General features: G+C 35.5%; 55 protein-coding genes (2 of these 55 only partly in view). 34 read left to right on the top strand and 21 right to left on the bottom strand.

Going from position 1 to position 57671, the window contains the following annotated elements; all coding sequences use genetic code 11:
• Window positions 1-1005, bottom strand: partial view of a glycosyltransferase family 4 protein gene (locus tag ABDJ41_RS11835; protein WP_349786220.1) — the 5' end (the start) only. 1275 nt of this gene lie to the left of the window's left edge; only the first 1005 of its 2280 coding nucleotides appear in the window; the start codon lies at window positions 1003-1005; its stop codon lies off the left edge, out of view.
• Between the two features lie 239 nt (window positions 1006-1244).
• Window positions 1245-3839 carry an ATP-dependent chaperone ClpB gene (clpB, locus tag ABDJ41_RS11840; RefSeq protein ID WP_349786221.1) on the bottom strand — a complete coding sequence of 865 codons (2595 nt, stop codon included), beginning with the start codon at window positions 3837-3839 and terminating at the stop codon, window positions 1245-1247.
• A 554-nt stretch (window positions 3840-4393) separates the two neighbouring features.
• Between clpB and ABDJ41_RS11845 the strand changes: the two genes are divergently transcribed.
• Both ABDJ41_RS11845 and ABDJ41_RS11850 read left to right on the top strand, forming a co-directional pair.
• Window positions 4394-5614, top strand: a complete 1221-nt coding sequence (locus ABDJ41_RS11845) for an MFS transporter (protein ID WP_349786222.1) — start codon at window positions 4394-4396, stop codon at window positions 5612-5614.
• A gap of 72 nt (window positions 5615-5686) precedes the next feature.
• The gene (locus ABDJ41_RS11850) at window positions 5687-6292 is read left to right on the top strand and encodes a hypothetical protein (RefSeq protein WP_349786223.1); all 606 of its coding nucleotides are present in this window, start codon (window positions 5687-5689) and stop codon (window positions 6290-6292) included.
• Between the two features lie 61 nt (window positions 6293-6353).
• Here ABDJ41_RS11850 and ABDJ41_RS11855 read toward each other — a convergent pair whose 3' ends face one another.
• Together ABDJ41_RS11855 and pyrE are read right to left on the bottom strand one after the other, a co-directional pair.
• Window positions 6354-6752 (bottom strand): SRPBCC family protein, encoded by a 399-nt coding sequence (locus tag ABDJ41_RS11855; RefSeq protein ID WP_349786224.1) that lies wholly within the window; start codon window positions 6750-6752, stop codon window positions 6354-6356.
• Between the two features lie 5 nt (window positions 6753-6757).
• Window positions 6758-7417: an orotate phosphoribosyltransferase gene (gene pyrE / locus ABDJ41_RS11860; protein ID WP_349786225.1), complete on the bottom strand. Its 660-nt coding sequence runs from the start codon at window positions 7415-7417 to the stop codon at window positions 6758-6760.
• Between the two features lie 387 nt (window positions 7418-7804).
• Between pyrE and ABDJ41_RS11865 the strand changes: the two genes are divergently transcribed.
• Together ABDJ41_RS11865 and ABDJ41_RS11870 are read left to right on the top strand one after the other, a co-directional pair.
• Window positions 7805-8665 carry a sigma-70 family RNA polymerase sigma factor gene (locus ABDJ41_RS11865; RefSeq protein ID WP_349786226.1) on the top strand — a complete coding sequence of 287 codons (861 nt, stop codon included), beginning with the start codon at window positions 7805-7807 and terminating at the stop codon, window positions 8663-8665.
• 91 nt (window positions 8666-8756) lie between these two features.
• The gene (locus tag ABDJ41_RS11870; RefSeq protein WP_349786227.1) at window positions 8757-9380 is read left to right on the top strand and encodes an NUDIX hydrolase; all 624 of its coding nucleotides are present in this window, start codon (window positions 8757-8759) and stop codon (window positions 9378-9380) included.
• Here the strand turns inward: ABDJ41_RS11870 and coaD are convergent.
• Genes coaD through ABDJ41_RS11885 form a run of 3 tightly spaced genes read right to left on the bottom strand, consistent with a single transcriptional unit; the run spans window position 9375 to window position 11199 of the window.
• Window positions 9375-9836 (bottom strand): pantetheine-phosphate adenylyltransferase, encoded by a 462-nt coding sequence (gene coaD, locus ABDJ41_RS11875; protein WP_349786228.1) that lies wholly within the window; start codon window positions 9834-9836, stop codon window positions 9375-9377. The two genes, ABDJ41_RS11870 and coaD, sit on opposite strands and share 6 nt — an antisense overlap.
• Window positions 9833-10378, bottom strand: a complete 546-nt coding sequence (locus tag ABDJ41_RS11880) for an RsmD family RNA methyltransferase (protein WP_349786229.1) — start codon at window positions 10376-10378, stop codon at window positions 9833-9835. Before ABDJ41_RS11880 ends, coaD begins: the two co-directional genes overlap by 4 nt.
• The gene (locus ABDJ41_RS11885) at window positions 10369-11199 is read right to left on the bottom strand and encodes a DUF3822 family protein (protein WP_349786230.1); all 831 of its coding nucleotides are present in this window, start codon (window positions 11197-11199) and stop codon (window positions 10369-10371) included. The genes ABDJ41_RS11880 and ABDJ41_RS11885 overlap by 10 nt, the downstream gene beginning before the upstream one ends.
• Window positions 11200-11251: 52 nt before the next feature.
• On the opposite strand from ABDJ41_RS11885, the gene ABDJ41_RS11890 reads away from it, so the two are divergent.
• Entirely contained in the window at window positions 11252-12694 is a 1443-nt protein-coding gene (locus ABDJ41_RS11890) for an ATP-dependent DNA helicase (RefSeq protein WP_349786231.1), read from the top strand.
• Between the two features lie 16 nt (window positions 12695-12710).
• A complete protein-coding gene (locus ABDJ41_RS11895) occupies window positions 12711-13397 on the top strand; it encodes an MCP four helix bundle domain-containing protein (protein ID WP_349786232.1) in 687 nt (228 codons plus the stop codon).
• Here ABDJ41_RS11895 and ABDJ41_RS11900 read toward each other — a convergent pair.
• Window positions 13394-14710 (bottom strand): ATP-binding protein, encoded by a 1317-nt coding sequence (locus ABDJ41_RS11900; RefSeq protein WP_349786233.1) that lies wholly within the window; start codon window positions 14708-14710, stop codon window positions 13394-13396. The genes ABDJ41_RS11895 and ABDJ41_RS11900 overlap by 4 nt on opposite strands.
• Window positions 14711-14754: 44 nt before the next feature.
• Between ABDJ41_RS11900 and ABDJ41_RS11905 the strand changes: the two genes are divergently transcribed.
• The 5 genes from ABDJ41_RS11905 (at window position 14755) to ABDJ41_RS11925 (ending at window position 23081) form a co-directional block, all read left to right on the top strand.
• Window positions 14755-15201 (top strand): GtrA family protein, encoded by a 447-nt coding sequence (locus ABDJ41_RS11905; protein ID WP_349786234.1) that lies wholly within the window; start codon window positions 14755-14757, stop codon window positions 15199-15201.
• Window positions 15202-15213: 12 nt separating this feature from the next.
• Window positions 15214-16920: an ArnT family glycosyltransferase gene (locus ABDJ41_RS11910; RefSeq protein WP_349786235.1), complete on the top strand. Its 1707-nt coding sequence runs from the start codon at window positions 15214-15216 to the stop codon at window positions 16918-16920.
• 291 nt (window positions 16921-17211) lie between these two features.
• Complete coding sequence (locus ABDJ41_RS11915) at window positions 17212-18561, top strand: TolC family protein (protein ID WP_349786236.1); 1350 nt, start codon at window positions 17212-17214, stop codon at window positions 18559-18561.
• A 21-nt stretch (window positions 18562-18582) separates the two neighbouring features.
• A complete protein-coding gene (locus tag ABDJ41_RS11920) occupies window positions 18583-19680 on the top strand; it encodes an efflux RND transporter periplasmic adaptor subunit (RefSeq protein WP_349786237.1) in 1098 nt (365 codons plus the stop codon).
• Between the two features lie 20 nt (window positions 19681-19700).
• The gene (locus tag ABDJ41_RS11925) at window positions 19701-23081 is read left to right on the top strand and encodes an efflux RND transporter permease subunit (protein WP_349786238.1); all 3381 of its coding nucleotides are present in this window, start codon (window positions 19701-19703) and stop codon (window positions 23079-23081) included.
• A 152-nt stretch (window positions 23082-23233) separates the two neighbouring features.
• On the opposite strand, the gene ABDJ41_RS11930 is transcribed toward ABDJ41_RS11925, so the two are convergent.
• A complete protein-coding gene (locus ABDJ41_RS11930) occupies window positions 23234-24367 on the bottom strand; it encodes a histidine decarboxylase (RefSeq protein ID WP_349786239.1) in 1134 nt (377 codons plus the stop codon).
• Window positions 24368-24595: 228 nt separating this feature from the next.
• On the opposite strand from ABDJ41_RS11930, the gene ABDJ41_RS11935 reads away from it, so the two are divergent.
• The 9 genes from ABDJ41_RS11935 to ABDJ41_RS11975 all read left to right on the top strand — a co-directional run bounded on the left by ABDJ41_RS11935 (window position 24596) and on the right by ABDJ41_RS11975 (window position 34004).
• Window positions 24596-25378, top strand: coding sequence for a DUF3050 domain-containing protein (locus ABDJ41_RS11935; RefSeq protein ID WP_349786241.1), 783 nt, complete (start codon window positions 24596-24598; stop codon window positions 25376-25378).
• 369 nt (window positions 25379-25747) lie between these two features.
• Window positions 25748-26776: an AAA family ATPase gene (locus tag ABDJ41_RS11940; RefSeq protein ID WP_502930334.1), complete on the top strand. Its 1029-nt coding sequence runs from the start codon at window positions 25748-25750 to the stop codon at window positions 26774-26776.
• A gap of 2 nt (window positions 26777-26778) precedes the next feature.
• Window positions 26779-27654 carry a DUF58 domain-containing protein gene (locus ABDJ41_RS11945; protein WP_349786242.1) on the top strand — a complete coding sequence of 292 codons (876 nt, stop codon included), beginning with the start codon at window positions 26779-26781 and terminating at the stop codon, window positions 27652-27654.
• 4 nt (window positions 27655-27658) lie between these two features.
• Window positions 27659-28639, top strand: coding sequence for a hypothetical protein (locus ABDJ41_RS11950; protein ID WP_349786243.1), 981 nt, complete (start codon window positions 27659-27661; stop codon window positions 28637-28639).
• Window positions 28626-29630 carry a vWA domain-containing protein gene (locus ABDJ41_RS11955; RefSeq protein ID WP_349786244.1) on the top strand — a complete coding sequence of 335 codons (1005 nt, stop codon included), beginning with the start codon at window positions 28626-28628 and terminating at the stop codon, window positions 29628-29630. Before ABDJ41_RS11950 ends, ABDJ41_RS11955 begins: the two co-directional genes overlap by 14 nt.
• Before the next feature lie 4 nt (window positions 29631-29634).
• Window positions 29635-30672: a vWA domain-containing protein gene (locus ABDJ41_RS11960; RefSeq protein ID WP_349786245.1), complete on the top strand. Its 1038-nt coding sequence runs from the start codon at window positions 29635-29637 to the stop codon at window positions 30670-30672.
• Window positions 30669-31397: a tetratricopeptide repeat protein gene (locus ABDJ41_RS11965; RefSeq protein WP_349786246.1), complete on the top strand. Its 729-nt coding sequence runs from the start codon at window positions 30669-30671 to the stop codon at window positions 31395-31397. Before ABDJ41_RS11960 ends, ABDJ41_RS11965 begins: the two co-directional genes overlap by 4 nt.
• A gap of 20 nt (window positions 31398-31417) precedes the next feature.
• Complete coding sequence (locus tag ABDJ41_RS11970; RefSeq protein ID WP_349786247.1) at window positions 31418-33235, top strand: BatD family protein; 1818 nt, start codon at window positions 31418-31420, stop codon at window positions 33233-33235.
• The gene (locus ABDJ41_RS11975; RefSeq protein ID WP_349786248.1) at window positions 33228-34004 is read left to right on the top strand and encodes an SH3 domain-containing protein; all 777 of its coding nucleotides are present in this window, start codon (window positions 33228-33230) and stop codon (window positions 34002-34004) included. The genes ABDJ41_RS11970 and ABDJ41_RS11975 overlap by 8 nt, the downstream gene beginning before the upstream one ends.
• On the opposite strand, the gene ABDJ41_RS11980 is transcribed toward ABDJ41_RS11975, so the two are convergent.
• The 3 genes from ABDJ41_RS11980 to ABDJ41_RS11990 are packed head-to-tail and all read right to left on the bottom strand — an operon-like array spanning window position 33991 to window position 36218.
• Window positions 33991-34542, bottom strand: a complete 552-nt coding sequence (locus ABDJ41_RS11980; protein ID WP_349786249.1) for a hypothetical protein — start codon at window positions 34540-34542, stop codon at window positions 33991-33993. The two genes, ABDJ41_RS11975 and ABDJ41_RS11980, sit on opposite strands and share 14 nt — an antisense overlap.
• A 43-nt stretch (window positions 34543-34585) precedes the next feature.
• The gene (locus ABDJ41_RS11985; RefSeq protein ID WP_349786250.1) at window positions 34586-35608 is read right to left on the bottom strand and encodes a TonB family protein; all 1023 of its coding nucleotides are present in this window, start codon (window positions 35606-35608) and stop codon (window positions 34586-34588) included.
• Window positions 35609-35636: 28 nt separating this feature from the next.
• Window positions 35637-36218 (bottom strand): DUF4230 domain-containing protein, encoded by a 582-nt coding sequence (locus tag ABDJ41_RS11990; protein WP_349786251.1) that lies wholly within the window; start codon window positions 36216-36218, stop codon window positions 35637-35639.
• Window positions 36219-36332: 114 nt separating this feature from the next.
• Between ABDJ41_RS11990 and ABDJ41_RS11995 the strand changes: the two genes are divergently transcribed.
• Window positions 36333-36494, top strand: coding sequence for a hypothetical protein (locus ABDJ41_RS11995; RefSeq protein WP_349786252.1), 162 nt, complete (start codon window positions 36333-36335; stop codon window positions 36492-36494).
• 17 nt (window positions 36495-36511) lie between these two features.
• Entirely contained in the window at window positions 36512-36976 is a 465-nt protein-coding gene (locus tag ABDJ41_RS12000) for an Lrp/AsnC family transcriptional regulator (RefSeq protein WP_349786253.1), read from the top strand.
• A 15-nt stretch (window positions 36977-36991) separates the two neighbouring features.
• Here ABDJ41_RS12000 and ABDJ41_RS12005 read toward each other — a convergent pair whose 3' ends face one another.
• Window positions 36992-37561: a dihydrofolate reductase family protein gene (locus tag ABDJ41_RS12005; RefSeq protein ID WP_349786254.1), complete on the bottom strand. Its 570-nt coding sequence runs from the start codon at window positions 37559-37561 to the stop codon at window positions 36992-36994.
• A 227-nt stretch (window positions 37562-37788) separates the two neighbouring features.
• Here ABDJ41_RS12005 and ABDJ41_RS12010 point away from each other — a divergent pair, with 227 nt between their 5' ends.
• A complete protein-coding gene (locus ABDJ41_RS12010; protein WP_349786255.1) occupies window positions 37789-38766 on the top strand; it encodes a GlxA family transcriptional regulator in 978 nt (325 codons plus the stop codon).
• Between the two features lie 3 nt (window positions 38767-38769).
• Here the strand turns inward: ABDJ41_RS12010 and ABDJ41_RS12015 are convergent, their stop codons facing one another.
• Together ABDJ41_RS12015 and ABDJ41_RS12020 are read right to left on the bottom strand one after the other, a co-directional pair.
• Window positions 38770-39699 carry a phosphate/phosphite/phosphonate ABC transporter substrate-binding protein gene (locus ABDJ41_RS12015; RefSeq protein ID WP_349786256.1) on the bottom strand — a complete coding sequence of 310 codons (930 nt, stop codon included), beginning with the start codon at window positions 39697-39699 and terminating at the stop codon, window positions 38770-38772.
• 19 nt (window positions 39700-39718) lie between these two features.
• Window positions 39719-43447, bottom strand: coding sequence for a DUF3858 domain-containing protein (locus ABDJ41_RS12020; RefSeq protein ID WP_349786257.1), 3729 nt, complete (start codon window positions 43445-43447; stop codon window positions 39719-39721).
• Window positions 43448-43651: 204 nt separating this feature from the next.
• On the opposite strand from ABDJ41_RS12020, the gene ABDJ41_RS12025 reads away from it, so the two are divergent.
• Window positions 43652-45259 (top strand): sulfatase, encoded by a 1608-nt coding sequence (locus ABDJ41_RS12025; RefSeq protein WP_349786258.1) that lies wholly within the window; start codon window positions 43652-43654, stop codon window positions 45257-45259.
• A 162-nt stretch (window positions 45260-45421) separates the two neighbouring features.
• Here ABDJ41_RS12025 and ABDJ41_RS12030 read toward each other — a convergent pair whose 3' ends face one another.
• The 5 genes from ABDJ41_RS12030 to ABDJ41_RS22990 form a co-directional block, all read right to left on the bottom strand.
• Window positions 45422-45841 (bottom strand): helix-turn-helix domain-containing protein, encoded by a 420-nt coding sequence (locus ABDJ41_RS12030; RefSeq protein WP_349786259.1) that lies wholly within the window; start codon window positions 45839-45841, stop codon window positions 45422-45424.
• Window positions 45842-45868: 27 nt separating this feature from the next.
• Window positions 45869-46258, bottom strand: a complete 390-nt coding sequence (locus ABDJ41_RS12035) for a hypothetical protein (protein ID WP_349786260.1) — start codon at window positions 46256-46258, stop codon at window positions 45869-45871.
• Between the two features lie 53 nt (window positions 46259-46311).
• The gene (locus ABDJ41_RS12040; RefSeq protein ID WP_349786261.1) at window positions 46312-46710 is read right to left on the bottom strand and encodes a hypothetical protein; all 399 of its coding nucleotides are present in this window, start codon (window positions 46708-46710) and stop codon (window positions 46312-46314) included.
• A gap of 79 nt (window positions 46711-46789) precedes the next feature.
• On the bottom strand, window positions 46790-47200 hold the full coding sequence (locus ABDJ41_RS12045) for a hypothetical protein (RefSeq protein WP_349786262.1): 411 nt from the start codon (window positions 47198-47200) through the stop codon (window positions 46790-46792).
• A 216-nt stretch (window positions 47201-47416) separates the two neighbouring features.
• Window positions 47417-47743 carry an Arm DNA-binding domain-containing protein gene (locus ABDJ41_RS22990; RefSeq protein ID WP_502930335.1) on the bottom strand — a complete coding sequence of 109 codons (327 nt, stop codon included), beginning with the start codon at window positions 47741-47743 and terminating at the stop codon, window positions 47417-47419.
• 447 nt (window positions 47744-48190) lie between these two features.
• On the opposite strand from ABDJ41_RS22990, the gene ABDJ41_RS12050 reads away from it, so the two are divergent.
• The 5 genes from ABDJ41_RS12050 to ABDJ41_RS12070 all read left to right on the top strand — a co-directional run bounded on the left by ABDJ41_RS12050 (window position 48191) and on the right by ABDJ41_RS12070 (window position 53999).
• The gene (locus tag ABDJ41_RS12050) at window positions 48191-49426 is read left to right on the top strand and encodes a tyrosine-type recombinase/integrase (RefSeq protein ID WP_349786263.1); all 1236 of its coding nucleotides are present in this window, start codon (window positions 48191-48193) and stop codon (window positions 49424-49426) included.
• 305 nt (window positions 49427-49731) lie between these two features.
• Window positions 49732-50052: an excisionase family DNA-binding protein gene (locus tag ABDJ41_RS12055; RefSeq protein WP_349786264.1), complete on the top strand. Its 321-nt coding sequence runs from the start codon at window positions 49732-49734 to the stop codon at window positions 50050-50052.
• Entirely contained in the window at window positions 50052-52052 is a 2001-nt protein-coding gene (locus ABDJ41_RS12060; protein ID WP_349786265.1) for an AAA family ATPase, read from the top strand. The genes ABDJ41_RS12055 and ABDJ41_RS12060 overlap by 1 nt, the downstream gene beginning before the upstream one ends.
• A gap of 275 nt (window positions 52053-52327) precedes the next feature.
• Window positions 52328-52969 carry a hypothetical protein gene (locus ABDJ41_RS12065; protein WP_349786266.1) on the top strand — a complete coding sequence of 214 codons (642 nt, stop codon included), beginning with the start codon at window positions 52328-52330 and terminating at the stop codon, window positions 52967-52969.
• Entirely contained in the window at window positions 52962-53999 is a 1038-nt protein-coding gene (locus ABDJ41_RS12070) for an ATP-binding protein (protein WP_349786268.1), read from the top strand. The genes ABDJ41_RS12065 and ABDJ41_RS12070 overlap by 8 nt, the downstream gene beginning before the upstream one ends.
• On the opposite strand, the gene ABDJ41_RS12075 is transcribed toward ABDJ41_RS12070, so the two are convergent.
• Window positions 53996-54220 carry a helix-turn-helix domain-containing protein gene (locus ABDJ41_RS12075; protein WP_349786270.1) on the bottom strand — a complete coding sequence of 75 codons (225 nt, stop codon included), beginning with the start codon at window positions 54218-54220 and terminating at the stop codon, window positions 53996-53998. The genes ABDJ41_RS12070 and ABDJ41_RS12075 overlap by 4 nt on opposite strands.
• Before the next feature lie 79 nt (window positions 54221-54299).
• On the opposite strand from ABDJ41_RS12075, the gene ABDJ41_RS12080 reads away from it, so the two are divergent.
• From ABDJ41_RS12080 to ABDJ41_RS12100, 5 genes are all read left to right on the top strand, one after another.
• A complete protein-coding gene (locus ABDJ41_RS12080; RefSeq protein WP_349786271.1) occupies window positions 54300-54986 on the top strand; it encodes an SH3 domain-containing protein in 687 nt (228 codons plus the stop codon).
• A 74-nt stretch (window positions 54987-55060) separates the two neighbouring features.
• Entirely contained in the window at window positions 55061-55555 is a 495-nt protein-coding gene (locus ABDJ41_RS12085) for a hypothetical protein (RefSeq protein ID WP_349786272.1), read from the top strand.
• 226 nt (window positions 55556-55781) lie between these two features.
• Window positions 55782-56384 carry a hypothetical protein gene (locus tag ABDJ41_RS12090; protein ID WP_349786273.1) on the top strand — a complete coding sequence of 201 codons (603 nt, stop codon included), beginning with the start codon at window positions 55782-55784 and terminating at the stop codon, window positions 56382-56384.
• Window positions 56385-56386: 2 nt separating this feature from the next.
• Entirely contained in the window at window positions 56387-57193 is an 807-nt protein-coding gene (locus tag ABDJ41_RS12095; RefSeq protein WP_349786274.1) for a hypothetical protein, read from the top strand.
• Between the two features lie 117 nt (window positions 57194-57310).
• Window positions 57311-57671 carry the 5' end (the start) of an agmatine deiminase family protein gene (locus ABDJ41_RS12100; RefSeq protein ID WP_349786276.1) on the top strand. 632 nt of this gene lie beyond the right edge of the window, so the window shows 361 of its 993 coding nt (coding positions 1-361); its start codon is at window positions 57311-57313; its stop codon lies beyond the right edge, outside the window.

A 57671-nucleotide genomic window follows, 5' to 3' on the forward strand; every position in this document is an offset into this window, starting at 1 on the left:
CAAACCATCAGCGTCTTTAAAGTCAAAAAGGCAGCCTCGGTTGTCTTCCAGTAATTCTTGTGCATGCCAATAGGGTGTAGAGATTACTGCAGCGCCAGCCCCGATAGCATAAGATAAGGTTCCACTTGTAATCTGCGCCTCATTTAAATAAGGCGTAATGTACATGTCACAGGCAGTTAAATAGTCAAATAACTGTTTTTCAGATACAAATTTATTTATAAAAGTAAGGTTGTCTTCCACATTGAGCTTTCGGGCCAGACGCTTTAGGCTGTCGCGATATTCCTCTCCTGAATTTCGGATAACACCAGGATGTGTGGTACCAAGGACTACATACATTACATCAGGGTTCTTAGCTACTATTTTTGGTAAGGCTTCAATTACTGTTTCCAACCCTTTGTTTCTACTGATGAGCCCAAATGTAAACAGCACTTTTTTATCTTTAAATGGCAAAGAGGTCTTCACAGGATTATCTACTAAAGCTTCAAGATCTGGAACGCCATGTTCAATTAGTTGAATTTTACTAAAAGGAATCCCATAAATGCTGGTTAAAAAGCTAACAGCTCTATGACTCATTACTACAATCCTTGCCGAGTGTTTAGCTATTTCTCTGATAATGGTCAGTTGCATATAGTTCGGATCTTTTAATATGGTATGCAAAATAGTGACCAACGGTTTTTGTAGCCTTGCAATAAGGGGGAGGATGTAAACACCATTTTCACCACCATATATGCCAAATTCATGTTCCATAATGCATACATCTACCAAACTGGTATTGATGTAATCAGCAGCACGGATATAATCTTTCTGGTTCTCTTGTCTGATTTGATATTTAACTTCTTCTGGATATTCGTAGCTGTCAATATGTTCAGTATCATTCAGTGCAACTACATAACTATCCTCAGAAACGGTTGTTTTATCGTAGCCTATTGCTCTAACAAGGTTGTGATTAAATGTGGCAATTCCACATTCGCGTGGGGGGTAAGTTGAGATATAAGCGATTTTCATAATTTCAGGGATTCTTATTATGATATTAACAATCTGAAAGGCAGATTGTTCTGTTTAAGTAGTTTTTCTTTATAAGAAACTGTTAAATGTGTGCGTAGTTTTATTTTTCGCAGATTTATTTCATGAATTATTGTATTTCATTTGTATAAATGTGGATGGTTTGAATAAAAAAGCCCTGAATGGACTAATTTTTTTTGATTTAGCTCATTCAGGGCAAATTGTGTGAAAATGAAATAATCTTATTTGTTGTTTAAGAATACAAATTTATGATCGAACATATCCAGTTTTATCTTACTGTCTTTATCCACTTTTCCTGATAAAATCTCTTTAGACAATTCATTTAAAATTCGTTTCTGTATCACTCTTTTTAAAGGTCGTGCTCCAAATTGAGGATCATAACCTAATTCTGCCAGCCAATCTAAAGCCTCTGTAGAAGCTTCAATTTCAATACCCATTTCTGCAAGTGTATCCTGAACATGTTTAAATTGAAGATTTACAATATCTCTTAGCTCAGCACGGTTCAATGGAGTAAACATGATCAACTCATCTATCCTGTTTAAAAACTCAGGTCTGATGGTTTGTTTCAGCAGTTCAAACAACTCATTTTTAGTTTTTGCAACTACCTCATCATGATTTTCTTCATTCAGGTTTTTAAAATTATCCTGAATCAAATGAGAACCAATATTAGAGGTCATGATGATAATTGTATTTTTAAAATTCACCACACGACCTTTATTATCTGTTAATCTACCATCGTCTAATACCTGTAGTAATATATTAAATACGTCTGGATGTGCTTTTTCGATCTCATCCAAAAGTACCACAGAATATGGTTTGCGACGTACAGCTTCTGTCAATTGTCCACCTTCATCATAACCTACGTATCCTGGAGGCGCACCAATTAATCTTGAAACTGCATGACGCTCCTGATACTCACTCATGTCAATCCTTGTCATCGCATTTTCGTCATTGAATAGGAACTCTGCCAATGCTTTTGCCAGCTCTGTTTTACCCACACCAGTAGTACCCAGGAATATAAATGAGCCTATGGGTTTACGTTTGTCCTGCAAGCCTGCACGTGAACGACGAATTGCATCAGATATGGCTTCAATAGCTTCATGTTGTCCGGCCACACGTTTGTGTAATTCAGCTTCCAGGTTTAATAGTTTTTCTCTTTCACTTGAAATCAGTTTTGTAACAGGGATACCTGTCCACCTACCGACAACACCGGCAATATCATCTGCAGTAACTTCTTCTTTAAGCATTCGGCCTTCAGATTGCTGAACTTCCAGCACTTTTTTCAGTTCTTCAACCTTATCTTGTGCTTCTTTTATTTTACCATAACGTATTTCAGCTACTTTACCGTAATCTCCTGCGCGCTCGGCCTGCTCAGCTTCAAGTTTATAATTCTCAATCTGCTCAATTTCATTGTTGATGTTATCAACCAGGTCTTTTTCTCCCTGCCATTTGGCTTTAATCTGATCCCTTTCAGCTGATAGATTAGCAATTTCTTCCGCCAGAGATTTTACTTTATTGGTATCGTTTTCACGTTTAATTGCTTCCCTTTCAATCTCAAGCTGCATTATTTTCCTATTCAGTTCATCAACTTCTTCAGGAACACTGTCCATTTCCAGGCGAAGCTTTGAAGCGGCCTCATCCATGAGGTCAATTGCTTTATCTGGTAAAAACCTATCTGCAATATACCGTTGAGACATCTCTACAGCAGCGATAATAGCTTCATCCTTAATCCGTACTTTATGGTGGGTTTCATAACGTTCCTTTAATCCACGTAGAATCGAAATGGCATCCTGAGTATCTGGTTCATCCACCATTACCTTTTGAAAGCGGCGTTCTAATGCTTTATCTTTTTCCAGATATTTCTGGTATTCATCAAGGGTAGTCGCGCCTATAGCACGTAGTTCTCCGCGGGCTAGGGCAGGTTTCAAAATATTTGCTGCATCCATTGCGCCTTCGCCACCACCGGCACCGACAAGAGTATGAATCTCATCAATGAATAAAATGATGTCGCCGTCACTTTGAGTTACCTCTTTAACTACAGCCTTTAAACGTTCTTCGAATTCTCCCTTATACTTTGCACCTGCAATCAGTGCACCCATATCCAGGGAATAAACAGTTTTTGTTTTCAAGTTGGTCGGTACATCACCTTTTATAATTCTGTGTGCAATACCTTCTGCAATAGCAGTTTTACCAACTCCTGGTTCGCCAATCAGAATTGGGTTATTTTTTGTTCTTCTTGATAAAATCTGAATTACCCGTCTGATTTCTTCATCACGACCAATTACAGGGTCGAGTTTACCAGATTCTGCATATTCATTTAAGTTACGGGCATATTTATTTAGTGCATTATAAGTCGCTTCAGCATTTTGATCAGTTACATGATTATCTCCACGTAAAGCAACAATAGCTTTTTTAAGGTCTTTTTCTGTTACACCCTGATCTTTTAAGAGTTTAGATGTATTATCGTTTACTGAAAGTAATCCCAGCAATACATGCTCAACAGAAACAAACTCATCCTTAAATTCTTTTAAGTACGATTGTGCTTTCTGTAAAGCAGAGTTACTTCCTGAAGTAAGATAGGGACTGCTGCCCGTAACTTTAGGGAATTTCTCTATCTGCTCATCTAATTGTTGATTTATGACATTTAGATTTACATTCAGCTTCTTTAATACATAAGAAACTACATTTTCATCAACAGTAAGCAACCCTTTTAAAATATGGGCTGTCTCAATAGCTTGTTGCTGATTGCCCTGCGCTATTTCGGAAGCCTGTTGAATTGCTTCCTGTGCTTTTATTGTAAAGTTGTTAAAGTTCATAACAGCTATTTAACAAAGTAAATGCCTACTTGTTTTTTTTTATCGAAATCGGAAGTTTTGTCGGTAATTATCAATTGTTTATGACTAAGTTACCTCGTAGTAGCAGTTTTTTAAGAAATAATGTCAGTTATTTTCTTGTAATTAATAAAAATAGGGTTGAATTAAAGTGAGAATTTTGTAGATCATTATTATAATTACAAGATGAATACAGAATAATCTCTATCTGACGACTAGGTTGCGCTACCCTTAAGCTACCCTTGTGATAGGGTTAAGCTACCTTAGGGGTATTCCAACGGTAGCGTAAGGGTAATTCAAGGGTAGCTTAAGGGTAGCGCAACCCTGTAATCATCTTGTTGTTATATTGTAGTTATCTCCTGATTATTCTTTACGCAGTCCAAAATCTGCCCCATAATGAGATTAATTTACAGTCTTTTTTCCTGTAATAATTTGGTGTCATCCAACATTTTTCGGGTTAATTTGCGATCTTTGGAGGCACTTTACATCCTGATGCGAGCTCTGATAAGGAGATTGGGCTGTCATATCTTGCGATACTAATGAAAGAATTTATAAGATTATATCTGGATGCCTATAAAGGGCTATCAACCCCAGCGTGGATGCTGGCACTAGTCATGTTGATTAACAGAAGCGGAGCCATGGTTATCCCTTTTTTGGGTGTTTATATGGTTAATCATCTTCATTTTAGTCTTGAAGATACCGGACTTGTTTTAAGTTGTTTTGGTGTTGGTGCTGTTGGTGGCTCATTTTTAGGCGGCTGGCTAACAGATAAGTTTGGGCATTTTAAAGTTCAGCTGATCAGTTTAATTCTAACTGTACCCATGTTTTTTTTATTACCTGAATTAGATACGGTAGTTAAACTTGGGGTTGGCGTATTCATGCTGAGTATTATTTCAGAAACATTCAGACCAGCAAACTCTGTTTCTATTGCTTATTATTCAAAACCAGACAATATCATCAGGTCTTTTTCTTTAAACAGGATGGCATTAAACCTTGGATTTTCAATAGGACCTGCATTAGGAGGTTTTCTTGCCGCAATTTCCTATACATTCTTGTTTTATGGGAATGCTGTAGCTGCTTTTTTTTCTGCCCTTTTGTTTTTTCTTTATTTCCGTAACCGAAAGGGGAATGAAAAGAAGGTAATTGAACAGGAAAAGGATAATGATGCTCCAAATGCAAACCGTTCACCGTACAGAGATATATTGTTTGTATTGTTTAGTATATTGAGTTGCATATTCGCGATTTGCTTTTTTCAATTGCTCAGCACATTACCACTTTATTATAGAACAATTTATATGCTTTCTGAGGCGAAGATTGGAGTGATACTAGCATTTAGTGGACTAGTTGTATTTCTGCTTGAAATGCTTCTTGTACATATCGCTGAAAAAAGGATGACAGCAAGAGCTGTAATCGTATGGGGCGTTTTGCTTTGTGGTTTATCATTTGTTATTCTTAATCTGGCGAATGGAATATGGGTGTTATATGTGTCTATTTTTGTTCTGTGTATATCAGAAATCCTTGCTATGCCATTTATGGCTACGGTAACCTTACAGCGTTCATCTTTAAAAACAAGAGGTGCTTATATGGGAGTTAATGCCTTATCTTTTTCAGCAGCACATATTTTCTCACCATTCCTAGGTACAAGGATTGCTTCGGAATATAGCTTCGAAACCTTATGGTATGGGACAGCTATCGTGTTGTTGTTAACAGCAATAGGATTTCTTGTTGTTATGAAAAAGATGAAATTGGCTGATTTTTAAATATAAAATTTCTAATTAAGGGTAACAATTTGGTATTCCGGTTTATATCTAATAAACCAAAACCAATATGTTATGAAAAAGCTCATTTCTTCTCTGGCTGAGATTCCATTTTCAATAATTGCCCAGCAGTTTCCAGAAGCACCCATGTGTTTTTATGCTTTAAAAACAGTATTGTCAAATTTTATATTCCAAAATGGTTATAAAACACTTTTGGCGATGGATATGAAAACTCATGGCTGTGTTTTTAGTACAGAAAAACCAATAGCTATTACAAAAGTAGGGTACAGAGCCTGGAAGCCTGGCATTTCATATAGCTTTTCAATTTGGCAGGTAGGTAAGAGCCACTCATTGAGCACCTGTTTTATATCTCCCAGTGATACAGAGAAGATTGAATTTTTTACATTGAGACGTCCTGTTTTTATAGAAAGCGGTAAAACCTATTACATTACACGTACCTATGTCGAAAGCACGGGAAATAACAATCAGAGTGATTACGTAGGTTGGTTAAATAGTAAAGAAAGAGGAACTGTTTATCCGGTGAAGCAACAAATTGTGACACTTATTAATGGTTTTTTTAGCGACGATATCAATCCTTTGCAAAGTGAAAGTATGTCTAATATCCGAACTACTACTTTATTGCCGTTTATAGATTTTGAATATACCCTACAACACAAATGAAGAGTAAATTATTTAATCATGAAAAAGGGTGCTGAAAGCACCCTTTTCTATTTTTGATTTGTTATTTTAATATCTCTGCAAGTCTTTCTGTCTGATGATCAGCTAGCTTTTGCAATGGACCAGATGCAAGCATCTTCATCATCATATTCAGGTCTGCCGATATGATATGTGATGCTGTAGTGCCTCCTTTTCCATTATCTGCTACTGTCCATTTTAATTCCAGATCAAAAGGAGCTTTTTCTGTTGGTACAGCGATCAGCTCTTTGTTTTCTACGCGACTGGAGATTTTAATAGCCAGTTTTGCCATGTTTTGTATCGTAAAACTAGCTTCATCTTCTGTAGAAGACCAGTTGTAGATATTTTCAGGCATAAGTTGCTGGTGATTATTCATATCTGCTAAAAAAGCATATACTTTCTCTACAGGCAAATTGACTTCAGTGGTACTTTCAATAACTGTCATGATGATCAGGTTAGTTTTTCTAATTCATTACCCCACTCTGAAGGGTTTCTACGCCATTTTGTTAAAAGATCAATATCTTTTTCCGCTATAAAGCTATGTTCAGCAGCGTATTCAATTAGTGTGTTATAGTTCGATAATGTTGCATAACGACATTTTGCAGCCGCAAAGTTTTCATCAGCCTGATCAAAGCCATAAGTAAATATAGCTACCAATCCGGCAACAGATAAACCTGCATTTCTTAAGGCATCAACAGCTTGTAGGCTGCTTTTTCCAGTTGAGATCAGGTCCTCTATTACTACTACTCTTTGTCCTTCAATGATCTCACCTTCAATAAGGCTTCCTGTTCCGTGTTCCTTAGCTTTCGATCTAACATAAGCGAAAGGTAATCCCAGTTCCTGAGCCACTAAAGCCCCCTGCGGAATGCCTGCAGTAGCAACTCCGGCGATAAGGTCTACAGAACCAAATTCTTCCTGTATTAATTGGGTAAGTTTTTGCCTGATATAGGTTCTTACAGACGGATGAGAAAGGGTGATCCTATTGTCACAATAGATAGGAGATTTCCAACCTGAAGCCCAGGTAAATGGGGTATTCGGTTGTAACTTAATTGCTTTTATTTGTAATAAAAATTCAGCTACCTTTAATTCAATATCACTTTTATTATACATGGCTCAAAAATACAGAATTCTTTACAATTTGTGTCAACACTACGTTATTGTTATGATCACGCAATGTGTAAAATTGAAGAAAATGCTCGGTTAAATAAATAATTCCTATATGTGCAAATATCGGCAATTATATTTGGCGTTAAAAGAGGTTTTTTGACTTTGGCTGATTATCAGAGGAATAGGGTTTTTTGTTTTGAAACTCTATTGAACCATAAAACTATTTCCATACAAAATTTTGTTATCGTCGTTTATTTTTGAGTCAAAAAAATATAATTCTGTTTTTTGATCATCACTTGGTGGAAAACGCAGTAGTTTTTTTATCCCATTTCTTTTCAAATAGGTCTTATGACCTTTGTGTGCTTAAAATGACAAGTAATTAGAATTGAAATGAAAGAAATTAATATAGAAAGATCTATTACAAACCGTAAAGTCGATTCATTTGAACGTTATTTATATGATCTGGGTAAATATCCATTGCTAGCGATGGAAGAGGAAGCTATTCTGGCAAGAAAGATTCGCAAAGGTGATCAGGCGGCCTTAAACAAATTGGTCAATTGTAATTTACGTTTTGTAATAACCGTTGCTAAAAAATATGAATTACCCGGTATTTCACTGCCTGATCTGGTTTCTGATGGTAATATAGGTTTGATAAAAGCAGCTAAGCGTTTTGATGAAACTAAAGGTTTTAAATTTATAACTTATGCTGTCTGGTGGATCAGACAATCTATTTTGTACAGTATGGGGATAAATAAGCGCATGATACGATTGCCTGGAAATCAGTTAAAAGGTATTCTGGATTTAAGAAATGCAGAGGCCGAACTAGAGCAGGATCTGCATAGGTTCGCTACTGTAGAGGAGATTTCAGAACATATGAATTTGCCTTGTCGACTTGTTTTGGAATATATTTCAAATACAACTTATGCATATTCATATGACGTGCCAATATCAGCAGATGAACCTGAAACGAAATTAAGTATAATGTGTGATAATGAATCAGTCTCACCGGATGGGCAATTTGAAAGTGACACTATAAATATTAATATCGGTTTAATGATGAATGTATTAACTGCAAGAGAAAAAGAAATACTTTGTCTTGCTTATGGAATAGGAGCGGTAAGGTCGTTCGAAAACAGAGAGATAGGAATGATGCTGGGGATTAGTGCAGAAACAGTCCGTCGTGTAAAAGGACATTCATTGGAAAAATTAAAATCAAGGAAAAATATTGCTATAATGAAAGAATACGCATGAAATTAGGGAGAATTCATTATTTTTAAAATTATTTCCAATTTACACAGGAGACAATCATAACCATACAGTTTAGAAGTAAAGAATTATTCCTATGAAAACTTTCAGGATTTACATCAATGATATTACCTTATATATAACTTCGATTATCCCCCAGCTTAATGAAGAAATAGAACAGCTAACTGTTCTTGGGTTTAATTTTCAAACATTTTATGCACAGTTAGATAAGGTTTCTGGTAAAGCTTTTGTTTTGTTGACGGAAGATCCAAAATCTCTATTTAAAAGTATAAAATCAAGCTGTGAGCTTATTAAAGCTGCTGGAGGATTGGTGGAAAGTGCTAAAGGAAATTATCTTTTTATTTTTAGAAATAAGAAATGGGATTTGCCAAAAGGAAAGGTAGAAAAAGGTGAAGGAATGAGGGAAGCTGCGTGGCGTGAAGTAGAAGAGGAGTGTGGAGTCAAGATTTTAACTCATGACGAGAAATTGTGTAAAACTTATCATGTGTATACCATAGGATCTAAAATTGTACTTAAGAAAACAAATTGGTATCGTATGACAGTTAAAGGTGAGCCTAAATTGGTTCCTCAAAAAGAAGAAGGTATTACTAAAGCCAGCTGGCTAAGCAAGAATGAGTTAGAGCCTGTCATTGCCAATACATATCCATCTATTATGGACGTTCTGGAAGCAGGGGAGCTTTTGCCACAACGGGTTTTATAAGTGTGAGATTGCTTCCTTTGGCAAAAATGGACTTACATCGCCATTATTACGAAGAATATCGCGAACAATAGTTGAGCTAATTGCTGAATACTCAGGTTTGCTAAGTATGAAAATAGTTTCCATTTCAGGCATCATGGTCTGATTAATTTGTGCAATGGCTCTTTCGTACTCAAAATCTCCGACTGAACGGATTCCTCTTACCATATAAGTTGCATTGATCTTTTTACAGAAATCGACAGTCAGTCCTTCATAAAGTTGTACTTCAACTTTTGGGCTATCTGTGAAAACTGATTTTACAATCTCTTCCCGTTTTTCTGCAGATAAATAGCTTTGTTTAGAGCTGTTTAATCCTATGCCTACTACAATTTTATCAAATAAAGGTAATGCACGTTTAAGTATATCAACATGTGCAATGGTTATTGGGTCGAATGAACCAGGGAATAATGCAATCCTCATATTGGTTGGGGTTTTTCAAAAAAGCTAAATGAAGAGTTACCGTAACGTCTTGTTTCTTTATATCCGGGTTGGTCTTTCATTTTAAGTAAAGATGGATGTTCTACTATTAACAAACCATTATCAGTAAGTAAGTTATTACGCATTACCAGTTCTGGAATAAGTGGGATTGTACTCAGGTCATACGGTGGATCCGCAAAAATAATCTGATAAACATGTTTGTCACTTTCCAGAAATTTAAAGACATCAGCTTTTTGAACATCAATTTCTGTAAGGTCATATTTTTTTATGACTGACTTTAGCCAAAATACACAACCAGAATGCTTATCTACTGAAGTAACATGTTTAATTCCTCTCGAAGCAAATTCTATACTAATGCTACCGGTACCACTAAACAAATCGAGAACATTACATTCTTCAAAATCATAGGTATTATAAAGTATGTTGAACAGGGCTTCTTTTGCCATGTCTGTAGTAGGTCTGACAGGTAAACTCTCAGGTGCATGAAAGCGGATCCCTTTTAATTTCCCTCCAATTATTCGCATATATCAAGGGCTAAAAGACTACTGTAATAATGAGCAGGCATATCATCTAGAATTCGGTGATCAATTTCCTTTACAGGAGGTAAATTGAAAGTAATGGTATTAAAATATTTTTCAATGCACTGGTAGCTTTCGTCACCAATATGAATGATACCACTTAACCTGACTTCAGTATCTGAAGTATCTATGTTGATTTGACTGATGATCAGCAGCAGATAGTAATTGAATTCTTCTGCATTATCAATCTGGTAATAGTTTTGAAAGATTAATTTTTCACCTGTAGTATATAATACATTAAAACATGTTGCAGTGAAATCCAATGTCAAAATGGTTTTATCCTTTTCTGAAGCCAATGCAAGAACAGGTGCATTTTGAGTATACAGTCTGCAGTCTTTTAGTGATGTAGTAAGTACATCTTCTGTAAATTGTTGCAGGCTAAAGATAGAAGTAAAACCAAAGCTGTTAAATGGCCTTGTGTATAAATTATTAGAATGATCGGTGGTGAAAAAACTTGTGTATTGCATTAATTGCTCCGGATCATAGAGCGCATTAGGAATATTTATGTTATTTTCTGTATAAACAGCAGCTTTGATTTCATTAAATGACAACGTTAAATAGATGTCATTTTTAAGTTTTGCTGCTAATCGTACCGGAACATTGTCACATTCCTGTTCATCGTATACTGCTTTAAGTTGTCTGCAGCTTTTATCAATGATGGCGTAAGAGAAACTATCTGGTGTTATTTTTAACAACAGGTCGCAATCTGCAGCCGTATTCAGGTCAAATTCCGGATCAACCAGTAGTATGCTGTTTTTATTATCCATATTAGCAAAATTAATCCTTTTTTCTATAAGATCACCATCGCATATTTGTTAAATGGATAAAGCAGCAATTATTGAAGCTTCTTATGAATTCAATCCGACAGCGGAACAGCGTGATTTTTGTAAGGAAATGGCTTCTTTTTTATCGCATGATTTAGGGAATCAGTGTTTTATATTGAGAGGTTATGCGGGGACGGGTAAAACTACTTCTGTGGGCGCTTTGGTAAAAGCACTAACAAAATTTAAATTCCGGGCGGTATTATTAGCGCCAACAGGAAGAGCAGCCAAGGTAATGAGCAATTATACTGGTCGAAAAGCACTTACTATACACAAGAAAATATATAGAAAACGTTCTGCAGTTGGTACAGATTTATCCTTTCAGATAGCGCCCAATATAGCCGAGCATACCTTATTTATTATTGATGAAGCCTCTATGGTTGCTGACGAATGGATTACTCAGACTGGGTCATCTTTTTTAAAGGACCTGATGGAGTTTGTTTATAATGGAAAAAATTGTGCGGCGATGTTTGTGGGGGATACAGCCCAATTACCTCCCGTAGGAAGTATTGATAGTCCGGCTTTAAATGCTGAGTATATGGCTGCTAATTTTGGTATGCAGGTTAAATCTGTAGAACTTAAAGAGGTTGTAAGGCAAGAAAAGGAATCGGGTATATTGGCCAATGCAACTATGCTGAGAAAGTTGATTGGTGACCTGGAAGAGGAGGAGGATGGGGACGTGGTGCTACCGAAATTCATGACTAAGAATTATAAGGATATCTTTAGAATGACCGGTTTAAAACTGGTTGAGGGATTAGAATATGCTTATAGTAAGTTCGGTATTGAGAATTCACTTGTAGTATGTCGTTCAAATAAATCAGCTAATGTTTATAACCAGCAGATCAGAGCTCGTTTACTTTACCGGGAAGAGGAGCTGACTGGTGGGGATCAGATTATGGTGGTAAGGAACAATTACTTCTGGCTGCCGGAAAATGAGTCTACCGCCTTTATTGCCAATGGTGACATGGCCAGAATTGTGCGGGTTCGACGCACAGAAGAAAGATATGGTTTTCGTTTTGCAGAGGTACAATTGGAGTTTTTAGATTTTCCGGAGGTAGGAGCTGTTACCTGTAAAGTGATGCTGGATACTTTAACGGTCGAAGCCCCAAATTTATCTTATGAGCAGAATAGCAAGCTATTTGAGGAATTAAACCTGGATTATGAACATATTAAAAATAAGCGGGATAGGTTTAATGCAATTAAGGAAGATCCTTATTATAATGCTCTACAAATCAAGTTCGCTTATGCAGTTACATGTCATAAAGCACAAGGGGGACAATGGGATGCTGTATTTGTAGATCAAGGATATTTGACTGATGATATGGTAGATATGGATTTTCTAAGATGGTTGTACACAGGTGTAACAAGAGCAAAAAAAGAATTATTTTTAGTTAATTTTGCTTCTAATTTATTTTTGGCTGCAGCTGAGGATGAATTTTAATACTAAACCTCTGCTTATGAAATTTGCCTACTCTGTTAAACAAAAAATGAAGATATCGGTTTTGTTGTTCTGCATTATGGCTTGTACATTGCTGATCCGTTTTTTGGAAGATAAAAGCGTAAAGAGTATGAATGAGTCATTCGTATCGATGTATAATGATAGATTAATTCCAGCAACATATTTGTTTTATGTAGCAGAAAATGCTTTTCTAAAGAAATCTTTATTTGAAAGGGCTTTGTATGGAGCTGAACAAGCATTTGATCCTGCAGAACTTAGACGAGAATTGAAAAGACGGAACACTTCAATGGATTCATTAATCAATAAGTATGAGAAAACTTTTCTGGTTAAGCAGGAGAAAGATCAGCTTCATGAGTTGAAAAAAGCTATAATTGCAACCGTTGAAGTTGAAAATAAAATACTTATGGTTGCGGCGGAACAAGGGATGGAGCCGGCCAGGATACTTTATAATAATGAAAGAGCCAGAACATCAATCGAAACGATTAAGAAATTATCGGGTTTAATGAATATTCAAAAACAAGTAGGAGAAGAGCTGATTAAGGATTCTGCATTTATGGTGTCAGGTAGCAAGTTATATTCTGGATTACAAGTGGCTTTGGCGATTGTTATTGGTATTTTAATAGTTGGAATTGTTTTTACTTCTAATGTCGTAAAAATCAGTAACGATAAGTTTAATCTGAACTAGTTTAAAGGAAGTGAAACTGTAAATGTTGTTCCCTCATTTTCCTTGCTTTGCAGGGTTAGTGTCCCTTTATGTTGCTCAATGATTTGTCTGGAAATATGAAGCCCAAGGCCGACTGATTTTTCTCCTCTAAGTCCAGGTCTGCCAGCTTTTGAGAATTGATCAAACAGAAGCGCTTGCAGGTCTAAGGGAATACCAATTCCGAAATCTGTAATCTTAATCATACAGGAATCATCTAATTTTAAGACATCTATATTGATTGGGCTTCCTGATTTTGAGAACTTCAGACCGTTTACAATCAAGTTGTCCATCACTCTTGTTAATTTTGAAGTATCTACAGCTGCTATAAGTTCTTGGTTGGATGAATTAAAAACAATTTGACGTTCATTTTTTAGGTTCTTTTGCCAGTTATAGCAAATGTTGTTCATGAATGTAATGATGTTGGTTGTCTGCAACCGAAAAGGAGCTTTGTCGTGTTGTGCAATTTCTAACAAATCATCAATAATACTTTTTGCTTGTCGTGTTGAGCTTAATATAAGCTGCATTTCTGTATTGTCACTTTCTTTTTGCTCTTCTAATACAATTCTTGTCAATGCTTCAATATTATTAAGCGGGTTTCTAAGGTCATGTGCTACAAAGCCAAGGATTTCACTTTTCTGATGGTTCAGTAATTGTACTTCCAGGTTTTTTTCTTCCAGCTGTTTTACTTTTACAAATTGTTCCGCCCTAAAGTAGTAGCTGTATCGGGAGCAGGCATACATGAAAAATGAAAGAACTCCAGACATAATGATATTGAGGAGCTTTTGCAAACTACTAATATCAGGAACCATCATGACTACCATAAATAGAAGAACTATATAGATGGAAATGACCACAATGTGTTTAAGTTCAAGTGCAAAGAAGATACTTACAGCCAATACGCCTGTAAGAAATATAGTAAGTGTGTTTTTCGGGTTAAATTGAGAGAACAGGTAACTAACTGTGAAGGAAGTTGACAACAGAAATAAGCAGAACAACAGAACAATTGAGTTTCTCATACTAGTGCTCCAATTTTCGCGTTTTAAAGCATAACTACTTAGAACAATAAATGTAGATGAACCACAAATCTGAATAAAGTTCAGAATATTATAGCTATTCAGATTTGGCATTGATACTAGTTCGTCACTATAAAAAATGCTGGTCATACGTACTCCCATAGCTATAACGAGTAAAACGGCTGCAAGAATGGCTACCTGCTTAATGTTAATATAGCTGTAAGTATTCCTAAATTCATTAGTATACTTATCCGGGATTTTATATCTAAATAAATGGAACACCTTTTTATTTTGGAAGTAAAAATAATGAATGGAAACGAAATTGTATGATTATTATATTATTTTTGCTGAAAGTAGTAAATATGAGCCCTATTGCAGCTATTGAATTTAATTACGCCTTTCTTATTAAGCTCTTAAAATTCGGCATTGTAGGTTTCGCTGGGTTAATTGTAGACTTTACTGTCACCTATATCTGTAAGGAGAAATTAAAGATTCACAAGTATGTTTCCAGTTCTCTTGGTTTCACTATTGCTACTGCAACCAATTATAGATTGAATCGTTTCTGGACATTCGATAGCCATGATGAGGCAACAATGACCCAGTTTGGAAAGTACTTTATGATTTGTCTGGTAGGGCTGGTTTTAAGTAATATCTTGATATATATTCTGAATGACAAACTGAAATGGAATTTTTACTTTGCTAAGGCATGTGCAATTGTTATTGTATCATTGTGGAACTTTTTTGCAAATTATCTATATACATTTACCAATTAAATCCTGTTATTAATGTTGGAAACAAGAAAAAAAGCGGAGCAAACCTTGTTTGTTTTTTTAGGACTATGGACATTAATCAACATTATTCAGGCAATTTTTGTAGAAGTACATGCCGATGAGGCCTATTATTGGGTATATTCACGTTTCTTAGATTGGGGTTATTTTGATCATCCTCCTATGGTGGCCTTATTTATCAAAATTGGAGACACGATATTTCCTTCTACTTTGGGGTTAAGATTAACTACAGTTATTACAAGCACATTATCTGTTTACCTTTTATGGAAAATAGTAAGCAGGTATGCGCATAATGTGAAGCTGTTTGTATTGCTGTTTTTATCTGTTGTATTGTTCCATGTTTATGGATTTATTACTACTCCAGATGCACCTTTGTTCTTTTTTACGGTATTGTTTTTATACATCTATCAGCGTTATGTCGAGGTCGATAAGTTTAAATGGGCATTTTTACTGGCTCTGGTTATAGCTGGTATGCTGTACAGTAAATATCATGGAATATTGATATTGTTCTTTACCATTTTTTCTAACTTTAAATTATTAAAAAGATCAACTTTTTGGCTTGTAGTAGTCATCTCTATTATTGCCTTTATTCCACATATCTGGTGGCAGATTCAAAATAGTTATCCTTCATTTTATTATCACGTAATAGACCGTTCATCAGCATATTATAAGTTTAGTTTTACTACTGAATATATTATTGCACAGTTGGCACTGGCTGGACCGCTTGTCGGTTGGTACATGTATAAAACTGCGGTTTCGCTGAAACCAGAAGATGCTTTTATCCGTGCTGTGAAATTTAATTTTGCAGGTATTTTCATATTCTTTTTGATCAGTACCTTAAAAGGAAGGGTTGAGGCGCACTGGACATTGCCAGCGATGATTTGTTTACTGATTCTTGCTTATGTGGCTATATCCAGGTATACTGTTCCTAAATGGTTTGAAAGGCTGGCTATAATGAATATCTTTCTTATAATTCTTGTCAGATTGATCCTGGTTTTTCCTATTGAAGCTTTGAAGAAAGTTAAAATTGTGGATTATTATTTTGGAAATAAGGATTGGGCAAAAAGTATACAGGAGAAAGCTGGTGATGCACCTGTGATATTTAGCAATAGTTTTCAGATTCCTTCAAGGTACAATTTTTATACCCATAGTACTAAAGGTTTTGGTTATGATTCCAGGTATTACAGAAAGAATCAATATGATATATGGCCATTAGAAGATAGTTTAAGGAACAAAAGAGCTTACTTTATTACACATCCGGATGCGGGATTTGAACAATTGGATACGATTCAGACTAGCAAAGGTGTTTATTATGGAACCTGGCTGGATCAGGTTAGAATGTATCAAAAGGTTTCTGTGAATCCAGTAGTGGTGCCGGAAGAAGTGAGTGCTGGTCAGGTTTTAGAATTGGTTCTGAAGATTTATAATCCTTATGATGAAACAATTTCATTGGGTAATGCTGGTCAGAAGTGGAAGTGTTATCTGGAATATGGTTTTAAGCTTGGCCCTGATTTAGGTGAGTTTAAAGCTGTAAGTGCTGACATAGAAAATGTGGTTATCGGTTCTAAACAATCTGTAATTATTAAAGCTTCAGTTCAGGTGCCTGTAGAAGAGGGGAAGTACAAAATGATTTTCTCTTTGAGGACGGATCCGTTTGGAGGGGCGAGGAATAGTAATATGATCGCTATTAAAGTTAAAAAATAACCATTCTCCTCTAATGCTGGCATCTTTTGCTGAAGGGCAAAAGCGCCTGAGGCCTTTTCGGAGAAGGTGATTTTTTTGTCAAGCAGGGTGTATAATAGCAGGGTGTTTTATGCTGTTTCAGTAATTTATGAGGTCGCGATAAAATCCTGGAAAATGATTATATTCAATTATGATTTGATTTTTTATACCTAAAAACAGAATATTTATGTCGCAATAGCCCCTTAATTTGTCTGAATTACACCTTTACGATTTAATGGTTACGAATTATCTTTGATTATATAACGAATGATTATGAAATGTAAACCTTGTGTTATTGCACTTCTGTTTATAATGGTAGGTACAATTAGTAAGTCTCAGGATAGGGACAACCTAAGTTACACGTTCAGTTTAGCAGAAGCGATAGATTATTCATTGAAACATCAAACAGCTGTATTAAATTCAACTATAGATGAAGAAATAGCCAGAAATACAGTGAAACAAACTGTGGGTATCGGATTGCCGCAAGTTTCAGCATCATACAGTTTCCAGGACTTTTTGAAGCTGCCCACAACTTTATTACCTGGCGAATTTTCAAATCCTCCTTCAAGTACACCTATACCAGTTAAGTTTGGTACAAAATACAATTCTACAGCTGGGATAGAGTTGAATCAGCTAATATTTGACGGTAGCTATATAGTCGGTTTACAGGCTTCCAAAACTTATAAGGAGCTGTCTGTAAGGAATAGTAAACGGACCAGGATAGAAACTGCAGTTGCTGTAACTAAGGCTTACTATGGGGCATTGGTAAATGGAGAACAGCTTTCTTTAATTGATGCGAATCTGAGCCAGCTTACTAAATCCCTGAATGATACTGAAGCTATGTTTAAAAATGGTTTTGTAGAGAAGATTGATGTTGATAGGTTACAGGTACTGAAGAACAATCTGGAAACAGAACGAGAAAATGTAATCCGTTTGTTGCAGATGAATATTGATATGCTCAAATTTCAGATGGGTATGCCTGTTCAGGCTAGTCTTAAATTAACTGATAAGATCAGTGATGTGAGAGCGGAGCCTGTTCCTGTAATGGGGACGGATACAACTGCTTATAAGGGCAGGATCGAGTATTCACTGTTAGAGACTCAGAAAAAATTAAATGAATTGGATTTAAAAAGACAGAAAAGCTTGTTTTTACCAACATTAAGAGGTTTTGCCAGTGCCTCAAAGAACTTTCAGTCGGACGAATTTGCTAAACATTTTGATCAGAGTTTTCCTACTTCTGTAATTGGACTTACGCTTTCCTGGAATTTGATTAGTGGTGGTCAACGCATTTACCAGGTTCGCAATGCGAAGCTAGAGGTTATGAAAACTGAGAATGAACTGTTCAATGCTAAGAATGGGATTACTAATGAAATTTCTGTTGCTCAGAAAGTATATATCAATAGCCTGCGCTCAGTTGAAAATCAACAGCGAAACCTGACACTTTCACAAGAAATACTTAGGGTTACCCGTATTAAATATGAGCAGGGGGTTGGTTCAAGTTTAGAAGTAACCAATGCTGAAACCGCAGTTAAAGAAGCGCAAAACCATTACATCACTGCTTTGTACGATTTACTGATCAGTAAAGTTGATTTGGAAAAGGCGGCGGGAAGAATTAATTATTAACCTCAAAAAATAGTTTTAACGATGAAAACATCATTATATACCCTGGCATTAGCACTTATCTTATCTTCCTGCTCAGAAAAGCCGAAGGATAAAAAAGGCGAATTGGAGAAGCTTAAAAAGGAACGCACTGTACTTGATGGAAAAATAGAAAAACTGGAAGCTGATTTGGGACAGAAAAAAGCTCAGACTGAGTCTAAAGATGTTGTTGTATCTGAACTTTCTGAAACACATTTCAGGAATTATGTAGAGGTACAGGGTAAGGTTGATGCGGAAGATAATGTAGAGATCATGCCTGAATCTCCGGGAACAGTGACTGGTATTTTTGTAAAAGTTGGACAACACGTAAATAAAGGACAAGTGTTGGCACAGTTGGATGATAAAGTGTTGAAGCAGAGCGTTGCTCAGATGCAAACTCAACTTGATCTGGCTACTACTGTATTTAATCGTCAGAAAAATCTCTGGGACCAGAAAATAGGTACAGAAGTTCAGTTTCTTACGGCAAAAAGTCAGAAGGAAGGGCTGGAAAAGCAGTTGGCAGGATTGAAATCGCAGGCTGCTATGAATAAGATTAAAAGCCCGGTTTCGGGCACAGTAGATGCGATGGAATTAAAATTAGGTGCTTCTGTTGCTCCTGGCTCACATACAGGTATTAGGGTGGTGAATGCAAATAATCTTAAGGTTAAAGCATTGGTGTCTGAAAACTATGGAGGCAAGGTGAACCAGGGGGATGATGTGGAAGTTTCTCTACCAGATGTACCTGAGACTTTACAGGCAAAGATTTCATTTGCTGCCAAAGTAATTGACCCGGTATCAAGAGGGTTCAATGTTGAAGTGAAATTGCCCTCAGGTAAAAGATATCGTCCGAATATGTTAGCCGTATTGAAGATTGTAGATTATAGAAATGATAAGGCATTGGTAGTTCCTGTTAATGCTATTCAGAAATCTGAATCAAGTGAGTATGTTTTTATTGCAATGAACGGAAAGGCTAAAAAAGTAGATATAAAAACTGGAAAAGTATCTGATGGTAAAGCAGAAGTGCTTTCTGGTTTGAAAACTGGTGATAAGGTAATTGTAACAGGATTTCAGGATGTAAACGATGGAGACTCAGTTAAATTATAAAGGATTATTCATAAAAAGATATGAAGGATATTAATAAAGAGTTTCGAGCGTCTAGCTGGGCGATTGATAACAGGACTGCTATTTATGTGTTTACATGTTTACTCATGATTGCGGGCTATTTCTCGTACCAGAGTCTTCCTAAAGAGAATTTTCCTGAAGTAGTCATTCCGAAGATTTTTGTTCAGACAATTTATCCTGGAACATCTCCGGCAAATATGGAGAATTTGGTTACCAAGCAGCTTGAAAAGGAAATCAGGGGTACTTTGGGTTTAAAAAAAGTGACCTCCAGTTCATTTCAAGACTTCTCTTTCATTACTGCTGAATTTAATACCGGGGTAGATATTAAAGATGCTAAACAACGGATAAAGGATGCTGTTGATAAAGCTAAAACGGATCTGCCATCTGATTTGCCTGATGATCCGGTGATTATGGATATTAACCTTTCAGATTTGCCAATTATGTATATCAATATTTCAGGTGATTATGATCTGAAAAAGCTGAAGGAATATGCCGATGATATTGAGGATAAGGTAGAAGGATTAAAGGAAATTGCAGGGGTAGATATTGTAGGGGCATTGGAACCGGAAATACAGATTAATGTTGATTTACGTAAAATGGAATCCGCTCAGCTTTCATTTACAGATGTTGAAAATGCTGTAAAGTATGAAAATCTTACCATCTCCGGTGGGTCTGTGAAAATGGATGGGATGCTACGTACCTTAAACATTAAAAAGGAATTTAAAGATGCGCAAGAGATTGGCAATATGATTGTTAAAACACCTACTGGTGGCTCTGTATATCTGAAAGATATTGCTGAAGTAAAGGACTCTTTTAAAGAGCAAAACAGTTATGCCCGTCTTTATGGCAAAAATGTAATCACCCTAAATGTACGTAAACGAAGTGGGGAGAATCTGATTGAAGCATCAGATAAGATCAATGCTATGTTGAAGGAAATGAAAGGAACAGTATTGCCTTATAAACTTGATATAACCATTACCGGCGACCAAAGTGATCAGACTCGTATAACACTACATGATTTGATCAATACTATTATTATTGGTTTTATCCTGGTGACTTTGATTCTGATGTTTTTCATGGGGGTAACGAATGCCTTGTTTGTGGCCTTGTCTGTACCACTCTCCATGTTTATTGCCTTCCTTTCCATGCCTGTTTTAGGTGGGATATTCGATTTCAATTTCACCATGAATATGATGGTGCTGTTCTCCTTTTTATTAGGCTTGGGTATTGTGGTGGATGATGCAATTGTGGTAGTGGAAAATACGCATCGTATTTTTGATAATGGAAGGGTACCTATTGTTCAAGCTGCTAAAACTGCTACAGGTGAGGTTTTTTTACCGGTATTATCGGGTACATTGACGACCCTCGCACCATTTTTTCCACTATTGTTCTGGCCGGGGATCATCGGCGAGTTCATGTATTTCCTGCCGGTTACGTTGATTGTAACCCTTTCAGCTTCTTTGATTGTAGCTTATATCATCAATCCTGTTTTTGCAGTCGATTTTATGAAACCTCATGATGATCATGAAAATGACAAGCCTACTTTTAATAAGGCTGTTAAACGTACTCTGCTAGTGTTTGTTATTGTGGCGTTGTTGGGGTACCTTATTAATTTTGGAATTGGGAACTTTGTTGTATTGATGGCTCTGCTTTATTTGTTGAATCATTTTGTATTAACCAGGGTGATTAAGAAATTCCAGACCGTAATATGGCCCAAGGCAATTAATGGTTATCACAACTTAATCGTTTGGGCTTTAAAACGTCCGAGAACAATGATATGGAGTACAGTAGGCTTATTTTTTCTCACTTTATTCCTAATTAGTGTAGTTCCACCAAGGGTTGTATTTTTTCCTACTGCAGATCCTAATTTTGTTTATGTTTATATCGAATTACCTGTAGGTACCGACCAGGCTTACACAAGTAAAGTGGTGGAAAAGATTGAGGCAAAAGTTATTAAAGTAGTTGGTCGGAATAATCCTGATGTATCTTCTGTAATTTCAAATGTGACAGTAGGCGTAACTGATCCACAAGGGGAAGATCAGGGAGAATATACCAATAAGGGGAAGGTTACAGTTGCTTTTGTACCTTTCGGTAAACGAACTGGAGAGGCTACTACAGGCTATCTTACTAAAATCCGTGAGGCTGTAAAGGGGATTCCGGGTGCAGAAATTAGTGTAGCACAGGAACAAGGTGGTCCACCTACTGCGAAGCCAATCAGTATTGAAATCACAGGTGATAATCTGGATTCTATTGCGTTAACTTCAGATCGCTTGAAAAAGTATTTGGATAATAAACAAATTGCTGGTGTTGAAGAGCTTAAATCTGATTTTCAAAATAATAAACCTGAAATTATTTTTGATATAAACAGGGAAAGAGCAAATAGAGAGGGAATTTCAACAGGTCAGATTGGTGGTGCTTTGCGTACCGCGCTTTTTGGTAAGGAGGTGTCAAAATTCAGGGATGAGAATGATGATTATGAAATTAATGTACGTGCTCAGGAGGACCAGCGAAATAATCTGGAAGCATTGAGAAATATGAAGATCACTTATAGGGATATGGCTATGAATGGTATCATCAGGCAGGTGCCAATCTCTTCATTTGCTGATATTGATTATGTGAATACTTATGGAGGAATTAAGCGTAAGCAACAGAAAAGGATTATTATTCTATCTTCTAATGTGTTATCGGAGTATAATGCAAATGAGGTTGTAGCAAATATTCAATCTGAAATAAATGAATTTAAAGCACCCGATGGGGTGGAGATTAAGATGGCTGGTGAACAGGAGGAGCAATTGGAAACTGCCGCGTTTTTAGGGACGGCTTTAGTTAGTGCTTTGTTTATCATTCTGATTATCCTTGTTTTACAATTTAACTCGATTACTAAGCCAATCGTGATTTTAAGTGAAATCTTGTTTAGTATTATTGGGGTATTGCTTGGTGTAACCATTTTTAGAATGGAGCTGTCTATTGTTATGACTGGATTGGGAATTGTTGCGCTGGCTGGAATTGTTGTTCGTAACGGGATTCTATTGGTTGAGTTTGCTGATCTGATGGTGAGTCAGGGTATGGAGGTTAGAGAAGCTGTGATTGAGGCAGGGCGTACCAGGATGACTCCTGTGTTATTAACAGCAACAGCTACTATGCTTGGTCTAATTCCACTTGCGGTAGGATTGAATATTGATTTTGTGACGATGTTTACAGAGTTTCATCCACACCTTTATTTTGGTGGTGATAATGTGGCTTTCTGGGGACCTTTGTCGTGGACAATTATTTTTGGATTAAGCTTTGCAACTTTCTTGACGCTGGTGTTGGTGCCGTGTATGTATTTAGTGGCGGATATTAATTCAAAAAAGATTAAAAACCTGTTAAAAGGGAAAAAATAACCATTCTCTTCTAGGACTGGAATCTTTGCCTGAAAAAGGCAAAGTTCCTATGTCCTTTCAGAGAAGGTGATTTTTTTGTCAAGCAGGGTGTATAATAGCAGGATGCATAAGTAGCATGGGTTTAAGTAGCAGGGCTTATAATAGCAGGACGTTTAAAGGACTTGTATTTCTGTGGCTTTGACTTCTTGTATCAGTTGATCGATTTGATTTTTAGTGATGTTGGGCATGCAGATGATATGCGACCAGCCACCTTCAGCAGCAAGTTGCCATTTCTGTCTGATTTTTACATCCGGTTCAGGGAAGTTTACGGTTATGGCATTGTTATTACGCCATGCGGGAATACCGATTTCTTTGAGTTTTTCTTCAGCGTAAGCGGCGGTTTCCAGGCAATGTTGAGCACGTTTTTTTAAGCCAGCTATACCTAGTTTTTTGATGGTATACCATAGGAAGAGTGGGCTGTGTCCATTTCTAGAACCTGAAATGGTCGTGTCCATGCTACCAATGTAAGCTACAGAACGGGCTATGCGGTCGCGGTTTGATTTTTTAGCTACAACTACGCCGCAGGGCATGGGTGATCCTATGAATTTATGACCGCTTATGGCAATGCTATCAGCGCCATCAGCAAAATCGAATGCTGGTCGGGGTTCAATTAAAGCACTATAGCTACCCGATAAGGCACCGTCTGCATGAATGTAATAATGCTTGATGGCCAGTTTTTTTAGAATGAGCTTGATTTTACTGATGTCGTCACGTGCTTCAGTCATGGTGGTGCCTATATTAGCCATAATGATAACGGGCATGTGACGGTTCATTCGTATTGTGTTTTCCAGATCTTCGTAATCAATTTCTCCGTTGTCCTGGGTACTAATTACAATGTTGGACATATTCAACAAGTGCAGATTCTTTTGTACACTGTAGTGTGTAGCCTCTGAATAATAAACCATTCCCTTTGGATGCAACTCTCTGGCAAGGTATAAACCATAAAGGTTTCCTTCAGAACCACCATTGGTTACATAACCCCACCAATCATCTGTTTGTGCTCTGAAAAGCTCGGCAAAGAATTGCACAACCTCTTTTTCTAATTCACGAGAACCAACTGCATAAGTGGATGGAACAAATGGATCACCAAGGTTATTCATAGGATATTCAAGGAAAGGAGTCAATTCTGAATAGTCGAAATCTTTGGATACAGGATATCCCATGAAATGTCCGGTATTCAATTTTACTTCTTCCAGTAATTTTTCCAATGTTTGGTTTTCGCCTGATGATAAGGAGTTTATGCTCATTTTTCTTTATGTAAGTTAGTTTTGTTTAAGTCGCAAATTTACATACAAAAGAATAATATGTTATTTATGTTTTTATAATTAGAATATTATTCTGTATTTTGATTCTATTTAAAATTATGAACTGAATTGATGCCTGGAATTTTCTACTAGCATTAATGAAATTTTGTGCATTAACAAACAATCAAGATTTACTTTTACATTTGCAGCCTAAATAAAAAGGGGGACGTAATGAACGGGCATCTGGAAAACATACAAAAATCAATTATCCCGCTAAGGGAACAAATCATTAATCATAAAGTATATGCAGTAATTGAAGACCTAAAGGATTTACGAATCTTTATGGAATATCATGTATATGCGGTGTGGGACTTTATGTCTTTGTTAAAATCTTTACAGATCAATCTAACCTCTACAAATGTACCATGGTTTCCTGTAGGTTCTGGAAGTACACGTGCATTGATCAATGAAATTGTTGCTGGTGAAGAATCAGATATTGACGCAAATGGAGTTCAAAAAAGTCATTATGAGATGTACCTGGATGCCATGGAACAATGCGGTGCAAATATTAACGACATCACTCAATTTATTGAAACATTAAAAGCAACAGGTAATTTTGAGGAGGCATATGCCACTGCTAATACCCCATTAGAGGCCAGGGAATTTGTAAATTATACCTTTGAAATAATTAACAGCGGAGCAGCACATTTACAAGCCAGCACTTTTACATTTGGACGCGAGGATTTAATTCCAAATATGTTTCTGACTATCGTGAATGACCTGAATAGAAAATTTCCTGATCAGATTTCTCTCTTTAAATACTATTTAGACCGTCATATTGAAGTAGATGGCGATCATCACAGTCACCTGGCCCTGGCTATGACCTCAGAGCTTTGTGCTGAGAATGAATCTTATTGGAAAGCTGCGGAAGCCGCTACCATTACTGCCCTTCAAAAGAGGATTGAGTTATGGGATGGCGCTTATCAAAAGATCTGTGCTGCGAAATTAAGCTAAGGTTAATTCAACTATCTAGTAATCTGTACTAAAGTAATGATGGTAATATACTACCACGCAGTATTATATCATCTTATAATTTAATTAAGTCTTGCAACTATTATAAGCAAAACTTTAGGGATGCTGCAATGATAATACTGTCTTTCAGTATTTGACTGCTGACCTGGGTTTTGACCAGGAATTTTGGTTGCTCAGAGGGGACATAGGATTAATTTTTTTCTTCCTTCAAAAAGAAAAAACTTATTCCAGTCCCCGACGAGTCTGCCTAAATTCCCTTTTTAACATATTTTAACATTATATTTCACCATTTGCTGCTGCGAAAAAAATAAGTTTGTCTAATTTTCGCAATAAATAAAAATGTGTGTATAAATGGAAGAAGTAACTAATATTACTGAGCATTCTTCGTATGGAACAGATATCCGTGCACTGAATGAAATGATACAAAAGGAAAGTGCTTTTATTGATCTTTTGATCATGGAAATGGATAAAGTGATTGTTGGTCAGCGGTATATGGTAGAACGTTTGCTGATTGGTTTATTAGCGGACGGACATATTTTATTAGAAGGGGTCCCGGGATTAGCAAAAACATTAGCGATCAATACTTTGTCGAAAGCCATTGACGCTGGATTTAGCAGGATACAGTTTACACCAGATCTATTACCAGCAGATTTGCTTGGCACGATGATCTATAATCAAAAGAAAGAAGAATTTATCGTTAGAAAAGGCCCTTTGTTTTCTAATTTTATCCTTGCTGATGAGATTAACCGTGCGCCAGCGAAAGTGCAAAGTGCTTTATTAGAAGCGATGCAAGAGCGTCAGGTTACTATTGGAGATAATACTTTCCCGCTGCCAAAGCCATTTCTTGTGTTGGCTACACAGAACCCAATAGAGCAAGAAGGAACCTATCCTTTACCAGAAGCTCAGGTTGACAGGTTTATGCTGAAAGTAGTGATCGGTTATCCGAAAAAGGAAGATGAAAAGAGAATTATGCGTGCAAATATTGCACCTCAGGGAATGCCAACACCAAACGTAGTTGTTCATACTGATGATATTTTGAGAGCAAGAAAGGTAGTTAAAGAGGTGTATATGGATGAGAAAATCGAACAATACATCATTGACATAGTTTTTGCTACCCGTTTCCCTGGTGATTATAAGCTTTCAGAATATAAAAATCTGATCAGTTTTGGTGCTTCTCCCCGTGCCAGTATCAATCTTGCATTAGCTGCAAAAGCATATGCTTTTATCAAAAGACGTGGTTATGTAATCCCAGAAGATGTAAGAGCCGTTTGTCATGATGTTTTAAGACATCGTATTGGTTTATCTTACGAGGCAGAAGCTGAAGATATCAATACAGAAACCATCATTACAGGAATATTAAATGCTGTAGAAGTGCCTTAATTATGGATACCAAAGACCTGTTAAAGAAAGTTAGAAAGATTGAGATTAAGAGTCGCGGATTAAGTAATCAGATCTTTTCTGGAGAATACCAATCGGCCTTCAAAGGGCGTGGTATGGCCTTTAGCGAGGTTCGGGAATACCAGGTAGGGGATGAAATCCGTACCATCGATTGGAATGTAACGGCCCGTTTCAACCATCCTTACGTAAAAGTATTTGATGAAGAAAGGGAAATGACAGTAATGCTGCTGGTAGATGTGAGTGGATCAAAGAACTTTGGAACACAAGTTCAGTTGAAACAGGAACTAGCTACTGAGCTTTGTGCCGTAATATCTTTTTCAGCAATACAGAACAATGATAAAGTGGGTGTCCTGTTTTTTAGCGATAAGGTGGAAAAGTTTATTCCACCGAAAAAAGGTAGAAGCCATATTCTGATGATCATCAGAGAGCTGATAGATTTTAAACCAGAGAACAAGGGGACCAATGTTGCCGAGGGATTACGCTATTTTACCAGTGCTATAAAAAAGAGATGTACGGCTTTTCTGATTTCAGATTTTATGAGTGGACCTTTTGAAAATGAACTTAAAATAGCCAATCGGAAACATGATCTGGTTGCTTTAAGATTATACGATAAGCATGAGGAAATCTTCCCGAATTTAGGGCTGATTCCTGTAAAAGATGAAGAAACTGGTCAGATTGAATGGGTAAATACAGCTGATAGTGATGTGCGTATTGCTTTTGCGGCAGCAGCATTGGAAAGAAACGATAAGCTGGAAGACCAGTTCAGAAAATCTGGTGTAGATTTCACCAAGATTGGTACCCATGAATCTTATATTAAACCATTAATGACTTTGTTTAAGAAAAGGGAGACCAGGAGATAAGGATATGAAACAATATTTTAATTTCAGCTGGTGTTTGATGTTGTGTTTAGCCGGTTTTACTTATACGGCAAATGCTCAGGAAATAAAAGTTGAGGCTACACTGGATCAGACTAATATCAAGCTAGGAGATCAGACTATTTTGCGTTTAAAGGCACATTTGCCAGTGAATGCTCATGTTGATTTTCCAGTACTTGCAGATACTATCTCCTCGAAAGTACAGATTGTAGAAATGGGCAGGACTGATACCCTTTCTGATCAAAAAAATCCAGGGATTAAGACCATTAGCAGGCAATATACCATAACATCATTTGATGCTGGTCTGCATATGATTCCGTCCTATGCTTTTGGGAGTAAGGATGGAAATCTGACTACACAGGCGATTCCTTTAGAGGTGGCCGAAGTAAAAGTAGATACCACAAAAGCTATTTATGACATTAAGGAGCCATTAGCAGTGAGTTATTCATTTATGGATTGGCTAAGGGATAATAAGAAACTAATCGCATTTTCGGTTTTAGGTGTGTTGCTTATTGCAGCACTGATATGGTACCTGATAAAAAAACGTAAAAACAGGCCGGTAAAAGTTGAACCAGCCAAACCTGCTGTGCCGCTGGATATCCAGGTTTTAGAAAAGCTAAACACTTTGAAAGCAGAGAAACTTTGGGAGCAAGGAAAAATAAAAGAGTATCATAGTGAGTTGACAGACATCATCAGAGATTACCTGGAAAAGAGGTATCATGTCAATGCTTTGGAACAGACTTCCGAAGAGATATTTTCGGGATTAAGACATCTTGAAATCCCTGAACAGCAAAGAAATGGCTTAAGGCAAATGCTTTTGTTGGCTGACCTGGTGAAGTTTGCAAAGGCTAGCCCTTTAAATAATGAAAATGAACAGAGTATGGAAAATGCGATTCATTTTGTAATGAACACAAAACCTGCTCCATTTACAGATCATAAAGTACAAAATAACAATAATGAACCTGTTTAGCGGAATTGAATTTGCCAATAAAGGCTTTCTTTGGTTGCTGATCATCATTCCTTTGATGATAGGTTGGAATATCTGGAGGAAGAATAAGCTTCAGGGAAGTTTACGGATGTCGGCTGTAAAAGGATTTTCATCAGTTAAAAAAAGTAAATATACCAGCTTGAGGCACTCCGGAATTGTATTGCGAATTTTGGCATTTATTGCATTGATTCTTGCCTTGGCAAGGCCACAATCTGCTTTCAGCTGGCAAAATTCCACAACTGAAGGTATTGATATTATCATTGCTACCGACATTTCGGGAAGTATGCTTGCGGAAGATTTAAAACCAAACCGTTTGGAAGCAGGTAAACAAATTGTTATCGACTTCATAAAAGACCGTCCGGAAGACCGTATTGGTTTGGTTATTTTTAGTGGTGAGAGCTTTACTCAATGTCCGCTCACTATTGATCACGATGTATTGATTAATCTTTTTGCTGAGATTAATAATGGAATGATTGAAGATGGGACAGCTATTGGAATGGGATTGGCTACAGCAGTGAATAGGTTAAAAGAAAGTGATGCTAAAAGTAAGGTGGTGATTTTACTTACAGACGGTTCTAACACTACAGGCTCTATACCACCTTTAACGGCAGCAGAAATTGCCAAGCAAATGAATGTGAGGGTTTATACAGTGGGCGTTGGTACTAAAGGTTATGCACCTTACCCGGTAAAAACACCTTTTGGTACCGAGTATCAGCAAGTACCGGTGACTATTGATGAGGGAGTATTAAAGAATATCGCCAAATTAACAGGTGGACAATATTTCCGTGCTACTAATAATGCCACACTGAAAAAGATTTATCAGCAGATCGATCAGTTGGAGAAAGCGAAGATTGCAGTTACTCAATACCATAAAAAAACGGAGCGTTTTGTTCCATTTTTGCTGATTGCATTGGGATTGTTGATGTTGGAGTTTTTGTTAAGAAATACAATTTTTAAAGGAGCCTTAACTTAATGATATGTTACGTTTTGAACACATAGATTTTTTATGGGGACTACTGTTAATCCCTTTGATGGTGATTATCTTTCTGGTGGTTCGCAGATGGAAAAAGAACGCATTGTTATCGTTGGGTGACCAACATACCGTTAGGAGAATGATGCCTGAAGTTTCTCTAAGCAGACCGGTTTGGAAGTTCAGTTTATTCGCATTGGCGTATGCTTCATTGGTAATTGGTCTGGCAAATCCTCAGATCGGAACTAAAATTGAAGAAGGGAAGCGTAATGGAGCAGATCTGATGATTTTGCTGGATGTATCGAATAGTATGCTGGCTGGGGATCTGGCCCCAAACAGATTAGAAAACGCCAAGCGGGCCATTTCGCAAATGATAGATAATCTACGGAACGACCGCATTGGTATTATTATTTTTGCAGGAGATGCTTATGTGCAGTTGCCTATTACTACCGATTATTCTGCTGCTAAGCTATTTTTAAATAATATCACAACAGATATTGTTCCTACGCAAGGTACTGCTATCGGGGCTGCAGTAGATATGGGGATGAAGTCCTTTAACTTTGTAAACGGTACTAGTAAGGCCATGATTTTGATGACTGATGGTGAAAATCATGAGGACGATGCTGTTTCTGCTGCCAAATCTGCCAGTTCAAAAGATGTTGCTATTCATGTTATTGGTTTAGGATCACCAGAGGGAGCACCTGTTCCGATTTATAAAAATGGAAAACCTGTAGGTTTTCATACTGATGAGGCAGGTAAAACGGTAGTAAGTAAATTAAATGAAGAAATGTGTAAAGAGATTTCAGAAGCAGGTCAAGGTGTTTATGTGAGAGCAAGCAATGCGAACAGCGGTTTAAATATTGTGATGGATCAGGTGAATAAAATGGAGAAGAAGACCTACGATAGTAAGAACTTTAAGAATTATGAAGACAGATTCCAGTTTTTTGTTGGATTTGCGCTTTTGTTATTGGTTTTGGAATTTTTCATTTCTAACCGTAGAAATCTAAAATTGAGTGAGTTGAATTTATTTGAAGTGAGGTCATGAAGCGATTTATCATTGTTATATATATAGTATTACAGGGATCCGTTGTCTTTGCTCAAAAGGAAAAGAGAGATATCCACAATGGTAATAAGCTATATCAGCAGCAGAAATATGCAGAGGCAGAGGCTAGTTACAGGAAATCTGTAGAGAAAACAAAGGAGTCTGTAGCAGGTAATTTTAATCTTGGTGACGCCCTATATAAACAGAAGAAGTTTGATAATGCTGCACAGAAATTTAATGAGATTGCGAGTACGTCTGATGATAAGTCTGTAAGGGCACAAGCTTATCATAACCTGGGAAATTCATTGTTGGAATCTAAAAAGCTGGAAGAAAGTATTGAAGCCTACAAGAAATCATTAATGAATAATCCTAAAGATGACCAGACGCGTTACAATCTTGCTTATGCTCAGGAAAAGTTAAAGCAGCAACAGCAGCAGGAAAAGGACAATAAGGATAAGAATAAGGATAAAAAGGATCAGAATAAAAAAGAACAGGACAAGAAAGATCAAGATAAAAAGGATCAGGAAAAGAAAGATCAGCAAGACAAGGATAAAAATGATCAGGATAAAAAGGATCAACAGGGGCAGCAGCCACAAGCTGATAAATTATCAAAAGAAGATGCTGAGCGTATGCTTGAAGCATTAAAAAATGAAGAGAAGAATACCCAGGATAAGTTGAAGAATAAAAAGGCAAAAGGGGTAAAGAAACGTATTGTTAAAGACTGGTAAAGGAGTATAGGGCGAATAGAATGAAAATTAAGTATTATTTATTATCGGTATTGCTTTTATGGTCGGCCTTTAGTTTTGCACAAGGCTCTAAAGTTACTGCTGCCGCATCTTCAACTCAAGTGGCAGTGGGAGAGCAGTTTGAAGTTTATTTTACGACGAGTGGCAATATTTCATCATTTGATCGGCCATCATTTGCCGGATTTAATGTATTATCAGGTCCGAATCAAGCTTTTAGTCAGAGTTCTGTGAACGGACAGACCACTTCGAGTATGACAATCAGTTTTGTATTGTCGGCCGCCAAAGAGGGGGAATATACCATAGGATCTGCTACGATGACTGTGGATGGTAGAGATTATAAATCTAACCCTTTAAGGATCAAGGTGACAAAGGGTAGAGCTGGAACTCAACAACAGCAGCCTTCTGGGGCAGGGGGGAGACAATCAGGAGCATCACCTAGTGGTAAATCATCTGATATTTCAGGCCGGTTGTTTATGCGGGCTATTGCTAATAAAACAAATGTTTATCAGGGAGAGCAGATTGCTGTGACCTACAAACTATATACAAATATCCCTATTGTAGGAAATGAAGCAGATAAATTACCTGATTTTAATGGATTTTGGAGCCAGGAAATAAAGGGATCTAATAATATAGACTGGAAACAAGAGGAATATAACGGACAAAGGTACCATGTGGCCGTTTTAAAAGAAATCATTTTATTTCCAGAGCGTTTTGGCAAGTTAACACTTGACCCATTGGTTATGACTTTTCTGGTACGCACTACGGTACCATCTAATGATCCTATAGAACAGCTTTTTGGAGGAGGCTCTTATGAGGATGTAAAGTATAAGGTGAAAACAGCACCAGTAACGATTAATGTAAAGCAATTGCCAGATGCAGGTAAACCAGAGGACTTTGACGGTGCTGTTGGGCAGTTTTCTATAGTTGGTTCTATAGATAAATCTTCGCTTAAAGCTAATGAAGCATTAAATTATAACCTTAAAATTACCGGTTCAGGTAATCTTAAACTATTGAAAGCGCCCCAGGTGAATTTTCCTGCAGATCTGGAGAAGTATGATCCTAAGATTAATGACCGTATTACCGAGAGTATGAGTGGTGTTAGTGGGACAAGAGATTATACTTATCTGTTGATTCCGAGGCATGAAGGAAATTATACCATTGAACCATTAAAATTCTCTTACTTTAATCCTGCCACAGGAAAGTATGTAACGCTTAATGCCGGACCTTTTGAATTAAAAGTTGCAAAAGGTGCTCCAGGGTCTAATGTTACCGCATATTCTTCAGGTAATCAGAAAGATATTAAAATGTTGGCTAAGGATATTTCCTATATCAAAACAAATACTTCTGGACTGTATAAAAAGGGAAGTGCTTTTTTCGGATCGGGTACTTATTATGTTTTGCTTTTCCTGGGCCCATTGTTATTTATTGGTGCATTTATTTATCGAAATCAATACAGAGAAAAAAATAGAGATCAGGTAAAGGTAAAAGGAAGAAATGCAAATAAAATTGCAACTAAACATCTTGCGAATGCGCAAAAGCAATTAGCAACAGGAAATAAAACCATGTTTTATCAGGATGTTTATAAAGGCTTGTATCAATACCTTAGTGATAAGTTTAATATACCTGCTGCTGAGTTGAATAAAGAGCATATAGTTGAGAAGTTAACTCAAGCCGGGATAAAAGAGGAATTGATTAGTCAATTGACAGATACACTAGATTTATGTGAAATGGCCAGATATGCTCCGATGGGAGTTTCTGCTGAGCAGCAAGTATTTGATAAGGCTAAAAGTATCATTAACGACATTGAGAACCATGCGTAATTTATTAAAATATAATTTTTGTACCTGCCTGCTTTTATTGGCCGTGTCATTTTGTGGCTCGGCAAAGGAAGTCAATGCAGAAGCTTTATTTAAGCAAGGAAACGCTGCTTATGCTAAAAATCAGTTTAAAGAAGCTGCAATAGCTTATCAGGAAGTATTGGATGCCGGTTATCAATCGGCTGAGGTTTATTTTAACCTGGGTAATGCAAATTACAAGCTTTCAGAAATTTCGCAGGCGATTTTAAATTATGAGAAAGCCTTGAAAATAAGTCCTGGGGATGCTGATATTCAGTTAAACCTGCAATTGGCTAATCTTAAAATTACGGATAGAATAGAAGTGGTGCCAGAGTTTTTTCTGACAAAATGGTGGAAAGGTTTTATTTATTTCTTTTCATTGGATACGCTATCTGTTCTTACTGCGCTGTGTTTTATTACTGGTTTCATTTTTTTAATTGCTTATCTGTTTTTAGTCGCAAGCCTACCTAAAAAAGCAACATTTTATATAGGTGTTGTAACCATATTATTGGGAATTGTTTTCCTAATCATGTCCAAAGTACAGTTTCATTATCTGAATGATAATAAGCAAGGGATTGTATTTGCCGGATCGGCTGATGTTAAAAGCGGGCCAGACAGTAAGCAAAAAACTTTATTTGTAATTCATGATGGGACTAAAGTAACTATTCTGGATAGCGATACAGATTGGATTAAGGTTACGTTGCCTAATGGAAATGGCGGATGGATAAAACACGCTGATGTTAAGGAGATTTAGCCCTAAGTTCATTTGCTACTCCTTTAATAAACATGTAGTTTATTGTTCCGCCGATCACTCCGCCGACAATAGGAACCAACCGTCTGCTTGCTTTTGAACCCAGACTTAAAAGTATACGTTCAGCTACTTCCTCCATGACATTCTTGCTGATTGCAAGTTTGGTATCAGCCTTTACAGACTTTGCTACAATTTTAAAGAAATCATCAAAGCTGATTTTGTAGGTACCAGTATTGTGGTAGGAGATCGCCAGTGTTACTCTGAATTGCTGAGTAATAAGGTTAATGACATCCAGCGGAGTTCCTATGAGCGCAGTACCTATACCCCCAACGCCAGTAATTACACCAGAGCCTGCAGCGAGTAAGGCACATTGATTGATGAATTTATCAATTCCCATGCTATCAACACCTCTTTTAATATTCAGCTGATCAATCTGATTAAAGATCTGTTTAAATCCACCTTCTGCAAGGTTTTTAAAACCCTGACGAACATCCGATTTTACTTTTTTAAAATTAACCCTTTTGATTGATGGTAAATTCATAATCCCTTAGTTTATAAACTAATGAATCTACTTTCGTGCCAAACTAAAAACCTCTGCGATTATTGAAATTATTCTCTGGTGGAAATTGTGAATGTTCGTTATGAAGGGAAAAAGAAATAGGCACATTGAATTTCATTTTGACTGGAAGGCCATGTATCTTGGCTGGAATCCATTTAGGTGAGTCTTCTATAACACTTAGTGCTTCAGCATCAAGTGATGGATACAATTTTCTTGTGACCTCAATATTTATAAGACTTCCATCCGTATCAATATCAAACCTTAAAAATACTTTGCCCTGGATCTCATTTTTCTGTGCGTCTTTGGGATAACTTAATGATCTCTTTATGTAATTATAAAAGTTTTCAATCCCTCCTTTAAAGGAAGCAGGTTGATATATAGAAGTATATCTGGATTTAATCCCCTTAACTTCACTTTCTCCTGTGATAAATTTACCGTCGAGATATTCTTCTCTATAACTAAGAATACCATCGTTGCTTTTCATAGTCCACATGCCGTGCTTAAGTCCATTCTTATATTCGCCATCCAATATAGCACCGCCATATGAAGAAATATTTGTGGTGACACGACCATTCCCATCTTGAATCATAATACGACCAGTTGAATCAGCCTGGTGCATGATTAGTGTATCTTTACCAAATGGATTATTATTTAAATTATTTTTTGACAGTTCGACAATTTTATTTAATGATCCATTTTCAAAGTAATAATATATGGAGCCATTAATTACATTGTTTTTATAAGTTGTCATTTTTTTTCTTTTCCCATTTCTGTAATAGGAAATATACTGGTCTTCTAATTTAAGAGGGGGATAGGAGGATAAGCTACCTCTGGTTTTAATTTTTCCATCCGGATAAGCTTCAATTAATTTGAAATATGCGGAGCCACTATCAGGCTCTTGAATAATTCTAACAAAATCAGCACTATCAATGCTGGAAACTCTTTTATTATTATTTTTATAAAAGTAGGTAATTTGTTTTTTTTGAGCTAAAGCACAGTTAAGTGTACCAACGAGGATAAATAGCGATAATAGATTTTTAATGGCCATGAATGAAAGCGAAATGTTTTATACAAACTTAATGTTTTTCGAATAATATTTGGTCAAAAGTCAAGGTGATTTTGTTGTACCCCAAGCCTTTTAAAATAGGCCCCAGTACATGAAGCGCATTTGAACGCGTTTGTTGTAATATGTCAGATTTACGAACCTCGTTGTAAATTTGTTGTTCTGCACTTTTATAAGCTTCATCAACCAAATCGGCTTCTCTGAAAAAGGCCATTTTAGTATCATACACCCTGGAGGCTTTATGATCAATTTTGATGTAGCAGATTTCCGGTTGGGGAAGTTGTATTACAGCAGAGTCACCATATACCTGTATCTGTTCTGATTTAATCTTAGTGAGATCAATACAACCTACTGCATCAGCTTTAACAATTAATAATACACTCGCATCAGGTAAAAATGGTGTTTTGTTTTTATGCTCTAGTACGTCGCTGATACGGTATTTTACCAATTCCAGCTTGCCCATAGCTTCAACACGGTCCAGTAAAAGCTGATGTTTACTTTCTACAGTTGTTTTTAAATTAAATTTTGAATTGACTAACCAGGCGATAAGTCCGATGACTGCCAAAACTATAATTAATTTTAATATTCTAACCATATTTTAAGGTGCCCAATTTACAGGCCAAATTTGATATGTAAAGGCTAAGTTACTTGATCGGTAAATCATTTTATTTTCAATCTGATTCTTTTTTCTTGTTAATTTGCATCAATTATGACAGAAAGTGAATTTTTAGTGTACTGCCAAAGTCAGGTTTCTGGTCCATTAAAAGACGAAGACATCATATTGATGTTAACCGCTTGGGGCAGTATAAAGTATACGCAAGGTTACAATCAGGCGATACAGGAGCAGAAATCGATAAAAGATGATGGATAAAGCTTAATCAGGATATCATGGCTGTGTTAGATATAATGGATATAAAGATTCTGAACCTTTTACAAAGGGATTCTTCACTTCATGTGAAGGAGATTGCCTCAAGAATAGGACTCAGCCAGTCTCCCACTTATGAGCGTATAAAGAAGCTCGAAAATGAGGGATACATTGATAAGTATGTGGCACTGGTAAATCGGGAAAAGTTAGGAAAGCACCTGATGGTTATTTGTACCGTGACACTTAAGGAACAATCAATAGCCGCTTTAAAGGAGTTTGAGCAGTCTATTATAAAATTTAAGCAAGTTCTGGAAGTGATGTGTATTGCAGGAAGTAGTGATTATATTCTAAAAATTGCAGTTGAGGATGTAAATACATATCATTCCTTTGTTATTGAAGAAATATCGTCCATTGCTAATATCTCTAAGCTGAGCAGTAGTTTTGTGCTTAAAGAACTTAAAAAGGATACAGCTATCGAGATTGGATAGAGCTCGTATGTAAGTTTATTTTATAAACCCCTGCTTAATCACACCACAATCAAATTGTTCTACACGGTTGGGTTTTAGTCTAGCCAGATATTTTGTCAGCCTAGATAGTTGTTTTCCACTTCTAATTGTAATAGGGTGAATCCATATATAATACTCCTCTATTAAATCATGTTGAATTAGAAGGGATACCAACTGGCAACTACCCAATACAATTATATCTTTTCCTTGCTGCTCCTTTAGTTTTTTAATTTCTTGTAGTATATTTCCATTAACTATATGAGAATACCTCCAGGGGAGTCTGCCCGATGAACTGGAAACTACTACTTTGGTGTATCTGTTCATCATATAAGCCATAGGAACATCAATTGCAGGTATGCTTAGGTCATTTTCTTTAAGCATCCAGTATCCGGCAAATGCGTTGTAGGTATTCCTTCCCAGCAATATGGTATCACATTCGCTTAACATCCGGCACATTGAGTTACACATTTCATGGTTCCAGTAAGGGAAATGCCAATCCAGGCTTCCATCCGGATCAGCTACAAAACCATCTTCGGTTATATTCATTGATAAAATGATTTTCCTCATTTAACTGCTATGTACATGATATTCCGAATAGGTTATCCGGGTCTTTTAAAAACTATTTGTTTTGTTATTCAAAGGTAGATGAGATTTGTAGGGTAGATAATGTAGGAACCCGACTTCATCGCGGTGTATTTGCGACTCTTTGTGTTTATTTAATAGATCTGTAATAATTAATTCTTTAAATTTGATCAACGTAAAACCAGCATATATTCATTTTCAATAAAAGCCATATGAAACAGATATCGATTTTAGTGCCTTATGAAGCTGTTCCTTCTACAATATTGGATCCAAGAGCCATCTTTACTGTTGTCAACCAGTTTTTGGTGAATGCTGGAAAAGAACCCGTATTTGACATTCAGTTGGTGGGGCTAACTGAACAGGTGACACTTAGCAACGGAGTGATATCAGTGAATACTGATACTATAATTTCTAATCTTGAAAAAACAGACCTTATCATTATACCTGCATTATCAGGTGATATGAAATCTACAATTGATCTTAATGCAGATTTTATACCATGGATCGTTAATCAATATAAGAAAGGAGCAGAAGTGGCCTCCTTTTGCCTCGGTGCATTTCTGCTGGCATCGACTGGCTTACTGAATGGAAAATCATGCTCTACACATTGGTTTTCTGCCAATGAGTTCAGGTCAATGTTTCCGGAAGTATCCATGACCGAGGGGAGTATTATTACGGAGATTGAAGGGCTTTATTCCAGTGGAGGTGCAACATCTTATTTGAACCTGATGTTACATATCATTGAGAAATATGCAGGCAGAGAAATATCCATTATGGCAGCCAAGTACTTCGCTATTGAAATAGATCGCCAAAGTCAGTCGATATTTGTGATGTTTAACGGGCAGAAGAAACATGAGGATGAACCTATTAAGCAAGCCCAGGAATTTATTGAACAAAACTACGCAAATGGATTATCTGTAGATATCCTTGCAGATAAGTTCGCCATTGGCAGGCGTCATTTTGAAAGACGTTTTAGAAAGGCAACTAGTAATTCACCTGCTGAATATATACAACGGGTAAAAGTTGAAGCAGCTAAAAAACAACTTGAAAATACCTCGAAAAATATAAATGAGGTGATGTACGAAGTTGGCTATGCAGATGTAAAAGCCTTCAGAACTGCTTTCAAGAAAGCAACAGGTATGTCTCCTATGGATTATAAGCATAAATATAATCGCCAGGCAGCAGCGTAGAATTTATTTTGTAAACTGTCTTATGATTCTTGATAGTTCATCCGGGTTGCCAAGGCCTGACTTAAACGGTTGATAGTAGCTTGATTTGATTGCAATAAAGCGGTCAGCATCACGGGCCTCAGACCAGCCGGATTTTACAGAAGTAAGTACTTCTGGATTCTGCTGGTGTAATTTCAACAGCACGGTAATAATCTCTGCCCTTAATTGTTTTGGTAATTGCTTATTTAACAATACCGGGCCTAATGGGATTTCCGGAGACATTTTTATCAATCTTACTTTTTGATTATTCTCCTTATTATTAATAAATGAAAAATAATCAACACTGCCCATTGCAGCAAGATCAGCCTGGCCATTTGCTACTGCCTCGATGGTTCGTTGATGTGTTTTTCCATAATTTACTGATTTAAATTGAGTTTCAGCATTAACAATTCCAGCTCCTGTAAGTATTAGTCTTGGTACTAAATTGCCTGATGTTGAACCTTCAGCAACTAATTCCAGTTTCATATTTTTTGCTTCTTCTTTGATAGTTTCAAAAGAAGTAATCTTCGAATCCCAAGGTACAACAAAGGCTGTTTTGTAATTGTCCCTTTCCCCGGTTCTCACTTCCAGGGCAGCAACAGCTTCCATTTTGGTCGCATCATTGCTGGCATCAAAAAGCATATAACCGAAAGTACTTATGAGTGCTAAATCCACCTTCTTATCATTGAGTGCCGTAATCAGACTAAAAACTGTAGGATAACTTTTGCTCACTACCTTATATCCTATCTTTTTTTCTAAAATGGCAGCTAAGGGTTGGATATTCTTCAATCTGTCATTATCGGAATACTGGTAAGTCGCGATAATAATGGTCTTGGAGGATTTATGTATTTTTTCTTGCGCTTTTGATATAAAGAAACTGCTAAGCAGAAGGACGAAGACAAAAAAGTTTCTCATAATATTAGTTTTTAAGAATTTATTTTATTGCCAGTTGCTGGTCATCAGCATTAACTATTTGCTTGAAAAATGCATTGAAAGCCTCGGTTTCCTTTAAAGGTACTATGTCCTTTTTTAAGAGAAATCTTCGTTTCAATATGATCTTGTTTTCAATCTGTTGGTTTTCAATACTAAAATCTATAAAATCATTTGAAAGATTTATGTTTTTAGGTAGCTGTACCATGCTTTTACCTGCAGGAAGTTCTAGTGTTAATTGTTCATTGGACTCATCTATACTAAAGATTTGCGTAAGGTCAATTCCAAATTTTCTGTTTGGTACCATTTGTAAAATAGAGGCGGGGATTTTATTGGACCATGGGATGGAGAATATAGACATTCCCGCAACAGGCTTAAACACATTAATGAGTCTATAAGAAGATTGGGCACTCAGTGTATCTGAAGTTGCGGTTGCAGGGGCCAGATTTTTAAAATTAAGTGAGTAGACTTCATTCTCCGGATAAGTAGCGCTGATGTCTGTTTTCATCTTTTTTAATTGATCTTTGTTACTTATGTCATTATAAGACGAACGAACATAGCTGACAGCAGAGCCTGTATTTTGATTTGTTTCACTGATTACCATATCCATATTTTCGATTTTTATTGCCGTCTGGTAATTCAACGTATTGTAGCCTCTTATTCGCGGATTAAATTTGATCAGTTCATTAGATTTAGTTCCTACTTCAAGTACATTTGAATTTATAAAACCAGTGCTGAATGTATTGAATGGCAGATTTCCTGAGGTAAGTTCCAGCCAGTAATCCTGATTGTTTATAGTTGCTTTTGCGATGCAGTGATTAAAGTCTATGCTAGGCAGCGGTAAGGTGCTTTGGCCATTATCTCTGGTACTCACTAAGGCTAAATTTGCCTCTATTCCGGCTTCTTTACACATTGCTACAAATAGGGTGGAAACATCTTTACAATCACCAATACGTGTGTTGATCACAGTAGATGGGTTTTGAGGAATTACTCCATTTTGTCTGAATGGCACCGAGCTATAGGCAATATTCCGGGTGATATAACTATAGATTGTTTTAACTTTTGCTAAAGGATCTGCATTCTTTTGATTTTGAAAGAGTTCTTTTACAGTAGATTTAACTTCGTAACTGCTACGTGCTTTTGCTGTTGCAATGTTGTTGTACCAATCAGATACAAATTGCCAGTTAGGGATAGAGGATAGATACAACTTATTAACTACATCTTCTGATGGAGGCATTTTGTCTTCATAAATTAAAGCATTTTGGTTTCCTTGTTGCCATACATACAGATCAAATTCATCTTTTTTGTTTTTTTGAGGAACAATAGCATCTTGAGAGAATACGTATTTGAATGGCTTTTCCTGATGAATTAATAAAGAATATTTTTTATTAATAAAAGACAAGCCATCTGCGAAATAAAAAGAATCGGAAAAATGACTTGCCATTTGTCCGGTAAAATAATTTTCGATGGTATATCGAAGATTAACTACATCACCAATTTCAACATTAGTAAATACGAGGTTGTTTCCATTTTGCTCTGCAGGTACTTTAGTTCCATTTGCTTTTATAACTTCCGCAACTTCGATATTATAACTTTGATCATTGTTGTAGGGGATATTGTATTCGGTATAGGATTCTAATCCCTTTTGGGTAAGTATTTTTGTCGTCTCGAAATGTTTTTCTTCAGATCCACCATTTTCATATACAACTTTTTGCACTTCTCTATTTAATACGATTACCTGATCATCAGGATGATCAGATGCTTTTGGAGCAGCATTGATTATGGCTTTAATATCTGGTTGTACAAAATAATCGAATACAGCTTTTTTCTCCTGTAACCTTCTAAGAGATCTGATAGCCTCATAATTGTTTGGACTAATCTGAAGTGTTTTATTGTAAGCCTCAATACTTTTCTCTTTTTGTTTACTAACGTTATATAAGAGCCCAAGTGAGGTATAGGTATCTGCATGATTCGGATCAATTAGAAGTGCCTGCAAATATATTTTTTCGGCATTGTCATATTGCTGAAGGTTATGGTACTGAGCGGCAAGATCTGAATATACCCCAAATGCTATGGGATTATTTTTTAGTTCATCTTTGTATATTGCCAGACCTTTCTCGCTATCTCCTTTATCAAAATAGATTCCCGCAAGGTATTTTGCAGATGCATAATCATCATTTTCTGCTATGTATTTTTCCAGAATAGTAATCGCATTTGGATCTTTTTTAATTTCCTTTTCGACTGCGTATTTAACACCAACGATATCAACCGAATTAGGGAATAACGCATATGACCTTTCAGCCAATTTAATTACCTCCTGCTGGTTTTGGAGTTTAGCAGCAACATTCATCTTCTTTAAGAAGATATTGTCATTCTCACCATATATCTTTTCCAGTTTCGCTATGGTTGCTGTTGCATTGTTGTAATCTTTCTGGTTAAGATACTCATTGTACATAAGTTCAAGAGCATATGAAGATTCCGGATCATTTGTTTTTATAGCTTCCTGAAGCATTTCAATGCCTGTTCTGTTATTCGCTTTTGAAAAAAGCTCAATCATCATCATGTTCAGATAAGTGCTTTTTGGGAAGCGGTTTTTTAGTTTTTCAAGCAAACTGCGGCATTCAAATATATCACCTTGTCGGAGGTAAAGTCTTGCCAACATTAATTGATTCAGATAATTATTTGGAGATTTTTTTAGCTCAGTTTCAAAATAATTAAAAGCTGTAGGTTTTATTTTGGTCGAAATGTAACTGTTTTCTTTTGTGTAATTTTGAGGAGTGGTAGTTGTAGTGATGTTGGAAAGTGGTATTCCTTTTTGATCCGTTAATCGAATCATGAAATTAGATCTGTCGGCATAACTTTCTCCTATTTGAACAAGGATTCTATTATAACCTTCATTTAGTTTAATTGAATTGATGTAGGAATCAAGATCGTTATTTCTTTCTTCTGCCTCGCTGAGTATAAGCCGATCATTAACCCATACTTTAACAGAGCCGGAAACACCTGTTCTTAATTCGGCAGTTATATTTGCTGGGCTTTTCACAAAAGTTTGTGCAAACTGAACTGCATTTTTGTAATTGTTGTAATAGGTGAAATCAAACCATTTATCCAATCGGTTGTAAGGCACTGTTCGCCAGCCAAACTTACGGTTTCGTTTTCCGGAGAATACCGCATTCTGTTCAGGATGATCAATTACTTCGTATGTTTTATCAAACCCACTTGTTGAAATATTTTCAAACTCACCGGTAATAAGCCAATTTTCGAGTTCACCAATCTGACCATAAGCCTTATTGGCCATCTCATAGTTTTTGATTTCCTGATAGTGTCTTCCAGCAAGAGAAAGGGCCATAGCAGATAAAGTTCCATCAACATCTTTTCTTTGAGATAGGCTATTGTAGAAAGCCATTTGTGCTGGTGATTTTCGGTAGCCAAGATAATTTGCCGGGCTTCCCCACAATGCAAACAAATAAGGTTCTGGTTTTTTTGAGGTTGTATATAATTTGTTTAGATATGTAAAAGCTTCATTTTCTGGTTTATCCATTTCAGAGATAAGGCATAAGCCTATGTTCGCATCATCTCGTGTTTTTGGATTTTTTGCGAGTTGTAAGAATAAATTTCTTGATGACAGACGGTCATTTTGTAAGAATTTACTCCATGCATTGTCGACGGTAACCTGTGCATTTAATTTTAGGGAAAATAACAGGGAGAGGATTAAAAGAGTTTTAATTTTCATTTATTTAGAGAGTTAGTTTGGCTACTGTTTAATATTCAATTATATGAAAAAAAGACGTCATTTCAGGATCGCTCTGGATATTTGTAGTATTAATTATTTTTCATTCATCAAATTCAATAGCATTTAAAACAGAACTGAAATTGTTTTAAGCAAGATTCTTATAAATTCGTTTGGATACGCTAATCAAAAAATAATAGTACAATTATGATTTTAAGAGTTCAAACCATTCAGGCTATCGTTTTTTTAATTTTGATTTCATTTGGCTTTAAGACATTTGCGCAAAAGCCAGAGAAGCCTAACGTTTTGTTTATTGCTATTGATGACTTGAAACCTATTTTAGGTTGTTATGGCGATCAGTTAATTAAAACACCCAATATAGATCGTTTGGCAAAAATGGGTACGGTTTTTAAAAGTAATTATTGCCAGCAAGCTGTCTGTGGTCCAACCAGAGCCAGTATAATGACTGGAATGCGTCCTGATGTAACCAAGGTATGGGATCTAAAAACAAAGATGAGGGATATGAATCCTGATATTTTGACCATTCCACAATATTTTGCAAGTCAGGGGTACTCTACCCAGGCTATCGGTAAAATTTACGATCCAAGATGTGTGGATGAGGGGTTGGATAAAGTAAGCTGGACAGTTCCGTATTATAGAACAGATAATAAATATTATGCAGCATCAACAGGGAAGACAGTTTTAAATTATTACCAGGCGAAAGAGACTAAGGCCTTGGTTGAAAAAAAGAGGAGGGACGATAGCGGAAAGATTTTAACAGATCTGGAGTTGTTAGCTACTATCAGGCCTTCTATGGAAAGTGTTGATGTACCTGATCATGCTTATATTGATGGAGCCAATATGCTTCAGGCAAAGGATATTTTAAATGAACTCCAAAGGAAAAACGAACCGTTCTTTTTTGCGGTGGGTTTAGCTAAACCTCACTTGCCCTTTAATGCACCAAAGAAATATTGGGATCTCTATCAGCGGGATGACATGCCTGTTGCAGAGTTCCAGGAAAAATCAAATCATGCAATAGATGTTGCTTATCATAATTCGGGAGAGCTCAGGGCTTATACAGATATTCCACCTATAATCTCTTATACGGATCAGAAAAGTTACGGCATAACTTTACCCTTAGATAAACAAAAGGAACTGATACATGGATACTATGCTGCAGTTTCTTACGCAGATGCCCAGGTGGGCATTTTATTAAACACGCTTGATTCATTAGGTTTAAGTAAAAATACAATTATTGTTCTTTGGGGTGATCATGGATGGCATTTAGGTGATCATAACTTATGGTGTAAGCATTCTAATTATGAACAAGCCACTCGTAGCCCATTGATCTTCTCGGCTCCTCATATTAAGGCCTCTGCTACTAGCTCTCTTTCAGAATTTGTAGATGTTTTTCCAACATTATGCAATTTGGCAGGCATTCCGGTACCAGCCCATTTAGAGGGTAAAAGCCTGGTTCCATTGATGCAAAATCCTAAGTCATCAATCAAAGATTTTGCGATAAGTCAGTATCCACGGAGTTCCACAGGTATGGAATCTCAACGGATGGTGGATGCTTCGTCGAAAGTTATGGGTTATTCACTTCGGACAAAAAGATATCGGTACACGATTTGGATGGAGAATTTCAGAAGTAATATGCCATTTAAGGCATCTTCTGTTGTTGGTGATGAATTGTATGATTATCAGAAAGATCCGGGGGAAAGGGTTAATTTTGCAGCCGATAAAAAATATGAACAGGTTGCTAAAGATTTAAAGAATAAAATGATCCGTTATTTTCGCAGTAAAGAAAGTCGGTAAAATAAAAGGTTTAAAGTCAAAACTCTGTAAACATAAAAAGCAGCTCTTAAAGAGCTGCTTTTTATGTTATGTGGATCCGAAGGGGTTAATTTATGTTGTAGTACGATAATGATTGTCAGTGATTTGAATTATATTCTGTTTTTCTGGTGTGCAAATTGGTGGTCATTTTCCTTCAATCTTCTGAGTTAGGGTGTCTATTTGCTTTTGCTGTTTCTCAATGATATCATAAAGCTGATTCAAGTTGGAATGTAAGATTTTCATTGACTGACGCATTGTCGAAAGATCTGCATGTGCCTGACTCAAACTTCCTCTTACTGTAGGTTTTGCTGGTCCAGTAGTTTGCTTGTCACCTAACCCTGTAGCCAGCCATTCAGTATTCAGATTGTATTTTTCAATTAGCAATTCTACTAAGTCCAATCCAGGTCGTTTACTGCCGCTTTCTAAGCTAGAAAGAAAACCACGTGTAATATTCATCTTCTCTGCAGCTCGCATTTGAACTTTATCAATGATGGTAGTACGGAAATCTTTAAATCTTTTTGCGAAATCAGATGCTTCTAAACCGCTTTTCTTAATCGTTGCCATTGTATTAATCCTTTATTGTGAAGGAGATTACTTAAACTTTGTGTACGACTCAGCTCCGGTCATTAGTGTTATGCTTTTTCTGTCATAAACAAAGCTAAAGTCTACATTCCTGCCAAAACCATCTTTACCAGTAACGATTATGGTAGGAGTGGTCCCTGATGGGGTGTTTATTTTATACTTCAGTTTACCGGTGTATACATCTGTTGATTCACCAATTAAGTATGAAGTATACATATCGGCTTCCGAATCGGAGGTGAAATGAAATTGCTTATAATAAGTTAAACCATTCATATGTTTTTCTCCAATTCCATACCAATGAGTTCCAGACAATGACAAGGCAGGGGTTTCGTCATTTTTTTTAGAACATCCAGCAAATAAGAGTGTCAATAATATTAATGTTAAGAGTGATTTTTTCATGTTTAGTTTTAAGAGATTATTTAGAGATTGTATAATTAACTTGCTCCCGTGTTTTAGTAAGAAATGAAATTATATCCGGATATTGAAAAATCTTTTATTTCAGATGTATTACTTGGTCGGGAGATATTGCCTTTCCATTCTATTTTTGAACCCTTAGTAAAACCGTCTGCATTTAGTGTTTTATCTAAATCTCCATAAATACGAAGAGTGGTGGTCGGAGCTGTTTTGCTTCCAATTTCATATTTTAGTATGACAACATCAACGCTTGGGTAAGCACGCAGTCTAACTTCTCCATTTGACTGAAAGTCTAAGAGCAGGATAACTGCGTTATTGTTGAATTTTGTACCGGCAGAATATGTCTTTGAAGTCATATCGATTTCGACATATTCATCTTTCTTGCATCCAACAAATAGGATTGTTAATGCGAAAAGCGTTAATAGTGATTTTTTCATTGCTTATTGTATAATACTGTTAAAAGTTGTTTGGTTAATGTTTAATTTTGAAGGTGAATGACAGTTTTGGGTGAGGTTGTTAATATGAAGTAAAATGATATTCTTCTGCTTGAAATCCAATAATCTCCGGCTTATATCCTAATCTACCGATGGTAGCATTCCAGTCTATATTTGTGTCTTTATTAAATTCATATGCCATAAGTTTCTTATCAAGCTCTCCATAAATATGTAGATTAGTGTTTGTCGCCATCTTGTCTACAACTTCGTATTTTAATGTTACATAGTCGTCGAATGGGGGCACTCTAAGAACTACCGTTCCATTTGACTGAAATTTTAATTCCAATGTCGCGTTAGTGTAGGGAAATAATGCTGGTTTTGCATCCGCTAAATATGTTTTTAAAGTCATGTCGATTGCTACAGTATCATCTTTTTTCTTGCATCCAACAAATAGGATTGTTAATGTGATAAGCGTTAATAGTGATTTTTTCATTGTTGTTTTGATTTAAAGGTATTGTCTTAATTGTGTATATGTGTTTTTCAATATACTGTTAGTGCTTTTCTTGCTTTAAAGCTTGCTGTTCCAGAAACTCTAATAACTTTTTCTGATTATCTTTTATTTTAGCGATTGTATCGCAAGTGACAAAAAATACAATTAGCGATATTAAGCTGATTATTCCTACTATGTATTCCATTTACAGTAAAGGTTTTAAGTTGATAAGTTTTTTAATGATAAACTGAAACTTAAACTTTCATGCTTGCTGAAAAGATCAGATACCTTTTTCGTTCCCCGTTTTATTTCGTGTAATAACTCCTCGGCCTTTGAATATTCAAAAGTTATATCACGATTTTTATATGCTGATTTCGGGTCTAAGCTTTTTATTCGGTTGGTCTTAGTATTCCAGTTTATTTCTGCACGCCGGGTTATAGTTTTCTTTATCCTTTTTCCATTAACAGTATACATAAGTACTAGAGGATGAGTTTCATCCGTGTATTTCTTTGATTTGTATAAGTGGAGTCGTATGTTGATTTTCATGGTGTGCAGGGTGATTTTTCGAGAGGTGTGTTTTTGGTGTGCGTTTTTTGTGGGGTAGATTGTGGTAGATTGGTGGTTAAATTAAGAAAAAACCTTGTTAAAACAAAAGAGAACGACTATTTGCCGTTCTCTACTTTTGTTTTGGTGGAGCCGAAGGTTCTCTTTGGTTTTATAAAATTAAAGTAAATACAGACAAGTATCTGTATAAAATGGTGTTCAATTCTAGAGCGCCATAGATCACTATTTAAAGTATAATAAAATTGGATAAATATGAGGAAAGAAGTCCTTGTATGCAAAATTGTATGGGTTAGAAATCAACATACTACCTATCCAGTATTACTCATCATTTGAATATATGAAAAATTATATGTTAGTTTGTAACTAATTGATTATTAATATATTAAATAATAAAATTATAATATTTATATAAATAAATAAACTTTAAATATGGCAAAAGCTACACCTAAATTAGAACAAAGAAAAGACCCTGCAACAGGGCAGTTAAAACAACTAAACATCCCCATCTTAATTGATTTTTCATTTGGTGGAACAAGGCTGTGGCTGCAGACTGGAGAAAATATAGATAGAAAAATGTGGGATGAAAAAAATCATAGGGTTAAGCCTAACTATCTGGGAAGTGTGGAAATTAACGCAATAGTTGCTTCCAAATGTGACCATATAAATAAAATATACCGAGACATGATTCTGGCAGGTAAACAACCAACGGTTAGTTCTATTAGGAGTGCATTAAATCGAAATGATAAAAGAGACAAAAAGACATTAATGCAGCACTATGAAGATTTTATTGATGGATATAGAATTAAAGGTTCTTTAGGTACTGTAAAAAAACTAAAAACCAATCTTGAACATTTGAAAAGTTTTGGGAAATATGCTAAGATTAGTCTGGACTTTGATGCTATAGATAATATTTTTTTCAATAGGTATATAGAATATTTCCTAATTGATAAAAAGCATACTAATGGTACAATAGCAAGAAATGTTAAGGTTTTAAAATGGTTTTTGAATTACTGTTCAAAATTGGGCTACAATAAAAAATTTGATTTTAAATCATTTAGCTATAAACATACTGAACCTAAGATTATTGCTTTAAAAGAGGATGAGATATTAAAAATATGCAATTTCAAAACTAACAATGTTTGCTTAGCTCAAGTTAGAGATTGTTTTTTATTTATGTGCTATACAGCTCTTAGGTACGGAGATGCCAAAGAACTAAGGAAAATTGATATTGATGGCGATTTTATAAATATTACTTCTCAAAAAACCAAATCAGAACAACGCATTCCCTTAATTGATGCAGCTAAGACATTGCTAAAAAAATATAGTGAAAATTATGGTACTAAAGCAATGCCTTTCATAAGCAATCAAAAAATGAATGAATACTTAAAGGAGATTGGAAAACTTGCAGGTCTTAATAGAGTCGTAACTAAGATTAAGTACAGAGGAAATCAGCCAATAGAAAACGTTTATGAGTTTCATGAAGTATTAACATGCCATGTAGCTAGACGTACATTCGTAAGTTATATGTTTTTTAAGAATGTAGATACTGAATTAATTCGGTCAATTACCAATCATAAAAGCATGGCTGTATTTGCTAGGTATAATCAAATAGATGAACAACATAAAGCTAGAGAAATGAAAATAGCATTTAAAAAGGTAGTGTAAATATTAATAACAAATCAAAATCAGGGATTAGCTGGCCTTGATCAATTAAATAAAAATATTCCTTGTTTGGTAACTTGTAAATCATTAGTTTTGTTTTTGTAAATAATTGATTATTAATTATTTATAATATTTAAATTGCAATATTAATATTGCTAGAATAATAAATAATTGGTGCCCCAGGCCGCTATAATTCTCTTCATAATTTAGACTATACATAGTCATCATAATCATTTTATAATTGATGGTCATTAATCAACGAACTGCTGGCCTAGGTTCAATATCAATTTATTTAAAAGATTACAAAAATGGCTATAGATAATATGGTGCTAAATAATGCCCAAATTTTAATTCCGGCTACGGAATTTTCTGATACAATTAAGAATATTTTCGAACAAGTGCTTAGAGAACATAATAACTGTGTTGTAGCACCAATTGTACCAAATAACGATGAAAAGGAGGAGTTGTTAACTCGTAAACAAATTGCAAATCTTTTAAATATATCACTTCCAACCCTTGATTTAAGAATTAAGGATGGTGTTATTCCGTCATATAGAATTGGGAAAAAGTTATTGTTTGATAAAAAGGCTGTACTCCATAGTATAGAAAAATTAGGGAGGACAAAATAATGGCTTTTATCACGAAAGAGAATATTTTGGATAAATCCCAAGGGGGCTTATTATTTTTTAAACTATTTATTCCTGGATTAGATTTAAAAAAAGGAACTCACTTTAGGTTAAAAAACCCTCTCTACCATGATAAAAATCCATCGATGGCACTTTATTGCAAAGATGACAGATGGTTTTTTCATGATTATGGTGCAGTAGAATATAAAGGCGACGTTTTTAAATTTGCATCATTTTACTATGGATTGGATTTACAGAGTGATTTTAGGCAGATACTCCAATTAATGGATGAAGATTTGGAGAATTTAGAAATTAAGCCACTAGATTTAAACTCAGAAATTATATACAACAACAACAACAACCTAAAATCTTTCGAACTAATATGTACTAGAAGCTATGGTGATTTTACGTCGGAAGAATTAAGCTTTTTTAACCAATATGGCATAACAAAGGCAACTATTGAGGCTCAAAATGTATTAGCCATAGATAAATATTTAACAGGTGGTGAGCGGGGTAGATTTATAACACGTCCAGCCAATAGCATTTGGTTCGGTTACATTGGGAAAGATCATGCTAAAATATATTGTCCCAGTCCCGAGAAAAGATTTTGGTACCTTGGGACAAAACCCAAGAATCATTATTTTGGATCCCAACTTGACTACTGTGGGACAGGGACAAATGTTTTTATAACAGGTGGTGAGAAAGATGTTCTTAGCTTAATATCTAATGGTTATTTAGCAATATGCTTAAACAGTGAAACGGCTGACATACCAGAAGAACTATTAAAATCTTTTTATAGATTTAGGTTGACCCCTATTTTACTTTATGATATTGATGATACCGGTACTACTGCTGCCCAAAAATTATCGTCAAAACATGATATAAAAATGCTAAAGCTTCCAGAAGAACTTAAAAATCGAGGTGGTAAAGATGTAGCTGATTTTTTCAAGTTTGGATTTACTGCGACCGACTTAGATAATATTGAGCCAGTATTCTATGAAGAGCTTATAAGCGAAAATAAACTGGAAAAAACTTCTATTAATGCAGCATTAAGAACGGCCCAACAGAGATTAGAGGATGCTAAAAATCTACCTGAAATAAAAATGTTGTTAGATGTGTTTATGCACTCAGGTGAATTAGCTATACTGTTTGGTGATACAGGTATTGGAAAAAGTGTTTTGGCAGTTTGTATAGCCGATGCATTAAGCAAAGGAGAAAGTCTGTTAGGGCTACAGAACCAATGTATACCACAAAAAGTTATCTATTATGATTTTGAGCTGTCTGATAAACAATTTGAGAAAAGGTATTCCGACGATTGCGGGAACCCATATCAGTTTTCAGAAAACTTCTACACTGATTCTATTGATTTTTCAGAACTAACATCCCCAAATAGAAAAATCAAATTTGAACATCTACTAATAGATCGGTTTAAAAAAAACATTATCGATATTGGCGCTAACATTATAATAATTGATAACATAACTTTTTTAAGTACCCAGACTTCACAAGATGGCCAAGTTGCCATGGAAATCATGAAATTACTAAAACAAATGAAGGAGGATTTGCAAGTTACTGTGTTAGTTTTAGCACATACGCCAAAGAGACCTCCTTCTGAAGGAATTATGATAAATCATCTGGCAGGAAGTAAGCACTTGAGTAATTTTGCAGATTCTGTATTTGCCATTGGTTCAAGCAAAAATGATAAGGGTTTCAGGTATATGAAGCAAGTTAAACCAAGTAGAAGTGGGGAACTAAAATATGATGATTCAAATGTGTTAAAATGCGAATTGATAAAGGAATCTGATTTTTTGACCTTTGACTTTATTGAGTTTTGTGATGAAAAGAGTCTACTAAGTGTATCTCAAGATGCTGAATCAGAGGAAGAGTTAAGATCTGAAGCAATTACTTTACGAGATTCCGGACTAACGATTCGAGATATTGGACTTAAGCTTGGTATAAGTAAATCTAAAATTGGTAGGTGGCTGCAGGAAGCTAAGCAGTAATGTAGGAATGTCCCAGTGGTTTACCTGAAAATAAGGGACGCTGGGACATACTTAATATTATACAATATTAACTACCAAAAATAGCCGATAGGCATTGTTTTGCACTAACTTTCTGCTATACTTTATTATGCGGCTTGTACAGTAAGATCTTTTATCTATCGACAAAGATGCCTCACGTAATATATAAACTATATATGCCTTATAAAATTAGATTAATAATAAATTCTATTTTGGTTTTTTATTGAAATAAAATATATATTTAAAAAAAAGGAAATATGGTTGAATTTTTACAAGACAATACAAACAAATTAATCTTTACCACTGTTATGGCTATTATCATAGGTATAATAGGTAAACTGATATCTGACATATGGTTTACTAACAAAAAAGCTGCTGAAGTTAGTAATAGGCCAGGTGAAATGATAAACGAAAACAATAATACATTTAATCCAACTGTCAATGTTTATAGCAATAACGTTGATAAAAAAGAAAGCGAATTGGAGCAAAAAGATTTGTTGGAAAGAAGAAAACTATTGACTAAGATATTATTCATTGATGATGATTCAAAATTCAAAGTAGTTAACATTTTAAAAAAAGCTGGGTGGATTCATACCAAGCTTATAAAGGATATTGATAGTGTTGATGATCAGCAAATTAAAGATGTGGATATTTTTTTTGTTGACGTCCAGGGTGTGGGTAAAGCTCTTGAATGTAAAGATGAAGGTTTGGGTTTAGCATTAATTCTAACGAAAAAATATCCCAAAAAGAAGATTGTGATTTATTCTGCTGAAACTAAGGGGGATAGGTTTCACGAAGCATTAAGAAAGGCAAATTCTTTCTTAGCCAAGAATGCTGAACCATATGAATTTCAGGAGCTTGTAGAGGAGTTTAGCATAGATTTATATCCAAATGCTTAATAGATTAATTGTAGGACCTTCTGGTAAAACTCTTTTTACCAACCTTAAGGAAGATTGCAATAAATGTGTTGAATTATGTAATTCCAATAGCAAAATAATTGAACACTGTAGTGCATTTGAAGAAAAAAGAAGAAGTGGCAAAGTTACTAATGGGTTATCATTAATCTACATGTGCACATCTCAGATTGATTTACTAAAAAGTCCTAGGTTATTCAAAGAGAAAATCCTTGCATATGCTGATATGCTTAAAGAACTTGAATTATTAAAGCATGAAATTAAGGAAGACGTAAATCAAGAGACAAAAAGATTAATTCATAATCTAACGTCATTAAATGCCCATTCAATACAAGAACTGTACAATCTTGTTCCTCAAGACCTCTTGACCAAAGATTTTCGTAATCAAATTAATACTATTAGAGAATTAATTTTTAAAAACTTGAATGATGCGGCTTCGACATTTTTAAGGATGGCTAAAAATAATGCTTCTATGAAAACAGAATTTGCTGTTTTTAATAAACTTTATGAGCTTAATCCATCTTTGCAAATAAAGAAGCATACAGTTAGAAAAGTGATATTTAATTTGTTGTATATATTTTTTCAAGATTTTACAGATGAAAATATATATGTTAATGTTGAGGAAAATTCAGATAAAATATTATTCGATTACGAGTCTATTCATGTAGCCTTATATCATCTATTTGAAAACGCAACCAAATATGCAAAGCCAAATCAAGAAATATCAATTACATTTTTTAGAGCGGCAACTCACTTTGACATAAAAATTCGAATGATAAGCATTAAAATAACTGATGTTGATATAGTTAATATTTTTCAAGAGAATTATTCTGGAGAGTTTGCAAAAAAAATTAATAGAGCAGGTAGTGGTATTGGATTAAGCCAAGTTAAAAGAGTTTTAACTCTTAATAATGCCGAATTATTGATAAATAGAAATGTGGACCAAAAAAACCATGGCACATCTGATAAGACACCCTATGAAAATAATGAGTTCATAATTCGATTTGCCTATTAATACTTAAAAAAATCATTTACTTGAATTTTTAAGGCGTTAGCTAATGCATAAATAGTACTTAACGTAGGATTAATTTCACCTCTTTCAATTCTACCTACTTGTGAGAGTGGTATGTCGGCTAAGTTGGCAAGTTGTTCTTGTGACAATTCTTGGGAATTTCTTAAATTTCTTACCCTTTGACCAAAGGCCTTTATAGCTTCGTAATTTTTGATTTTTATCACGTACCCAAATTGCAGGATACTTTCATTTTGAATAGACGCATATATGCGTTATTTTCGCTTATCTAAATTACTCTTTATTATGAAAAAAATATTGGCTCTACTGTTTATACTCTGCATTGCACAGATTCTTTATGCAAATGAAATGTACAGAGTAAATACTGAAAGATTAAATGTTAGGGAATCACCATCAGCATCGGGGTTAACTATCGGATATTTAGATGTTAATACACTTGTAGAAGCTTTGGATACGACTAATTCTAGTTGGTATAAGATAAAGGTAAATAATGGAATTGGTTACGTAAGTAGTCATTATTTAGTTAAAAAGGCCACGATAGAGCCTACATCAGAGTTAACTAATTACGATTTAAAGGTTATCGGAATAGGCGGTTTTAGTATAATTTTGATTGTTTTCCTGTATTATCTTTTTCAAAACAAGACAAGGAAATATGCTTTAACGCTTTTATTGACGACAAGTGTAGGTGTAGGTATATTTTATAGTTATAAGGCATTAATAATGAAACCATCCATAAGTGGAATATATGTTAATACTAAAGGGGGTATATATCGATCATTCGATTTTAAAGGTGGAAGTACTGTTTTAGTGAAAGATGGAATTATAGGATTAGACTTTGCCGTTGGATATATTGTTGATGGAAATATAATTAGGATTACATCTAATACTGGCGATCTATTATTAAATATAAAAGATGAAAATACTTTGATTGGAGAAGGATTTTCAACAGGAATCTATAAAAAGGAAAACTGAAATAATTGAATCTTTTCTACTTCGGATTAAGATTAACAAAAAATCAAATTATAAATATTCTAAAACTACAGATTATGATAAAAACAAAGCTAGCACTTACAGTAGCGATAATTTTGGCTACAAGTGTGATCTCGTTTGGACAAACAAAGAAGCAAGTTCAATTTTTCAGTTATCACCTATCTCAATACAATAGACCAGTTATGGTTTCTACAGGTAAATATCAAGCTTATTTTAAAAATATGGGTGAATCAAGAGAGCAAGGGAGGATTATTATAGATGAAACAGCTAAGGGGCTCACTATAAAATGGCTTGATGGAAATGATTGGATTGCTAAATTTACTAAGAAAGAAAAAAAGGCTGAGCATGATGAATTGTTTGGTGATGTTATTAGAACAACTTATTTTGGTAAGTGGATAGAAGAGAAAACAGATTGTATGTTTATAATAACTGAAACTAATTCTTCAGGTTGCATAGCAACACTTAAATCACAAAAAGTAGTTGATGTAGATTATAACATTAACACTTGGAAAAAGACTTTTGTCTTTGGAATAAGAGGTGAGTGTTTTTAAACACCGAGGGTGTTCTAGAGGTTATTCAAAGATGATTACTACAAATAATTCTGAAATGGAAAATAAAATTTCACAAAAGCACTCTTATTTGTAATGGTTGGCGTATTAACATGAACCAATGCAATTGAGTATCTTGTAAATTTTAAATGTATTAAGCCAACTAAAACTTGTAATATAGTTTAATGTAAAATCTATATCTTGCATTAAACCAATATAAACAAACGCTATGGCAAAAAATCAATTCAAATTCAAACTAAAAATTACAGGCTTCGAGCTAGAAGTTGAGGGTTCTAAAGAAGATGTTGCATCAATTACATCTAGTGTAGCAAATCAGCTAAAGGGCTTGACTACCCCTCAAGTTTTTGGAGATAATACAGAAACAGAAGATGCGGAAGCTACAGAAGTTCCCCCAATACAATTACCACCGTCTACTACAAAAAAGAAAGGTTCACGTAGAAAATCGGCTGCAAGTGGTAATACTACCGGCAATCAAAAAGTAGAACCAATAGAGTTTAAAAATGATCCAAAAAAATATAGTGCTCCTTTACAGAGTTGGAAGGTGTTGGAAAAAGCACTTTGGATTTTATATGTCATAAAAAATGAGAAGAGTATTAATGAATTAACCATAGCCCAAATCTGCAATACATTTAATGCTTATTACAAGCAGTCTAAAGTTATTAGTTCAGGAAATGTTACTAGAGACTTAGGGAAAATGAAATCAGGGGTGGGTGCACTTGTTGGAGAAGATGCTTCAAGCACTCCACATCGTTGGTATCTAACTGATGCAGGAGATACATTTGTTCAAAACCTAATTAAAGTTATTAAATAATAATGGGGTTAATCGAACGAAATAGTTTAATCACAAATATATCTCCTCCATTTGATCACCTATTGGCAACGCAGTTTGTTGATGAATTTCTTTCTATGGAACGTAGATTTATACAAAGAGATTGGGAGCCAGCTGAGCTTGATGCTGGTCAATTTGCAGAAATTACCTCTAGGATTCTTTATCATCTAGATACTGGAACTGTAAACTATACAAAGGGTGTTGGGGAATGTATAGAATATTTTAATAATAACGGTGCCCCCCATAACCTTACAGCCCCTCCTTTTAACGTTGCTCGAAAAGAAATTATACATATTTCGAAAGTTTTGCAAGCGATATATAAATTTAGGAGCGACAGAGGAGCTGTTCATATATCTCCAACTTATGAACCGAATCACATGGACTCGAAATACCTAATTGAGTCTGTTAGATGGTGTATGAACGAAATGCTAAGGATATTTTGGAATGGGGATAGAGAAGAGGTAGCCAAAACTATTAGAGAGCTTTTACAATTTGATGTTCCTTGCATAGGTGTTTATGGAGATATTATTATAGTTCAGCGTACCGACCTTAAAGCTGATGAAGAAATTTTGATCCTATTACATTTTGCAGGAGAAAATGGATTTAGTAGAAAGGAATTAGGTATTCATGCTTTAAGTAGCGCTCCTTCAGTAACCACTAATTTGCAAAAATTGTGTTCACCGAGCAAAAGGCAACTTATTAAATTAAAAAATGGAAATTACCGTTTAACTGATCTTGGAAGTAGGAGGATTAGGATAGAGCTAGCTGACAAGCTATTATTAAGCATTTAAATCTCTAATCTAGTGCAATTTGTTATATTTTTGCCTAAAATAAAAGAAGAAAAGAAAGATTTTTTCTTCGAAAATCCTCTTTTTACGTTTGCAGGTTATTAAGAACTGTAAACAAATATGAATTGTGATTTTGAAAAGGTTAGCAATATAATATTGGCCTACCCTTTAAATTTTAAAAATGAGTTTAGTAAATGTACATCTGTCATTGATGAACTTATAAATCAGCTCCCTACCGATATAAATATCCAAATAGTAGCAACTAATGAAGGGGCTTTAAATCAACTGGATAATTTACATCCTGACAAAGCATTTCAGACACTTTTACTAGAGAAGTGGGATGATATATGGCTGCGGGATTGTTTGGGCTTTATAAACGATAATAAGTTTGTAAAGCCTATTTATTTTCCAAGATATTGCGAGTATAAAAACAGATGGAATTATTTTAAACGCATAAACAAAGCTTCAAGAAAAATAATCA

It is taken from the genome of Pedobacter sp. ASV1-7 (genome assembly GCF_040203335.1).
Lineage (GTDB): Bacteria > Bacteroidota > Bacteroidia > Sphingobacteriales > Sphingobacteriaceae > Pedobacter.

Bases quoted from the DNA above. Each gene is read 5' to 3' on its own strand.
- clpB (WP_349786221.1), bottom strand. From the start codon at position 3,839: ATGAACTTTAACAACTTTACAATAAAAGCACAGGAAGCAATTCAACAG.
- ABDJ41_RS11845 (WP_349786222.1), top strand. From the start codon at position 4,394: ATGAAAGAATTTATAAGATTATATCTGGATGCCTATAAAGGGCTATCA.
- ABDJ41_RS11850 (WP_349786223.1), top strand. From the start codon at position 5,687: ATGAAAAAGCTCATTTCTTCTCTGGCTGAGATTCCATTTTCAATAATT.
- ABDJ41_RS11855 (WP_349786224.1), bottom strand. From the start codon at position 6,752: ATGACAGTTATTGAAAGTACCACTGAAGTCAATTTGCCTGTAGAGAAA.
- pyrE (WP_349786225.1), bottom strand. From the start codon at position 7,417: ATGTATAATAAAAGTGATATTGAATTAAAGGTAGCTGAATTTTTATTA.
- ABDJ41_RS11865 (WP_349786226.1), top strand. From the start codon at position 7,805: ATGAAAGAAATTAATATAGAAAGATCTATTACAAACCGTAAAGTCGAT.
- ABDJ41_RS11870 (WP_349786227.1), top strand. From the start codon at position 8,757: ATGAAAACTTTCAGGATTTACATCAATGATATTACCTTATATATAACT.
- coaD (WP_349786228.1), bottom strand. From the start codon at position 9,836: ATGAGGATTGCATTATTCCCTGGTTCATTCGACCCAATAACCATTGCA.
- ABDJ41_RS11880 (WP_349786229.1), bottom strand. From the start codon at position 10,378: ATGCGAATAATTGGAGGGAAATTAAAAGGGATCCGCTTTCATGCACCT.
- ABDJ41_RS11885 (WP_349786230.1), bottom strand. From the start codon at position 11,199: ATGGATAATAAAAACAGCATACTACTGGTTGATCCGGAATTTGACCTG.
- ABDJ41_RS11890 (WP_349786231.1), top strand. From the start codon at position 11,252: ATGGATAAAGCAGCAATTATTGAAGCTTCTTATGAATTCAATCCGACA.
- ABDJ41_RS11895 (WP_349786232.1), top strand. From the start codon at position 12,711: ATGAAATTTGCCTACTCTGTTAAACAAAAAATGAAGATATCGGTTTTG.
- ABDJ41_RS11905 (WP_349786234.1), top strand. From the start codon at position 14,755: ATGATTATTATATTATTTTTGCTGAAAGTAGTAAATATGAGCCCTATT.
- ABDJ41_RS11910 (WP_349786235.1), top strand. From the start codon at position 15,214: ATGTTGGAAACAAGAAAAAAAGCGGAGCAAACCTTGTTTGTTTTTTTA.
- ABDJ41_RS11915 (WP_349786236.1), top strand. From the start codon at position 17,212: ATGAAATGTAAACCTTGTGTTATTGCACTTCTGTTTATAATGGTAGGT.
- ABDJ41_RS11920 (WP_349786237.1), top strand. From the start codon at position 18,583: ATGAAAACATCATTATATACCCTGGCATTAGCACTTATCTTATCTTCC.
- ABDJ41_RS11925 (WP_349786238.1), top strand. From the start codon at position 19,701: ATGAAGGATATTAATAAAGAGTTTCGAGCGTCTAGCTGGGCGATTGAT.
- ABDJ41_RS11930 (WP_349786239.1), bottom strand. From the start codon at position 24,367: ATGAGCATAAACTCCTTATCATCAGGCGAAAACCAAACATTGGAAAAA.
- ABDJ41_RS11935 (WP_349786241.1), top strand. From the start codon at position 24,596: ATGAACGGGCATCTGGAAAACATACAAAAATCAATTATCCCGCTAAGG.
- ABDJ41_RS11940 (WP_502930334.1), top strand. From the start codon at position 25,748: ATGGAAGAAGTAACTAATATTACTGAGCATTCTTCGTATGGAACAGAT.
- ABDJ41_RS11945 (WP_349786242.1), top strand. From the start codon at position 26,779: ATGGATACCAAAGACCTGTTAAAGAAAGTTAGAAAGATTGAGATTAAG.
- ABDJ41_RS11950 (WP_349786243.1), top strand. From the start codon at position 27,659: ATGAAACAATATTTTAATTTCAGCTGGTGTTTGATGTTGTGTTTAGCC.
- ABDJ41_RS11955 (WP_349786244.1), top strand. From the start codon at position 28,626: ATGAACCTGTTTAGCGGAATTGAATTTGCCAATAAAGGCTTTCTTTGG.
- ABDJ41_RS11960 (WP_349786245.1), top strand. From the start codon at position 29,635: ATGTTACGTTTTGAACACATAGATTTTTTATGGGGACTACTGTTAATC.
- ABDJ41_RS11965 (WP_349786246.1), top strand. From the start codon at position 30,669: ATGAAGCGATTTATCATTGTTATATATATAGTATTACAGGGATCCGTT.
- ABDJ41_RS11970 (WP_349786247.1), top strand. From the start codon at position 31,418: ATGAAAATTAAGTATTATTTATTATCGGTATTGCTTTTATGGTCGGCC.
- ABDJ41_RS11975 (WP_349786248.1), top strand. From the start codon at position 33,228: ATGCGTAATTTATTAAAATATAATTTTTGTACCTGCCTGCTTTTATTG.
- ABDJ41_RS11980 (WP_349786249.1), bottom strand. From the start codon at position 34,542: ATGAATTTACCATCAATCAAAAGGGTTAATTTTAAAAAAGTAAAATCG.
- ABDJ41_RS11985 (WP_349786250.1), bottom strand. From the start codon at position 35,608: ATGGCCATTAAAAATCTATTATCGCTATTTATCCTCGTTGGTACACTT.
- ABDJ41_RS11990 (WP_349786251.1), bottom strand. From the start codon at position 36,218: ATGGTTAGAATATTAAAATTAATTATAGTTTTGGCAGTCATCGGACTT.
- ABDJ41_RS11995 (WP_349786252.1), top strand. From the start codon at position 36,333: ATGACAGAAAGTGAATTTTTAGTGTACTGCCAAAGTCAGGTTTCTGGT.
- ABDJ41_RS12000 (WP_349786253.1), top strand. From the start codon at position 36,512: ATGGCTGTGTTAGATATAATGGATATAAAGATTCTGAACCTTTTACAA.
- ABDJ41_RS12005 (WP_349786254.1), bottom strand. From the start codon at position 37,561: ATGAGGAAAATCATTTTATCAATGAATATAACCGAAGATGGTTTTGTA.
- ABDJ41_RS12010 (WP_349786255.1), top strand. From the start codon at position 37,789: ATGAAACAGATATCGATTTTAGTGCCTTATGAAGCTGTTCCTTCTACA.
- ABDJ41_RS12015 (WP_349786256.1), bottom strand. From the start codon at position 39,699: ATGAGAAACTTTTTTGTCTTCGTCCTTCTGCTTAGCAGTTTCTTTATA.
- ABDJ41_RS12020 (WP_349786257.1), bottom strand. From the start codon at position 43,447: ATGAAAATTAAAACTCTTTTAATCCTCTCCCTGTTATTTTCCCTAAAA.
- ABDJ41_RS12025 (WP_349786258.1), top strand. From the start codon at position 43,652: ATGATTTTAAGAGTTCAAACCATTCAGGCTATCGTTTTTTTAATTTTG.
- ABDJ41_RS12030 (WP_349786259.1), bottom strand. From the start codon at position 45,841: ATGGCAACGATTAAGAAAAGCGGTTTAGAAGCATCTGATTTCGCAAAA.
- ABDJ41_RS12035 (WP_349786260.1), bottom strand. From the start codon at position 46,258: ATGAAAAAATCACTCTTAACATTAATATTATTGACACTCTTATTTGCT.
- ABDJ41_RS12040 (WP_349786261.1), bottom strand. From the start codon at position 46,710: ATGAAAAAATCACTATTAACGCTTTTCGCATTAACAATCCTATTTGTT.
- ABDJ41_RS12045 (WP_349786262.1), bottom strand. From the start codon at position 47,200: ATGAAAAAATCACTATTAACGCTTATCACATTAACAATCCTATTTGTT.
- ABDJ41_RS22990 (WP_502930335.1), bottom strand. From the start codon at position 47,743: ATGAAAATCAACATACGACTCCACTTATACAAATCAAAGAAATACACG.
- ABDJ41_RS12050 (WP_349786263.1), top strand. From the start codon at position 48,191: ATGGCAAAAGCTACACCTAAATTAGAACAAAGAAAAGACCCTGCAACA.
- ABDJ41_RS12055 (WP_349786264.1), top strand. From the start codon at position 49,732: ATGGCTATAGATAATATGGTGCTAAATAATGCCCAAATTTTAATTCCG.
- ABDJ41_RS12060 (WP_349786265.1), top strand. From the start codon at position 50,052: ATGGCTTTTATCACGAAAGAGAATATTTTGGATAAATCCCAAGGGGGC.
- ABDJ41_RS12065 (WP_349786266.1), top strand. From the start codon at position 52,328: ATGGTTGAATTTTTACAAGACAATACAAACAAATTAATCTTTACCACT.
- ABDJ41_RS12070 (WP_349786268.1), top strand. From the start codon at position 52,962: ATGCTTAATAGATTAATTGTAGGACCTTCTGGTAAAACTCTTTTTACC.
- ABDJ41_RS12080 (WP_349786271.1), top strand. From the start codon at position 54,300: ATGAAAAAAATATTGGCTCTACTGTTTATACTCTGCATTGCACAGATT.
- ABDJ41_RS12085 (WP_349786272.1), top strand. From the start codon at position 55,061: ATGATAAAAACAAAGCTAGCACTTACAGTAGCGATAATTTTGGCTACA.
- ABDJ41_RS12090 (WP_349786273.1), top strand. From the start codon at position 55,782: ATGGCAAAAAATCAATTCAAATTCAAACTAAAAATTACAGGCTTCGAG.
- ABDJ41_RS12095 (WP_349786274.1), top strand. From the start codon at position 56,387: ATGGGGTTAATCGAACGAAATAGTTTAATCACAAATATATCTCCTCCA.